This is a genomic window from Vibrio sp. D401a, assembly GCF_030248515.1.
In the GTDB taxonomy this organism is placed as follows: domain Bacteria; phylum Pseudomonadota; class Gammaproteobacteria; order Enterobacterales; family Vibrionaceae; genus Vibrio; species Vibrio rotiferianus.
In genome coordinates, this window is the sequence record NZ_JAHGAI010000001.1 from 115344 (window position 1) to 173014 (window position 57671).

General features: G+C 42.3%; 55 protein-coding genes (2 of these 55 cut by a window edge). 37 read left to right on the forward strand and 18 right to left on the reverse strand.

All coding sequences use genetic code 11. The features are described 5' to 3' along the window. A protein-coding gene (locus KIV41_RS00495) for a TonB-dependent siderophore receptor (protein WP_045386243.1) crosses the window boundary here: on the reverse strand, positions 1-551 show its 5' end (the start). The gene continues 2047 nt to the left of window position 1, outside the view; the window shows 551 of its 2598 coding nt (coding positions 1-551); the start codon lies at positions 549-551; the stop codon falls past the left edge of the window. A gap of 821 nt (positions 552-1372) precedes the next feature. Here KIV41_RS00495 and KIV41_RS00500 point away from each other — a divergent pair. From KIV41_RS00500 to KIV41_RS00535, 8 genes are all read left to right on the forward strand, one after another. Then, entirely contained in the window at positions 1373-2398 is a 1026-nt protein-coding gene (locus KIV41_RS00500; protein WP_010445060.1) for an ABC transporter permease subunit, read from the forward strand. 1 nt (position 2399) lies between these two features. Continuing rightward, entirely contained in the window at positions 2400-3443 is a 1044-nt protein-coding gene (locus KIV41_RS00505) for an ABC transporter permease (protein WP_252041456.1), read from the forward strand. A 38-nt stretch (positions 3444-3481) separates the two neighbouring features. Beyond that, positions 3482-5311 (forward strand): extracellular solute-binding protein, encoded by a 1830-nt coding sequence (locus KIV41_RS00510; protein WP_285335516.1) that lies wholly within the window; start codon positions 3482-3484, stop codon positions 5309-5311. 9 nt (positions 5312-5320) lie between these two features. Then, a complete protein-coding gene (locus KIV41_RS00515) occupies positions 5321-6178 on the forward strand; it encodes an ABC transporter ATP-binding protein (protein WP_010445063.1) in 858 nt (285 codons plus the stop codon). Between the two features lie 36 nt (positions 6179-6214). After that, positions 6215-7054, forward strand: coding sequence for an ABC transporter ATP-binding protein (locus KIV41_RS00520; RefSeq protein WP_143691704.1), 840 nt, complete (start codon positions 6215-6217; stop codon positions 7052-7054). 151 nt (positions 7055-7205) lie between these two features. Next, positions 7206-7631 carry a phosphate-starvation-inducible protein PsiE gene (locus KIV41_RS00525; RefSeq protein ID WP_010445065.1) on the forward strand — a complete coding sequence of 142 codons (426 nt, stop codon included), beginning with the start codon at positions 7206-7208 and terminating at the stop codon, positions 7629-7631. 170 nt (positions 7632-7801) lie between these two features. Next, complete coding sequence (locus KIV41_RS00530; RefSeq protein WP_282064659.1) at positions 7802-8173, forward strand: hypothetical protein; 372 nt, start codon at positions 7802-7804, stop codon at positions 8171-8173. A gap of 198 nt (positions 8174-8371) precedes the next feature. Continuing rightward, complete coding sequence (locus KIV41_RS00535) at positions 8372-9325, forward strand: DMT family transporter (protein ID WP_285335517.1); 954 nt, start codon at positions 8372-8374, stop codon at positions 9323-9325. 65 nt (positions 9326-9390) lie between these two features. Here KIV41_RS00535 and KIV41_RS00540 read toward each other — a convergent pair whose 3' ends face one another. Beyond that, positions 9391-10257 carry a YicC/YloC family endoribonuclease gene (locus KIV41_RS00540; RefSeq protein ID WP_038883423.1) on the reverse strand — a complete coding sequence of 289 codons (867 nt, stop codon included), beginning with the start codon at positions 10255-10257 and terminating at the stop codon, positions 9391-9393. Between the two features lie 174 nt (positions 10258-10431). Between KIV41_RS00540 and rph the strand changes: the two genes are divergently transcribed. Together rph and pyrE are read left to right on the forward strand one after the other, a co-directional pair. Further along, on the forward strand, positions 10432-11148 hold the full coding sequence (gene rph / locus KIV41_RS00545) for a ribonuclease PH (protein ID WP_050936160.1): 717 nt from the start codon (positions 10432-10434) through the stop codon (positions 11146-11148). 224 nt (positions 11149-11372) lie between these two features. Next, a complete protein-coding gene (gene pyrE / locus KIV41_RS00550) occupies positions 11373-12014 on the forward strand; it encodes an orotate phosphoribosyltransferase (protein ID WP_005379384.1) in 642 nt (213 codons plus the stop codon). Positions 12015-12155: 141 nt separating this feature from the next. Here pyrE and lpxL read toward each other — a convergent pair whose 3' ends face one another. The 4 genes from lpxL to coaBC form a co-directional block, all read right to left on the reverse strand. Next, positions 12156-13094 carry an LpxL/LpxP family Kdo(2)-lipid IV(A) lauroyl/palmitoleoyl acyltransferase gene (gene lpxL / locus KIV41_RS00555; RefSeq protein WP_045386253.1) on the reverse strand — a complete coding sequence of 313 codons (939 nt, stop codon included), beginning with the start codon at positions 13092-13094 and terminating at the stop codon, positions 12156-12158. A 10-nt stretch (positions 13095-13104) separates the two neighbouring features. Continuing rightward, positions 13105-13956 (reverse strand): glycosyltransferase, encoded by an 852-nt coding sequence (locus tag KIV41_RS00560; RefSeq protein ID WP_010445073.1) that lies wholly within the window; start codon positions 13954-13956, stop codon positions 13105-13107. Positions 13957-13958: 2 nt separating this feature from the next. Beyond that, positions 13959-14549 carry a nucleoid occlusion factor SlmA gene (gene slmA, locus KIV41_RS00565; protein ID WP_010445075.1) on the reverse strand — a complete coding sequence of 197 codons (591 nt, stop codon included), beginning with the start codon at positions 14547-14549 and terminating at the stop codon, positions 13959-13961. Between the two features lie 156 nt (positions 14550-14705). Then, positions 14706-15908, reverse strand: coding sequence for a bifunctional phosphopantothenoylcysteine decarboxylase/phosphopantothenate--cysteine ligase CoaBC (gene coaBC / locus KIV41_RS00570; protein WP_045386254.1), 1203 nt, complete (start codon positions 15906-15908; stop codon positions 14706-14708). Between the two features lie 207 nt (positions 15909-16115). Here coaBC and KIV41_RS00575 point away from each other — a divergent pair, with 207 nt between their 5' ends. From KIV41_RS00575 to KIV41_RS00605, 7 genes are all read left to right on the forward strand, one after another. Then, positions 16116-17789: a methyl-accepting chemotaxis protein gene (locus KIV41_RS00575; RefSeq protein ID WP_045386255.1), complete on the forward strand. Its 1674-nt coding sequence runs from the start codon at positions 16116-16118 to the stop codon at positions 17787-17789. Positions 17790-17902: 113 nt separating this feature from the next. Further along, positions 17903-18577 (forward strand): DNA repair protein RadC, encoded by a 675-nt coding sequence (gene radC, locus KIV41_RS00580; RefSeq protein ID WP_045386256.1) that lies wholly within the window; start codon positions 17903-17905, stop codon positions 18575-18577. 303 nt (positions 18578-18880) lie between these two features. After that, entirely contained in the window at positions 18881-19117 is a 237-nt protein-coding gene (gene rpmB / locus KIV41_RS00585) for a 50S ribosomal protein L28 (protein WP_005467944.1), read from the forward strand. A 13-nt stretch (positions 19118-19130) separates the two neighbouring features. Beyond that, on the forward strand, positions 19131-19301 hold the full coding sequence (gene rpmG, locus KIV41_RS00590) for a 50S ribosomal protein L33 (RefSeq protein ID WP_004410866.1): 171 nt from the start codon (positions 19131-19133) through the stop codon (positions 19299-19301). A 176-nt stretch (positions 19302-19477) separates the two neighbouring features. After that, entirely contained in the window at positions 19478-19954 is a 477-nt protein-coding gene (locus tag KIV41_RS00595; protein ID WP_010445097.1) for a hypothetical protein, read from the forward strand. 118 nt (positions 19955-20072) lie between these two features. Continuing rightward, positions 20073-20882, forward strand: a complete 810-nt coding sequence (gene mutM, locus KIV41_RS00600; RefSeq protein WP_285335518.1) for a bifunctional DNA-formamidopyrimidine glycosylase/DNA-(apurinic or apyrimidinic site) lyase — start codon at positions 20073-20075, stop codon at positions 20880-20882. Positions 20883-21032: 150 nt separating this feature from the next. Further along, positions 21033-23009, forward strand: coding sequence for an LTA synthase family protein (locus tag KIV41_RS00605; protein WP_010445101.1), 1977 nt, complete (start codon positions 21033-21035; stop codon positions 23007-23009). Between the two features lie 49 nt (positions 23010-23058). On the opposite strand, the gene coaD is transcribed toward KIV41_RS00605, so the two are convergent. Next, positions 23059-23553 (reverse strand): pantetheine-phosphate adenylyltransferase, encoded by a 495-nt coding sequence (coaD, locus tag KIV41_RS00610; protein WP_010445102.1) that lies wholly within the window; start codon positions 23551-23553, stop codon positions 23059-23061. 83 nt (positions 23554-23636) lie between these two features. Here coaD and KIV41_RS00615 point away from each other — a divergent pair, with 83 nt between their 5' ends. Further along, the gene (locus KIV41_RS00615; protein WP_029560900.1) at positions 23637-24671 is read left to right on the forward strand and encodes a glycosyltransferase family 9 protein; all 1035 of its coding nucleotides are present in this window, start codon (positions 23637-23639) and stop codon (positions 24669-24671) included. Here the strand turns inward: KIV41_RS00615 and KIV41_RS00620 are convergent. Together KIV41_RS00620 and KIV41_RS00625 are read right to left on the reverse strand one after the other, a co-directional pair. Continuing rightward, complete coding sequence (locus KIV41_RS00620; protein ID WP_010445104.1) at positions 24640-25434, reverse strand: glycosyltransferase family 2 protein; 795 nt, start codon at positions 25432-25434, stop codon at positions 24640-24642. The genes KIV41_RS00615 and KIV41_RS00620 overlap by 32 nt on opposite strands. After that, positions 25421-26479: a glycosyltransferase family 9 protein gene (locus KIV41_RS00625; RefSeq protein WP_252041469.1), complete on the reverse strand. Its 1059-nt coding sequence runs from the start codon at positions 26477-26479 to the stop codon at positions 25421-25423. Before KIV41_RS00625 ends, KIV41_RS00620 begins: the two co-directional genes overlap by 14 nt. 98 nt (positions 26480-26577) lie before the next feature. Between KIV41_RS00625 and KIV41_RS00630 the strand changes: the two genes are divergently transcribed. The 3 genes from KIV41_RS00630 to KIV41_RS00640 are packed head-to-tail and all read left to right on the forward strand — an operon-like array spanning position 26578 to position 29551. Beyond that, on the forward strand, positions 26578-26973 hold the full coding sequence (locus KIV41_RS00630) for a diacylglycerol kinase (RefSeq protein ID WP_038883449.1): 396 nt from the start codon (positions 26578-26580) through the stop codon (positions 26971-26973). After that, positions 26970-27689 carry a 3-deoxy-D-manno-octulosonic acid kinase gene (locus tag KIV41_RS00635; protein ID WP_038883451.1) on the forward strand — a complete coding sequence of 240 codons (720 nt, stop codon included), beginning with the start codon at positions 26970-26972 and terminating at the stop codon, positions 27687-27689. The genes KIV41_RS00630 and KIV41_RS00635 overlap by 4 nt, the downstream gene beginning before the upstream one ends. A 29-nt stretch (positions 27690-27718) precedes the next feature. Further along, complete coding sequence (locus KIV41_RS00640) at positions 27719-29551, forward strand: DUF3413 domain-containing protein (RefSeq protein WP_252041471.1); 1833 nt, start codon at positions 27719-27721, stop codon at positions 29549-29551. Between the two features lie 38 nt (positions 29552-29589). Here KIV41_RS00640 and KIV41_RS00645 read toward each other — a convergent pair whose 3' ends face one another. Then, positions 29590-30840: an O-antigen ligase gene (locus KIV41_RS00645; RefSeq protein WP_071234856.1), complete on the reverse strand. Its 1251-nt coding sequence runs from the start codon at positions 30838-30840 to the stop codon at positions 29590-29592. Between the two features lie 92 nt (positions 30841-30932). Next, a complete protein-coding gene (locus KIV41_RS00650) occupies positions 30933-31610 on the reverse strand; it encodes a GNAT family N-acetyltransferase (RefSeq protein WP_010445110.1) in 678 nt (225 codons plus the stop codon). Between the two features lie 229 nt (positions 31611-31839). Between KIV41_RS00650 and rffA the strand changes: the two genes are divergently transcribed. The 9 genes from rffA to pseI are packed head-to-tail and all read left to right on the forward strand — an operon-like array spanning position 31840 to position 42060. Next, positions 31840-32976, forward strand: coding sequence for a dTDP-4-amino-4,6-dideoxygalactose transaminase (rffA, locus tag KIV41_RS00655; RefSeq protein WP_010445111.1), 1137 nt, complete (start codon positions 31840-31842; stop codon positions 32974-32976). 2 nt (positions 32977-32978) lie between these two features. Continuing rightward, positions 32979-34097 (forward strand): hypothetical protein, encoded by a 1119-nt coding sequence (locus KIV41_RS00660; RefSeq protein ID WP_252041473.1) that lies wholly within the window; start codon positions 32979-32981, stop codon positions 34095-34097. Positions 34098-34114: 17 nt separating this feature from the next. Further along, positions 34115-35128, forward strand: a complete 1014-nt coding sequence (pseB, locus tag KIV41_RS00665) for a UDP-N-acetylglucosamine 4,6-dehydratase (inverting) (RefSeq protein ID WP_010445113.1) — start codon at positions 34115-34117, stop codon at positions 35126-35128. Next, on the forward strand, positions 35125-36300 hold the full coding sequence (gene pseC / locus KIV41_RS00670) for a UDP-4-amino-4,6-dideoxy-N-acetyl-beta-L-altrosamine transaminase (RefSeq protein WP_173399861.1): 1176 nt from the start codon (positions 35125-35127) through the stop codon (positions 36298-36300). Before pseB ends, pseC begins: the two co-directional genes overlap by 4 nt. Then, positions 36300-36992, forward strand: coding sequence for a pseudaminic acid cytidylyltransferase (gene pseF, locus KIV41_RS00675; protein ID WP_038883463.1), 693 nt, complete (start codon positions 36300-36302; stop codon positions 36990-36992). The genes pseC and pseF overlap by 1 nt, the downstream gene beginning before the upstream one ends. Before the next feature lie 3 nt (positions 36993-36995). Continuing rightward, positions 36996-38120 carry a UDP-2,4-diacetamido-2,4,6-trideoxy-beta-L-altropyranose hydrolase gene (pseG, locus tag KIV41_RS00680; protein ID WP_010445116.1) on the forward strand — a complete coding sequence of 375 codons (1125 nt, stop codon included), beginning with the start codon at positions 36996-36998 and terminating at the stop codon, positions 38118-38120. After that, positions 38107-40296, forward strand: a complete 2190-nt coding sequence (locus tag KIV41_RS00685; protein ID WP_252041475.1) for an HAD-IIIC family phosphatase — start codon at positions 38107-38109, stop codon at positions 40294-40296. Before pseG ends, KIV41_RS00685 begins: the two co-directional genes overlap by 14 nt. A 10-nt stretch (positions 40297-40306) precedes the next feature. After that, a complete protein-coding gene (locus KIV41_RS00690; protein ID WP_252041477.1) occupies positions 40307-41011 on the forward strand; it encodes a hypothetical protein in 705 nt (234 codons plus the stop codon). 8 nt (positions 41012-41019) lie between these two features. After that, entirely contained in the window at positions 41020-42060 is a 1041-nt protein-coding gene (pseI, locus tag KIV41_RS00695; protein WP_010445121.1) for a pseudaminic acid synthase, read from the forward strand. A 34-nt stretch (positions 42061-42094) separates the two neighbouring features. Here pseI and KIV41_RS00700 read toward each other — a convergent pair whose 3' ends face one another. From KIV41_RS00700 to wecA, 7 genes are all read right to left on the reverse strand, one after another. Further along, positions 42095-43093 carry a glycosyltransferase 52 family protein gene (locus KIV41_RS00700; RefSeq protein ID WP_071234860.1) on the reverse strand — a complete coding sequence of 333 codons (999 nt, stop codon included), beginning with the start codon at positions 43091-43093 and terminating at the stop codon, positions 42095-42097. 44 nt (positions 43094-43137) lie between these two features. Beyond that, positions 43138-43818, reverse strand: coding sequence for a transferase (locus tag KIV41_RS00705; protein WP_083388891.1), 681 nt, complete (start codon positions 43816-43818; stop codon positions 43138-43140). Positions 43819-43820: 2 nt separating this feature from the next. Then, complete coding sequence (gene waaA, locus KIV41_RS00710) at positions 43821-45098, reverse strand: lipid IV(A) 3-deoxy-D-manno-octulosonic acid transferase (protein WP_252041479.1); 1278 nt, start codon at positions 45096-45098, stop codon at positions 43821-43823. Next, entirely contained in the window at positions 45092-46150 is a 1059-nt protein-coding gene (gene waaF / locus KIV41_RS00715; protein ID WP_252041481.1) for a lipopolysaccharide heptosyltransferase II, read from the reverse strand. Before waaF ends, waaA begins: the two co-directional genes overlap by 7 nt. Next, positions 46147-47121, reverse strand: coding sequence for a lipid A biosynthesis (KDO)2-(lauroyl)-lipid IVA acyltransferase (locus KIV41_RS00720; RefSeq protein ID WP_010445160.1), 975 nt, complete (start codon positions 47119-47121; stop codon positions 46147-46149). The genes waaF and KIV41_RS00720 overlap by 4 nt, the downstream gene beginning before the upstream one ends. Before the next feature lie 113 nt (positions 47122-47234). Continuing rightward, complete coding sequence (gene rfaD, locus KIV41_RS00725) at positions 47235-48176, reverse strand: ADP-glyceromanno-heptose 6-epimerase (RefSeq protein WP_010445162.1); 942 nt, start codon at positions 48174-48176, stop codon at positions 47235-47237. 184 nt (positions 48177-48360) lie between these two features. Further along, positions 48361-49404 (reverse strand): UDP-N-acetylglucosamine--undecaprenyl-phosphate N-acetylglucosaminephosphotransferase, encoded by a 1044-nt coding sequence (wecA, locus tag KIV41_RS00730; protein WP_252041482.1) that lies wholly within the window; start codon positions 49402-49404, stop codon positions 48361-48363. A 305-nt stretch (positions 49405-49709) separates the two neighbouring features. On the opposite strand from wecA, the gene KIV41_RS00735 reads away from it, so the two are divergent. The 7 genes from KIV41_RS00735 to rfbB form a co-directional block, all read left to right on the forward strand. Continuing rightward, positions 49710-50063 carry an SMR family transporter gene (locus tag KIV41_RS00735; RefSeq protein WP_072604294.1) on the forward strand — a complete coding sequence of 118 codons (354 nt, stop codon included), beginning with the start codon at positions 49710-49712 and terminating at the stop codon, positions 50061-50063. Between the two features lie 12 nt (positions 50064-50075). Continuing rightward, positions 50076-51041, forward strand: a complete 966-nt coding sequence (locus tag KIV41_RS00740; protein ID WP_252041484.1) for a glycosyltransferase family 2 protein — start codon at positions 50076-50078, stop codon at positions 51039-51041. 9 nt (positions 51042-51050) lie between these two features. Next, complete coding sequence (locus KIV41_RS00745; protein ID WP_252041486.1) at positions 51051-53300, forward strand: hypothetical protein; 2250 nt, start codon at positions 51051-51053, stop codon at positions 53298-53300. Positions 53301-53517: 217 nt separating this feature from the next. Beyond that, complete coding sequence (locus tag KIV41_RS00750) at positions 53518-54435, forward strand: glycosyltransferase family 2 protein (RefSeq protein ID WP_252041488.1); 918 nt, start codon at positions 53518-53520, stop codon at positions 54433-54435. After that, complete coding sequence (locus tag KIV41_RS00755; RefSeq protein WP_252041490.1) at positions 54429-55394, forward strand: glycosyltransferase family 2 protein; 966 nt, start codon at positions 54429-54431, stop codon at positions 55392-55394. The genes KIV41_RS00750 and KIV41_RS00755 overlap by 7 nt, the downstream gene beginning before the upstream one ends. A gap of 78 nt (positions 55395-55472) precedes the next feature. Beyond that, positions 55473-57032, forward strand: a complete 1560-nt coding sequence (locus KIV41_RS00760) for a hypothetical protein (RefSeq protein WP_252041492.1) — start codon at positions 55473-55475, stop codon at positions 57030-57032. Positions 57033-57428: 396 nt separating this feature from the next. Continuing rightward, positions 57429-57671, forward strand: the 5' end (the start) of a protein-coding gene (rfbB, locus tag KIV41_RS00765) for a dTDP-glucose 4,6-dehydratase (RefSeq protein WP_038883485.1). The gene runs 840 nt beyond the window's last position; the window shows 243 of its 1083 coding nt (coding positions 1-243); the start codon lies at positions 57429-57431; the stop codon falls past the right edge of the window.

Consider the following 57671-nt stretch of genomic DNA (forward strand, 5'->3'; position numbering starts at 1 on the left):
ACTTTAACTGAAACACCATCAAAGTCTTTTTTCAGGATGAAGTTAACTACACCACCGATTGCGTCAGAACCGTAGATCGCAGAGCCCGAATCAGTCATTACTTCCACACGTTCAATAGCGGCTACAGGAATCTGACCGATGTCTTGGAAGTTAGACGTACCATTTTGGGCTAGTGGGTATTGCGGTAGGCGACGGCCATCAATCAAGATCAATGTACGCGAAGCGCCAAGACCACGTAGGTTTACAGATTGAGCTGCAGGAGTGAAAGAAAATGAGTCAGTTTGCGCCATTACACCGCCGGTGTTCTGGGTCAAACTATTTAAAACGTCCTGAGCGCTGTTGAAACCTTTCGATTCAATGTCTTTGCTGCTTATTACAGTTACTGGAGATGGACCTTCCATGTCCGTGGTGGAGATTCGTGAACCTGTTACCTTCATTTTCTGAAGTTGTTCAACTTGCTGCTCTTCTGCCTGCGCTGTTAGAGGTGCCACTGCTGCGGTTCCCAGTGCAAGGCTGATCGCAACAGATAAAGCGGTTGTGTTTTTATACATCCTTGTTGCTCCGATTATTATTATTTCCTATGTCTGGCCGCATAACGACCAATTGTGACGTTAATATTTCGTTAACGCTAAAGGCATGTATACCTGAGATGAAAAAAGGAAGTCAAACCAGTGGTAAAATGAGATAAGAAAATGTAAAAAAGATGTAAAAAACCAAAAGTGACATAAATCACAGAATAATTTTCTGTCAGTTATTTGCAGGGCGGGATTAAATTTTAATAAAACACCGTATTTTGTGTTTCTTGTAAACAGTAATGACTTATGTTGTGTATGGATTTTAAGTGGGCTTTGAGTACTGAATTTCAGTCAATTTGTAGAATATTCTGCTTAGAGGTGGTTTTTATGGAATGGGTGACATGTTAACTCGGTCGCAGCGATCGGTATCAAATAATGATACCCATTGTACTAAAAGGGCTCACTGTTATTTTAGCGTCAAATTAACCTTTGGTTTAAGTGTTGTAATAGTCACTGTTAGTGCATGTTTATGTAAGGTTTTAACTCTAAAGTGCCTAGATTGATATCCTGTATGAATGACTTTTGTGGTTTTTTATATTTTTTTTCAAAAACATTTTCATTTTTCGACATTGAAGGAAGTTTGTCATGTTTTGGGCTCAAACACTTGAAGCGTGCGGAGTTTCAAGATAAATATGACGCTGAAATTGTTGCAGTAGTGGAAAAAACTAGTTATTGAAACTCAGGGAGTGCGTTTTAATAACTTCAGTTGCTACGTTATCGAATTGCACCATTTTGGGCCGGAAACCTCCTCCCCGAACCCGCCTAACAATGGACAGTAGACATGGAGTAAGTTGTATATGCTGTCGTATTTTTTACGCCGATTAGCATTAGTGATTCCAACATTCTTGGGAATTACTATTCTAATTTTTGCTATCACTCGATTTGTACCCGGTGGCCCAGTTGAGCGAATGCTGTCTCAAATGCAGTCGCAGGGAGACGGTGCCGCGGCTATGACCTCTGCGGGGGGTAATACTGCACTTTCAGAGGATCAAATCGCTGAGCTGAATGCTTTTTACGGTCTAGATAAGCCTGTAACAGAGGCTTATATCGATTGGTTAAGCCGATTATTGGTTTTAGACTTCGGTGAATCAACCCGTTACTACGAGCCTGTTTCAGACATGATCGCTGAGCGCCTGCCAGTCTCACTATTTTATGGTGGAATGACGTTTTTTATTAGTTACTTCATTTCAATTCCGCTCGGTTACTACAAAGCGTTGAAGCATGGCTCTGTGTTTGATTCCGCTTCTTCTATTCTTATCTTCGTTGGCTATGCCTTACCTGGCTATGTAGTTGGTGTTTTGCTGATTACGTTGTTCAGTTATCACCTAGAGTGGTTCCCAATGGGAGGCTTTGTCGGGGACGACTTTGACGACTATGAAACCTTCTTTGAGCGTGCTAAAGACATTATGTGGCATGCGGTGCTGCCTTTGATTTGTTACTTGATTGGCGATTTTGCAACGCTAACCATGACGATGAAGAATAACCTTATGGAAAACCTGTCGTCAGATTACATTCGTACTGCGATTGCCAAGGGCTTACCGTTTAAAAAAGCGGTACGCAAACACGCGCTACGCAATAGCTTGATACCTATCGCTTCTCACTTTGGTAACTCGTTATTGTTCTTTATGACCGGGGCATTCTTGATTGAAGTTATTTTCAATATCGATGGTATCGGATTGCTTGGTTATGAATCGATTATGGAGCGTGACTACCCAGTAGTAATGGGAATTGTCGCTATCAACGCGATGCTGCTCCTTATAGGTAACATCATCTCTGATATTTGTGTTGCTTTAGTCGACCCTCGTGTGAAGTTTGGAGCGTAATATGATTAAAGTTAGCCCATTAACTCAAAAGAAAATCCGTCACTTTAAAGATATAAAACGTGGTTACTGGTCATTTCTTATTTTATCGACCATGTTGGTTCTATCGCTGTTTGCGGAGTTGTTGATCAACAGCAAAGCATTGGTAGTAAAGTACGATGGTAGTTACTACTTCCCTGTCGTGAGCGATGTACGTTTGGGGAGTGACTTTGGACAAGCGTCCTCTAGCGAAGCGGATTACCGAGAACTACAGAAAGTATTTGCCGCGGAAGGCAGTGATAACTTCGTTATTCTACCTATCGTGCCTTGGAACCCATACGAGCAAGACTTCAGTGGTGACTTTCCTCCAACGGCGCCAAGTGCAGAAGACAAACACTATTTGGGTACCGATGTTATCGGCCGTGATATTTTAGCTCGACTAGTATATGGCTTCCGTACCGCAATGGGTTTCGCGCTACTAACGATGGCTGTTTCTTATGCTATCGGTACCGCAGTTGGCTGTGCGATGGGTTTCTGGGGCGGAAAGTTTGACCTATTTGTTCAGCGTTTAATTGAAGTTTGGTCAATGGTGCCATTCCTGTATGTCATTATGATCTTAGTATCGATTGTTCAGCCTACCTTTACCTTATTCGTCGCCATTAACGTCCTATTTGGCTGGATGGGGATGACTTGGTACATGCGAACCATGACTTATAAAGAGTCTGCGCGTGAATACGTAATGGCGGCTCGTGCATTGGGGGCTTCAACTGGTCGTATCCTGTTTAACCACATTCTGCCAAACACGATGGTAATGATTGTGACGCTTGCACCCTTTACTATCGCAGCAAACATCACCGCGCTAACGGCTCTGGACTACCTCGGCCTTGGCTTGATGCCACCAACTCCAAGTTGGGGCGAGCTGTTGCAACAAGGTAAGTCGAATTTAGACTCGCCATGGATTGTTTCATCAGTTGTGGCTTCGATTGTACTGGTATTGGTCATGGTGACCTTTATTGGTGAAGCGATTCGAGCGGCATTCGACCCGAAAAAATTCACACGCTATGTTTAAGCAAGCATTGTGAGCAAAACATAAAAAAGGGAAGTTTTATGAATAAATTATTTTTAGCGTCTACGCTGAGCGCCCTGAGTTTTGGTGCGATGTCAGAGACGCTTCCGACTGACTTAAACTGGCATACAAATTGGGATGCACCATTATATGCGTCTGAACAAGCGCAATTTGGTGGCACTTATCGTACCTTCATGTCTAGTTTCCCCCAGACACTTCGTAGTGTTGGCCCCGATTCTAACTCTGGTCTACGCGGATGGTTTGCCGATGATGCACCAAACTTAGTTCGAAAGCACCCAAACACGCTAGAGTGGATTCCTGACCTAGCTAATGAGTGGGCATTCGATGACGATAACAAGACTATCTATTTCAAGCTAAATCCAAAAGCTCAATGGTCTGATGGCAAGCCGGTTACTGCTGATGATTTTGTCTTCATGCTTAAGTTCTACCGCTCTAAAGACATCGTTGCACCATGGTATAACGAGTACTACACCAATGTGATCGCTGATGTCATCAAATACGATGACCACACTTTGGCTTTCGTTTCTGGCTCAGAGAAAAACCAAGAAGATCTGCTGTATACGCTTGGCTCTTTGACCCCCAGACCTGCGCATTTTTATGCCAATCCATCGAAAGATGAAAATGGCGACGGCATCGATGATAACTTTGTTCGCAAATACAACTTTAAGAGTGAGCCAACGACGTTTGCTTACTACCTAGATAAAGTCAAAAAAGGCAAAAGTGTTACTTTTAAGCACGTTGGAGAGGATTGGTGGGGTTACTCTAATCCATACTATAAGAATCGTTACAATGTAGAAAAAGTGCGCTTTACCGTGATCCGAGATGCAGATATCGCGATGAAGCACTTTGAAAAAGGTAAGCTTGATTCTTTTGGTTTAGTTAGGCCAATCCTTTGGCATGACAAGACCAAAACTGCGCCATACGAGAAAGGTTATATCACTAAATTCTGGGGTTACAATCAATATCCAGAAGGGGCTGGTGGCTTATGGCTGAATACCGCCAACCCAATGCTAAGCGACTTAAATGTGCGAAAAGGTGTCGCATTGGCGAGCGATTTTGATGGCATGATCGAAAAACTCACTCGTGGAGATTATGTTCGTAAACCGAATGCCTTAGGCGTAGGGCGCGGTGATTATGATTTGAAAGATGCGGTGCCGCCAAAGTTTGAGCCTGAAAAAGCAGTGGAGTACTTTAAGACGGCGGGATTTGACCAAATTGCTGAGGACGGCATCCGTGTCAACGATAAAGGTCAGCGATTAAGCTTTGCCATCACGTATAGTTTTGCGGGTCATACACCACGAATGTCATTCCTTAAAGAACAAGCCAAGTTAGCTGGGCTTGAGTACACATTGAACTTGGTGGATGGTTCATCGGCGTTTAAATACATCTTAGAGAAGAAGCACGAGGTGGCATTCTTAACGATGGGAACAGCAGAAGTTCCGGCATACTGGGAGTATTTCCATTCAGTGAATGCGAACAAACCGCAAACTAACAGCCATGCTAATTACAGTTCTCCAGAATTAGATGCACTTATTATGGACTTCAAACATGAGTTTGATATCGATAAAAAGCGCGCAATTTCTCGTCAAATCCAAACCATTATTAATGACGCTGCCGTGATTGTTCCTGGATATATGGTGCCATATACCCGTGAAGGTCATTGGCGTTGGATGAAATATCCTGAGCAACCAATGACGAAACGAACAGCGATGCTTTTCCCTAATGCATTCTCTCCGGGTCTTGGTGTGTTCTGGATCGACAAAGAGATTAAGAAACAAACTGAAAAGGCGATGAAGTCGGGTAAAACTTTTGAGCCGAGTGTGGTTGTTGACGACACTTATAAGCTGTAAGGATGTGTTATGGAAAACGATGTAATCCTAAGTGTTAAAGATCTAGAAGTAGAGTTCACGACCGATGATGGCCCGGTAAAGGTACTTCATGGTGTTAACTTTGATGTTCGTGCGGGTCGTACGCTTGGTTTGGTAGGTGAGTCGGGCAGTGGTAAGAGTGTGACCTCAATGTCCATCATGGGTCTGTTACCTAAGCCTTACGGTAATATCATTAATGGTGAGATTAACTATCGTGGCACTAATCTCGTGACGCTCCCAGCAGAAGAGATGTACGCCATGCGTGGTGACCGTATTTCGATCATTTTCCAAGATCCGATGACGGCACTGAACCCGGTGCATTCTATCGGTCGCCAGCTTTGTGAAGTGCTAGAACTGCATCGCCCAGAATTAGGGAAAAAAGAGCGGGAAGCTTATGCCATTGAAATGCTGGCGAAAGTTAAAATTCCAATGCCAGAAAAGCGCTTGAACGAGTACCCACATAACTTATCAGGTGGTATGCGTCAGCGCGTGATGATTGCGATGGCGTTGGCGTGTAAGCCTGACATTTTGATTTGTGATGAACCAACTACCGCACTGGATGTAACCGTTCAAGCGTCTATCCTTGACTTAATGAATGAGCTTCAAGAAGAGACGGGCATGGCGATGATCTTCATTACCCACGATCTTGGTGTGGTTGCCGAAGTGTGTGATGACGTGGCGGTGATGTACGGTGGTCGTATTGTCGAAAAAGCGGAGATTTTTGAGCTATTTGATAATCCACAACACCCTTACACAGAGCGCTTGATGGGGTTGATGCCTAGTTTGGATAATGAACCAAAACAGATGATCGACATTAAGCCAATTGATGCCAGCATGTTTGCTAGCTAACAGGTGCAAAGTGAGCACGTCATAAAAGAGGATGTTATGGCTAAAGAAGTATTAAGAATTGAAGATCTTAAGCAGCACTTTGTATCTGGTAAAGGGCTGTTTAAGAAAGGCTACACCATTAAAGCGGTTGATGGTGTGTCATTATCAGTAGGCGAGGGGGAAACTCTTGGCCTAGTGGGCGAGTCTGGTTGTGGTAAAAGTACCTTGGGCCGCACGATTCTCAAGTTGTATGAGCCAACTGAGGGCAAGATTTTCTTTGAAGGCAAAGACATCACCAAGTTATCCGTAAAGCAGATGCGTTCATTGCGTAAAGACATGCAGATTGTTTTCCAAGACCCAATGGAATCGCTAAACCAACGCCATACTATCGGCATGATTCTCGAAGAGCCGTACGTGATTCACAACATCGGTACGTCTGCAGAGCGCAAACAGTGGGTGAAAGAGCTGCTTGTTAAAGTTGGCTTGCCAGAAACCGCGATAAACCGCTATCCGCATGAGTTCTCCGGTGGTCAGCGCCAACGTATTGGTATTGCTCGTGCGATTGCCCTTAAGCCTAAATTGCTGATTTGTGATGAGTCGGTATCAGCGTTGGACGTATCGGTTCAAGCGCAAATCCTAAACCTGCTATTGCAACTGCAACAAGAGATGAACCTTGCGATTATCTTTATCTCGCATGACTTGTCTGTAGTGAAGCATGTGTCTGATAAGGTTGCGGTGATGTACTTTGGTAAAGTCGTGGAAGCGGGTAACGCGAAAGAAATTTACGCGAATCCTCAGAACGATTATACCAAGAAGCTCTTGTCGGCGATTCCAATCACGCATCCTAAGTATCGTAAGAAAAAGCGCTTGGCAGAAAAAAAGCAGCAAGTGGCGTAACGCCACCATCCAAATAAAACCAACTTATTAAGAGAAAAGCGCTCCACTTGGTTGGAGCGTTTTTATTTCCGATGATTCTCTGTCTTCAGCTTCTTTAAAATAGCGTGCTACACTGCAAACTTATTCCTTTGATTTGTTTGGATAGTTGGCCATGCCGTCGCATTTACCTAAATCATTCAGTCGTCCCTTTCTGAAACTTTTTCATCTGCTTGAAGCCGTTCTATTGGTTGCCATTACTTTGGCGACCGTGTGGGCGATGGTGGAAGAGTTTATCCATATTTATGTACAAAAGCGTGTTTCACTTGATGACATCTTATTGATGTTTATCTACCTCGAAGTGCTCGCCATGGTCGGGCAGTTTGTGATGAACGGTAAGATACCGGTTCGTTATCCAATTTACATTGCTATGATGGCCATTGCTCGTTACATCACGCTTGGCATGAAAGAACTCGACTCCGTGATGATCGTATGGCTTTCTTTAGCCGCGTTTATTCTGGCTGCGGCAACCTTGGTTATTCGAGTCGGTCATCATTATTGGCCGTATATCGATAATCAAACCGCCGAAAAAGACGAATAATGTTATTAAGCCTCGCTCAGTGCGAGGCTTAATTTTTTGTGTGAAGGGAAATCACCTCCAAATGGCATTGGGGTAAAAAAGTGTAAAGTCATCTCAAGCCATCTTGTTTCTTGTCTAATTGATGAGTATCTTCACACTAACCTTTTTACCTGTTCTGATGAGATATTGTGATGCTAGCGAAAAGCACATCGACAATTTATTTTCTGCTGAGTGTCTTGATTGCATTTGCGCTTTCAAGCGGTATCGCTCGTGCAGAAATACCATCAACAGTGAGCCACATCACGACGGCTGAGTCTCTGCATATTAGCTACTGTGACTTAACCTTTGGTTCAGCAGAAAAGGACGAACCGAGTTGTTGTGAACCTGGCGGAACATGCTTTGAAAAGCAGTGTTGTTCCCATGGTCACGCATCGGGTTCGGCTGTTGTTGAAACTCAGCTAAGAACTTATGAAGCTCTATTCCGAGATGAAATGGCGGTAAGCAAAGCCGCACTCTACACCAGTGCAGACATGCACTCTCACTATCGCCCTCCGATAGCTTAATTCCTATCTAGCAGCGTATCGCTGCCAACAATGTTACTGCACGAATTGCCGTGTGAATTTGTTATGCGTGTGAATAGCTCTCTATTTGCACCATCCTGTGATGGGAATGAAAAATGAAAACTAATCTAATTGCTCGTAACGAGCGCCTTGCTGCCCACCTGCCAAACCTTGTTATCAACCGAAAAGCGGGAGGTCTCCATGACGCATAAGCATTTACCGATCATCTTGTTTGTGTCTGTGTGTTTAATTTGGGGCACCACGTGGTTTGCGATGGAAGTGGCGGTGCAAACTATTCCGCCCATTTTTGCTACCGGACTGCGCTTTTTGATCGCAGCGCCGCTATTAATCTTGTTGGCGAAACACCTCAATCAGCCCCTGTTCTTCCCTAAGGGAAAAGTATTTTGGATGTTCGTGGTCGCGATTTTCTATTTCGCGATTCCATTTACCTTGATGATTTTTGGCGAACAGTACATTTCATCAGGTCTTGCTTCGATCATCTTCGCCAATATGCCAATTGCAGTCATGGTGACATCGAGCCTGTTCCTTGGGCTTAGGTTACGTAAATCGCAGATTGCTGGTCTTTTGGTGGCGGTTCTGAGCTTAATTCTGATTCTGGCTAAAGAGATGAGTTTAGGTGGCGAGGATTATCTACTGGGCTTTCTCGCTTTAGGTGGGGCGGTCGCAATTCATTCGGTGATGTATGTGTTTGTCGAAAAGTTCTGCAAGGGCATTCCAGTACTGACTTACAACGCCTTTCCGAGCTTTGTCGCTTCCGTATTGTTGTTTATCACCTCATTGCTTGTTGAGCAGCCAGATATTTCTCAGTTCTCAATAGATTCAGTTACGGCAGTTATTTACCTTGGTATGTTTGCCAGCGTAGGGGGCATTGTGGCGTACTTTAAACTTGGACAGGTGTCGACGCCGTTTACTGCCTCGATTTGTTTTCTGTTTTTCCCGTTGATTGCGCTTAGCCTTTCAACATGGATTGCGGGTAACAGTTTGTCGTTGGTTTCTGTTGCCCTGCTGCTGCCATTACTTGGCGGTATTTTTGTAACGAAAGCCGAGCCTGCTTTCTGGCAGCGCTTTCGCCTAAAACCTGCTGAGAAAAAGCCTGTGCTATGTGAGCATTGTATGAAGAATCTCAATGCTTAACTTCTAGAAATGCAATAGAAAAAGCCCTGCAATGCAGGGCTTTAGAAGATAAATCGAAAGGTTTATTATTCGATGTTCTGGATCTGTTCACGCATTTGCTCAATCAGAACTTTCAGTTCAACACCTGATGCGGTGATGTCTGTGCTGATTGATTTTGACGCGAGCGTGTTCGATTCACGGTTGAACTCTTGCATCATGAAATCTAGACGACGACCGACTGCGCCACCTTTCTTCAGGATGTTTGTGGTCTCTTTCACGTGAGAATCAAGACGATCTAGCTCTTCTGCTACGTCTGATTTCTGTGCCAGAAGGATAAGCTCTTGCTCTACGCGAGATGGGTCTAGCTCAACTTTCGCATCTTCAAATTTCGAGAACAGGCGCTCACGTTGCCACTCTAGGATTTCTGGCATGCGTGCGCGCACTTTCACAACTTCTGATGTGATCGCTTCTAGGCGTTGCTCGATAAGCGCTTTCATGTTGTCGCCTTCACGGCCACGCGCTTCAATGAACTCACTAATTGCTTCATCAAAGGCTGCAAGCAGTTCTTTGTTTACCTCATCCATGTTCTGCTCTGGCGTCTCCATCACGCCTGGCCATTGCATTACTTGGAATGGGTTGATGCGGCTTAGTTCGCCCGTCATGTGCATGACTTGTTCTGCCGCTTTGATCACTTGGTTTGCCAGTGCTTCGTTGATGCTAAGTTCAGCTTTTGCTGCTGGGTTTGCTTCAAAGCGTAGGCTACATTCTACTTTACCGCGTGCTAGGCGCTTACGAAAACGCTCACGTAGTACAGGCTCAAGAGCGCGGAATTGTTCTGGCATGCGGAAGTAAGTTTCTAGGTAGCGTTGGTTCACACTGCGGATTTCCCACACTGCGCTGCCCCAATCGCCTTTTACTTCTTTGCGCGCATACGCTGTCATACTGTAAATCATCGAATTTTCCTGTCTTCTAATTTGCTGAAAATTACCCCGCAATAGTAGCACAGCCTGAGAGTTGTGGCTGTGCTATTCTGTGTAGAGATTGTCCAGATAGCTTTATTTAATCGATTCCGCTATAATCTGCGCCCAACCAAATCGTCTTCTCCTCATTACTTAAGGTAGATGCCCATGCGTCCAAACGATCGCAAGGCGGAACAAGTTCGCCCAATCAAAATTACTCGTAACTACACAGCTTACGCTGAAGGCTCTGTGTTAGTTGAATTTGGTAACACCAAAGTGTTGTGTAATGCGACCGTTGAAGAATCTGTGCCTCGTTGGCTAAAAGGTCAAGGTAAAGGCTGGGTAACTGCTGAATATGGCATGCTACCTCGTGCGACTCACTCGCGTACTCGTCGTGAAGCTGCGAACGGTAAGCAAGGTGGCCGTACAATGGAAATTCAACGCCTGATCGCACGCAGCCTACGCGCAGTGGTTGATCTACAAGCGATGGGTGAGTTCATGATCACGGTTGATTGTGATGTTATCCAAGCCGACGGTGGTACTCGTACAGCATCTATCAGCGGCGCAAGCGTTGCAATGGCAGACGCGTTCCAACACCTAGTGGATAGCGGCAAGCTGAAAGCAAACCCAATGAAAGGCCACGTAGCGGCAGTTTCCGTTGGTTTACTTGGTGATGATGTTCTGTGTGACCTTGAGTACGTCGAAGATTCAGCGGCAGACACAGACATGAACGTCGTAATGACGGAAGAAGGCAAGATGATTGAAATTCAGGGCACCGCAGAAGGTGAACCGTTCAGTCATGAGCAGCTGATGGCTCTATTAGAGTCGGCGAAAGTCGGCATTACGGAAATTGTCGCAGCGCAGAAGGCGGCGTTAGCCAATTGATTTTAATGGCTCCCATTATGGGGGCTATTTTTTTATCTCCGTCGTATATGAATCTACAGCGTTGTTCGCTGCGCTTTTCTACCCTAATTACATAGAAGACTATGCTCATAGGGATAGAAAAACTTGCTGCCTAGCTGTAAATCCATCTACTTAGGAGATAACGCATTAGTGTTTATTAACTGCTTGGGAATATGGATACCAAGCCTGTATTTAGAGAGAAAATAATGAAAGCATACCAGCGTGAATTTATTGAGTTTGCACTTGAGAAAGAAGTTCTTAAGTTTGGTGAGTTTACTTTGAAATCTGGCCGTAAAAGCCCGTACTTCTTTAACGCTGGTCTTTTCAATACTGGTCGTGATCTAGCGCGTCTTGGTCGTTTTTACGCAGCAGCGTTGGCGGATTCAGGCATTGAGTTTGATGTACTGTTTGGCCCTGCGTACAAAGGTATCCCAATCGCGACGACAACAGCAGTCGCGCTTGCAGATCACCACGACATCGACACGCCATACTGCTTCAACCGTAAAGAAGCGAAAGACCACGGCGAAGGCGGCAACCTTGTAGGTTCAGCACTTGAAGGTCGTATCATGTTAGTAGACGACGTAATCACAGCAGGTACCGCGATTCGCGAATCAATGGAAATCATCCAAGCAAACGGTGCAGACCTAGCAGGTGTGTTAGTTGCGATTGACCGTCAAGAAAAAGGTAAAGGTGAGTTGTCTGCGATTCAAGAAGTAGAGCGTGACTTTGGTTGTGCAATAATCTCAATCGTTAGCCTGACAGACCTTGTGACTTTCCTTGAAGAGAAAGGTACAGACAAAGAGCACCTAGAAGCAGTAAAAGCGTACCGCGCGGAATACGGCATTTAGACCACAGTATTAAAAGTAGAGCCTTCTATCCCAGCTCTAAATCACCGACTTCAGTAGTTGGTCGCTTACTTTGAACACTCTTTAGAATAGAAAACGAATAAGGCTGAAGCGTATACTTCAGCCTTCTATCTTGTTTGAGAGTTAATCGTAGCGTGTCCCTTGCCTCACTCTTGGATCTGGCATAGTTTTATAACGCTTGTGTAGCCACATCCATTGTTCAGGTGCTCGCAGAATCACTTCTTCTACAAAGGTGTTCATGTAGGCAGCTGCCGCTACCTCATCCTTTTTCGGGTAATCGGCTTCAATGCACTTATCAGCAATGATTTCATATTTGCCATCTTCATTACGGAAACCAGAACCCGGAATAATTGAACATTTAGACGTGTAAGCCAGAATGCTGGTACCAGTTGTAGTACATGCATCTTCGACTGCGAAGAAAGGCACAAACACGGACTTGTTACGACCGTAATCATGGTCTGGTAAATAAAACAAACGTTCACCGCTACGCAGTACACGAATCATCTGCTTGACGTCTTTGCGATCAATCAACTTATTGCCGTTGTGTGTACGTCCCCAATACTGAATAAAGTTGTATGCAGGGTTGTTGTGCGGGCGAAATGCACCGTAACCTGCCACGCCAAGAACAGCAAAAGCACGAGCAGTGATCTCAAGGTTAAGGGCATGAACACAGCACAGTAAGACGCCTTTACCTTCTGTAGCTTTTGTGCGTAAAGCACAGATATCTTTTTCTACAATTAGATTTTTGAAACGCCAAGTTGGCCAGAACCAAGTGATGCCAGTTTCAATCAAAGCTAAGCCAGTATTTTTAAGGTTTTCATCAACGATTTTAGTGATTTCAGCTTCGGATTTGTCTGGGAATGCAAGCTCTAAGTTTCGTTTTGCAATCGCAGCTCGCTTTGGCGACAGTTTTGGTGTCAAAGCACCGAGAGAGTGTCCCAGTGATTTTAATAGACGATAGGGTAGGATGTTGACTATTACTGCCAGAAATCCAAAACCGATCCATACGCCCCAATGTTTGGGGTGGAGTAAAGACAAAGAGAAGCTGCCTTCATTATTCATTATTGTCTCCCTATATAAGTGTCGAGATCCCCAATTCAGCCCAAGCTGCTTTGTTTTTTACTGTCTCTTGAAACAGCTCTTTGTTCACAGATGGGCGATCTAACCAAGGGTGGTACATGTGAATTTGACATCCTAAATTGCACAAAGGTTTGTTGGTAATACCAACTAAATTTAGGCGATAATCAATATCACTATCTTCACCTATTGCAGGGGCTTCATAGCGCATATCAAAAGCATTGACTTTCAGGATGTCGTCTTTGTGGATAGAGAAATTACACCCTAAGATTCCTTTTACTTTTGAGCGTTGTAGGTAGTGTTGTATGAATGGGTTTGCTATACGCAACCCTTTTTCTACATGTCGACCTTTTTCTTTATGTTTGCCGTTAGTGGTAAAGTAGTGAAATAGCAAACGGTATTTGTTGTCTTCAAAGAATGTTCCTGGATAGGCCGAATTCAATACATCTTCAGTAAACTTTTCAGGAAGCTCTGCGCGTCGACCACACAGACTACGCCCTTTTTCAGCGTTGCAGACATGATCTTCTATGAAGTGTTTCTGAGGTATACAGTCGCCGTCTATGAAAATTAAATAGTTGCTATTAGAGGCCAGTATTGAGTGATTTAAAACTCTATTCTTTCTAAAGCCTTTATCTTCATGCCATACATGTTTGACTTTATAAGGTAATTCTTCAGCACGTTTAGCGATAAAATCAACGGCGTCTTGTTTAGAGCCATCATCAGCAATGATAACTTCAAAGTTTGGTTCAGTTTGATCTGATAATGCATTAAAAATCAGGTCTAACGCTTGTGTGTTATTGTAAAAAGCAATGATCAAGCTTGCTTTTGGTTGGTTAGTCGTATTCATGTTTATTTTATTTGTGCACTAAGGAGCGCCCAATATTCGTCAAAGTTCGCTGTTGGCAGGTATTTGAAGTCTGAACGAACAAAACGGTTTAGGCTACCTTCTACTTGTCCTAGAATTTGAGCGGCTAAAATACGTTCCTCAACAGGGAAAGATTTTCCTTCTCGAATCTTACGTTCACGCAGGATTTGACGAAGTTGTGTTTCAATACGTTCAAACAGTTGGTTGATACGTTCACGAAGGCGCTCATTTTCAAACATTAAAGCATGACCAGAAAGAATGCGTGTCAGGCCAGGGTTACGTTCGGAGAATGCCAAAATAAGGTGCATCACCATGCGAATGCGTTCTAATGTGTCTTTCTCATCATCCAAAATGCGGTTGATTCGCGTCATCAAAGCTTCTTCAATGAACTCAATCAAACCCTCAAACATTCTAGCTTTACTAGGGAAGTGGCGGTAAAGCGCGGCTTCTGATACCCCGACTTGTTTCGCCAATTTTGCCGTAGTAATGCGTGAAGCGCCTTCTGTAGATTCAAGCATCTGTGCGAGAGCTTGCAAGATTTCTTCACGACGGTTGGATTTTTTACTGCCGGCCATTAGTTACTTCCTTTCAAAATACAAAATTGAGCGGAGGGGATTATAAGACGCTATTTGGCATCAAACTAGACTAGTGAGGGTGTAATGGGAGCTTTAACACCCTCAGTTGTCATGTTTATACCAAATCTGTGCCAGTTTTCGATGAAAACGAATGGGTTATTGCATTAAGTCATGCATCTTTTCTAAGATTTTGAAGCTTAGGGCTTCTTTGGATTCCAATGCTAATGCCTGTTCACCTTGTGGCCAGAATAAAGTAATGGCGTTGTCGTTGCTGTTAAACCCTTGACCTTCAACTGAAACATCGTTGGCGCAAATCATATCAAGGTTCTTTTTCACCAGTTTGCCACGCGCGTACGTCTCAACGTCATTCGTTTCGGCAGCGAAACCCACCGTAAATGGGCGTTGTTCGGTCATCGCTGCAACGGCCGCAACAATATCAGGGTTTTTGACCATTTTGATGGTCATCTGATCATTGTTTTCGGTCTTTTTCAACTTTTGAGACGCGACATCTTCAGGGCGATAATCGGCTACGGCTGCACAACTAATAAAGGCATCATGCTTTGCTGCGTGAGCCATTACTGTATCGTGCATCTCTTGTGCGCTAGCCACATTAATTCGCTCTACTCCGACTGGCGTGCTCAAGCTTACTGGACCGCTGACAAGTGTCACGTTAGCGCCCAATTGTGCAGCAGCATTCGCCAACGCAAACCCCATTTTGCCTGAGCTATGGTTAGAGATATAACGCACTGGGTCAATGGCTTCTCGGGTTGGACCCGCAGTGATCAGAATCGACTTATCAGCTAACAGTTTTGGTTGGAAAAACTGTTCACACAGATGGACAAGTTGCATTGGTTCTAGCATTCGACCTGGGCCTACATCGCCACATGCTTGTTCGCCTGCCGCCGGACCCCAGATGTGCATACCGCGACGTGCTAGGGTCGCGATGTTTTCTTGGGTGGCGATGTTGCGGTACATCTGCTGATTCATTGCTGGAGATACCGCGATTGGTGAATCTGTCGCAAGTACGAGCGTAGTCAGTAAATCGTTACCCATGCCAGCCGACATACGTGCAATCAAGTCGGCAGTCGCAGGAGCAAGAAGAACCAAATCTGCCCATTTTGCCAGTTCAATGTGACCCATCGATGCTTCTGCTGCTGGGTCTAACAAGCTATCCGATACTGGACGCCCAGAGACTGCCTGCATGGTCAAGGGAGTAATGAACTCCTTCGCCGCTTTGGTCATCACTACTTGAACTTGCGCGCCTCTTTCTATTAGGCGACGGGTTAGCTCCGCACATTTATACGCGGCAATACCGCCACTGATGCCGAGTAGAATTTTCTTTCCTGCTAGTGTTTGCATGTGAGATCTCCAATTTTTCTGGCGACGAGTTTAGCACAAGTGAATCTTTCATCGCCCAGGCAAATCTGTCCAGAAGCTAATCCACATCAAACAACAGAATAATAGTGACCGAACGTTATATAAAAGTTTTGTTTACTTCACAGACAATTCTCGTGTGCTCGGCAAGATAGAGAGAAAAGAACGATAACAAGGTAGTGGAAAATAAAAATGGTATTGAAAAGTCGAAGTAAATTGCTGCTGGTCACTCTGATCCCTTTGCTATTGATCACCACATTGATCTCTGTGGTGTACTACATCAACAGCAGTAATAGCTTAGAGGCGGAGTTAGCTCGGGATAGACAGGAGTTAATAGAGAGCCGTAAGAAAGAGCTACAAGCCTATATGATGATGGGGGTGACGGCGATAAAACCGCTTTACGATGCGGATGTGAATGGCAGCAACAAAGAAGCGGCAAAAGAAATTCTCAAAGCAATGCGCTTTGAGAGTGATGGCTATTTCTTTGCTTACGATTCTAAAGGAGTGAACACGCTGCATGCGATTAAACCATCTTTGGAAGGTAAGAACCTCATTGGCTTGAAAGATGAAAATGGTGTCGCGGTCATTGGCGGATTGATTGACGCCTCTAAAAATGGCGATGGTTTCCTTTACTTCTCTTGGCATAAACCGTCAATTGATGCACAGGCTCCAAAGCTTGGCTATGCAGAGTATTTATCAAAATGGGATTGGGTACTGGGAACAGGGATTTATATTGATGATATCGATCAGCAAGTGGCCATACAGCGTGAATTGCGGACACAAGAGCTGAATGAGCATACGTTGTCGGCAGTTACCATCTCGGTTATTGGTCTGATCATCACAAGTATTCTAACCAGTATTGCGGTGTCCAAAGGTATCCAACCTTTGCAACATATCGCTACATCACTAAAAGATGTTGCTGCTGGTGGAGGGGATTTAACGGCGCGCCTGAAAATCGAAAGCAAAGATGAAGTAGGTGAAGTCGCGACGGCGTTTAATGACTTTATGGATAAGCTTCACCCGCTAATGCAGGATATTCATCGTTCTGCCACCACGGTGCAAACCGTATCGGGTGAACTTGATCAGCAAACATCTCAAGCGAGTGGGCAGATGCAAAATCACTGCTTAGAAACGGAAAAGGTAGTGACGGCTGTGACGCAGATGAGCATGACAGCGAAAGAGGTCGCGACCAATACGAATGCGACAGCGCAGGCGATCGATGATGCCAATGATCAGGTGACGGAAGCGCAGCGTGAAGTTGATCAAGCCATTGATGGTATCAGCAAGTTGGTCGAAGAAGTAAATAGTACGTCTGAAGCGATTTCTGAATTAAGCCAACAAACTGAGCAAATCACCAAGGTGCTGGATGTGATTGGTGAGATTGCAGAGCAAACCAACTTATTGGCTTTGAATGCCGCTATTGAAGCTGCACGAGCGGGTGAACAAGGCCGTGGTTTTGCTGTGGTTGCAGATGAAGTACGCTCACTGGCGAGTCGAACACAAAACAGCACTCATGAAATTGGCGATATGCTTAAGCAGTTGCAAAGTGGTGTCTCTAGAGCGGTAACGACGATGGCGGCTAGCCAAGAGCGAGGAGTGAAGACGGTAGAGGAGTCATCGCTGATCCAGCAGTCGTTATCTGGTGTGCATCATTCCATCGGTACTATTCGTGATATGGGGATTCAAACGGCTTCAGCTGCAGAAGAGCAAAGTGCTGTGGCTGAAGACATTAATCAGAATTTGGTGGCGATACAGCAAATTGTGAATCGCATCAATGATACATTGCAGAACTCAGAGCATATTAGTACCAAGTTATCTCGATCAGGATCTGAAATGCACGATCTTGTAGGGCATTTCAAACTCTGATTGATCTCTTTATTACATAGAAAAGTAGTGGCTAACGAAAAAAGCGAAAGTCGGCTTCGGCTTTCGCTTTTTATTTAGTGCAATAGGGGCAGTTTAACGAACAGGTCCCATTGATGATACTTAAAACCTTGTCCAGTGAATCGATGCCAAGAGAGAAACTGCTTCATAGAGGGCCACAAGCATTGAGCGATGCAGAGCTACTGGCTATCTTCCTTCGTACTGGCACGCAAGGAATGAATGTCATTGAGCTGGCAGATTTTCTCATTCAAGATTTTGGCTCACTTCGCCAGTTGTTTTCTGCCTCAGAGAAAGAGTTCTGCCAACATAAAGGGTTAGGGCAAGCGAAATATGTGCAGTTACAAGCCGTTTTGGAAATGACGCAACGCTATTTAGCAGAAACACTAAAGCGTGGTGACGCATTAACCAGCCCAGAGCAAACTAAACTTTATCTTTCTTCTATATTAAGAGATCGCCAAAGAGAGGCTTTTTACATTCTTTTCCTAGATAACCAACATCGGGTAATAAAAGATGAGATTTTATTCGAAGGAACACTCGATGCTGCATCGGTTTATCCAAGAGAAGTAGTCAAACGCGCCTTGCACCACAACGCCGCTGCATTGATTTTGGCTCACAACCACCCGTCAGGTGTGGCGGAACCTAGCCAAGCAGATAGAAGGATTACCCGGCGTTTAATCGACGCTTTAGCGCTGGTGGATATTCGAATTTTGGACCATTTCGTTATCGGTGATGGCGAAAGCGTTTCTTTTGCAGAAAGAGGGTGGATATAACTGTGCATTTTTTAGGTTGTTAGTTGCTAAAAATCTGCTATCATCCTCGCCACTAAATTTTTAACTGAATTCAGCTTGGACTGCTAGAAAAAACCTGCTGTCTAAAAAAAGATCACGAAAACCTGTAAAAAGGATCTGTTCGGGTCTTGAGCAATGCATATCAAGTTAGTATAATGCGCGACCTTTGATAGCCTTGTATGGATTTTCCATAGCGGTTCTTAACCTCTAACTTCTTTCCAAGAAATAGAGAGGTTCGGCCACCAAGGTTGATATCGAGCTGAAACGATTTTGGAGAAGACATTCATGTCACGAGTATGCCAAGTAACTGGTAAGCGTCCAGTAACGGGTAACAACCGTTCACACGCACGAAATGCTACTAAGCGTCGTTTTCTGCCGAACCTACAAACTCATCGTTTCTGGGTAGAGAGCGAAAAACGTTTTGTTAAACTACGCCTTACTGCAAAAGGTATGCGCATCATCGACAAGAAAGGTATCGATACTGTTCTTGCTGATATTCGTGCACGTGGCGAAAACGTTTAAGAGGAAATAGGCAATGGCAAAGAAAGGCGTTCGTGAGAAAATCCGTCTAGTATCTTCAGCAGGTACTGGTCACTTCTACACAACTGATAAGAACAAGCGTAACATGCCAGGCAAATTTGAGATCAAGAAATTTGATCCAGTTGTACGCCAGCACGTTATGTACAAAGAAGCGAAAATCAAGTAATTGATTGAGTCTCTTTGACGATTAAAAAAACCCAGCTCTCGAGCTGGGTTTTTTATTACTATAAATTTCTCTTCTTACTTCATACTTACCTTCGCCGTGTTTGAGTGCGGATGCTCTAGTCAAGATTGATGAGCTTTGATAGTTTGTTCTCTAATCATATGAGATTAGGAACTACTATGCGCGTTAGCCCGGCTCGTCGTCGTCGTTGGAACAACATTCTTATATTGGGCATCATTGCTTTTATGCTGATCCTAAATGCCCCAACTTGGATCAAAACTTACCTTATTGACGAACAAGTGGATCCTTACCCAAATTTGTTGCGCTCAGATCATGAAGTTAGCGCGATTTATTTTTCAGGTTGGGAACTTGAGAAACAAAATGGTCAGTGGAGCTCAAACATTAAAGCCAATATTCCCGTACAAGATATTGTGACTCGCTGGCAATCATTGGAAGGTACGGAGCTGACACCAGAGCAATATGAACAGTTGAAACCACACTTATCATCACCTGAAAGCATCGAAATTTGGTATCGAGGGCTCGAAGAGCCGCAGCGAGTGACTTTTTATCGTCTTGACGATTTTTGGCTGTTTAAAAACTGGCAGGAAAAATGGATTGCGATTTCTGTCGATGGTAATTACATCATGCCCAAATAGCTTAATAACCAAGTGATTTCTAACCAATAACCCTTTGTAAAGGCTGTATTTGTCTTAACTCTTTTCGATTATGCTAGCCATCCAGTATCAAAGTTCTTAGTGTTGTGAGGAGAATCAAATGCCTGAATTACCAGAAGTTGAAGTTAGCCGAATGGGCATCAGTCCACATTTGATTGGTCAAATGATCAAGGTCTTTGTGTTCCGAACACCGAAATTACGTTGGGACATCCCTCAGGAACTTAAAAAGTTAGAAGGGCATGTGATTCGTAATATCACTCGTCGTGCTAAGTATTTGCTGATTGAAACGGATGAGGGGACAGCGATCGTTCACTTGGGCATGTCGGGTTCACTGCGTGTGCTTGATGCTGACTTTCCTGCCGCAAAGCACGATCATGTGGATCTCAAGTTGAGTAATGGAAAAGTGCTGCGCTATAACGATCCGCGCCGTTTTGGCGCATGGCTTTGGAGTGCGCCAAATGAATCTCACGCAGTTTTGAGTCATATGGGACCAGAGCCTCTAAATGAAGAGTTCAATGCTGATTACGTAGCAGGCAAAGCCAAAAGTAAGCGCATTGCGGTTAAGCAGTTTATTATGGATAACAAAGTTGTTGTCGGAGTAGGAAATATTTATGCCAATGAGTCTTTGTTTAAGTCACGTATTAACCCAACTCGCCCTGCAGGAAAACTAACTAAGAAAGAATGGCGATTACTGGTGCAGAACATCAAAGCCACGCTTGAGATCGCCATTCAGCAAGGCGGAACGACACTGAAAGACTTCTCCCAAGCAGATGGTAAACCAGGTTACTTCGCACAAGAGTTATTAGTTTACGGAAAAGCCGGAGAGCCATGCCCAGAATGCGGTGAAGCTATCCAAGAACAGAAAATAGGGCAACGTAATACCTTCTTCTGTGGTGGATGCCAGCAATAGATAATGTGAGTCAATGTCTAGGAAGTTGCTGAACTTCACGCTTTTACTGAAAAGGGATGTCTTTTCTTTGAACTTGCTGTGACGGTCCTGTTGCATACTTATGATAGAATTATCACTATTATCATAATTATTTTGTATTAAGCAGTACCTATGAGTTTTCAGCATAACTATCGAACGTTAGTTAAGCTTATTTTTGCTTCTATCTTTTCAGCAGTTGTTTTTTTATCACTATGCCGAATGGTCTTTTTCCTAGCGGTTGAAGGATACTCCTTAATTAGTATTGCTAGCGATGATATCTGGAGAATGTTTTGGGTTGGGGGAAGGTTCGATCTTAAAGTCGTTGCAATTGCTTTTGCGCCATTATTTCTTTCTGGCTTAATATGTGGATCTTCTTCTAGAAAGTTTAGAATTGTAAAAGCAGCAATTCCCTCCTACACCGCCAGTGTTTTCTTCTTGTTGTGTATATTTTCTATTGGTAACTACTATTACTACGTGACCTATGGGAATCATTTTGACCTCTTCGCGTTTGGATTATTTGATGACGATACTGCGGCAGTATTGTCGAGTGTTTGGGCTGACTACCCAATTCTAATATCTCTGCTCTTTTCCCTAGGTATTGCTTATCTGAGCTACAAATATGCCTCCTATGGTGTCAAGTGTTCTGAGAAATGGAAATGGCCTAGGCATCATGCGGGTTTAATTACGGTGAGTGTTGTTGTCGTTATTTTTTGCTACGTTGCTGGTGCTCGAGGATCGCTTGGATCGCTTCCATTAAAGCGCTACCACGCGAGCGTATCGCAACACAAAATTCTCAATGTACTTAGTCCTAACGCATTCATGGCGTTAGACTGGGCAAGAAGCGATTATACTGAACAGTTTAATTTTAAACCCGTACCTGAAGCAGTAGTTAAGCAGCAGATGATAAAGGTACTGGGGAAAGATAACCCTCAATATCAGACTCCTCAAAACGATTATTTAGCAGAGAACCCTCCTCATGTTGTAATGGCTTTAATGGAAGGAATGGGAAATAACGTGCTTATTGAGGATGATCCACATAAGAATGATCTACTGGGTGCTTTGCGGCCGCATTTTGAGCAAGATTATGTATACAAGCGTTTTTTAGCGGGGACCTCAGCCACAATAGATAGCATCGTCATGATGTTGTTTCACAGCAATGTTGCAACACTGAGCCACTCTATGGCACAAAAGACGTCATTGCCAAGTTCTGCCGTAATGCCATATAAGGCGGCAGGGTATGACGTTGTTTTTATTTACGGTGGAAACAGCATGTGGCGAAACTTAGCTAATTACCTTCCTAAGCAAGGCTTTGATCGAGTCTTTGATGAGAACTCTATCATAAAAGCATTCCCGGAAGCTGAAAGTTATCAGAGTACTTGGGGGATTCCAGATGAGTACACATTTAAGTTTGCAAGAAAAATCCTTGATGAAGCGAGTAAGCCAACTTTTGTTTACATAATGACGGTTACCAACCATTCTCCTTTTATGGTTCCTGACAATTATGCAGCTAAGCCAATTACTGTGAGTGCCAGAATCAGTAATCTGTTAGGCCCGCTTTCTGATGAAGCTGAAGCTATGTTGCATACGTACCAATACAGCAACAACGCCCTAGGGGAGTTTATACAAGGAGTGAAAACCTCACCTTTGGCAGTAAAAACTTTAATTGGAGCATCCGGCGATCACAGAATGCGTTATTTGGCGACTGATAAATCTGAGGAATATGGCTTAACCTATGGCGTCCCTTTTTACTTGTATGTGCCTGATGTAATTAAACAGCAGTCTGACATTGTCTATGACGAGCAGCGAATTGGTTCTCATAGAGACATTTTGCCAACTCTGTATCACCATAGCTTGTCAGATAGCTCATACGTTAGCCTTGGTGGGGAGAATATGTTGTCATCTAAGCCAACGGCTAATATCGGCTACAATAAGTTACGCACAATTACTTCTATAGGTGCTTTTAATAACAAAGAAGGAGCATTAGTTTACCCATGGTCTACTGCGCTTTATTCTTCAGCACAAGGACTTGAAGGCTTAGATACCGTTTGGGGGGTAGAGTACAATAAACTCCAGGACTACTATTTACGCTCTCAACTTCAGGCATATTAAAAAGGCCCTATATAGGGCCTTTCTCATCATTTTTACGTTAGACAGCCTCTTAAATCTGTCGCTTGTTGTGTAATGCCTGTGCGACAACATCAGGGACAAAGGCATTGACGTCGCCGCCATGTATGGCGACCTCCCGAACAATGGTCGATGAAATAAAGGCGTATTCTTCCGATGGTGTTAGGAACACACTTTCTAGATCTGGCAGTAAACGGCGGTACATATTGGTTAAGCCAAACTCGTATTCAAAGTCGACGGTTGTACGCAAGCCTCGGATTAAAACGTTAGCATTGACTTGTTTTACAAAATCGACCATTAGGCCACTAAAGCCTTGAGCCGTGACATTATCAAGGTGTTTTGTCACTTCTGTGGCAAAAGCAACGCGCTCTTCAAGAGCAAACATGGTATTTTTACTTGGGCTAGCGGCTACAGCAATAATGACTTCGTCAAACATATGGGATGCGCGTTCAATTAAGTCTAGGTGACCATTTGTGATTGGATCAAAAGTACCAGGGTAAACAACTCTAGAAATGTTTTTTTTAGACATGGGCCATACTCGTAAGCTTTGAACTTTCTACATGCTATCAATATGCCGATTTGATGACGACAAAAATTAAGTGTGAAAATGCAATGAAAAAAATACTAGTGATCCGAAATGACAAAATAGGTGATTTTATGTTGGCATGGCCTAGTTTTGCGATGCTTAAGCAATCAATGCCGGATTGTCACGTCACTGCTTTGGTTCCGAAATATACCATTGAACTTGCTAAGTTATGCCCTTGGATTGATGATGTTTTATTAGATCCGACAAAAAATGGTGATCCGTCAGAACGAAGGGCTGTTCTGGAAAGCATAAAGAAAGGCAAATTTGATGCGTCGATTAATCTGTTTTCCACAACATATAATGCGCTTCTTGTTTGGCGAGCAGGTATAAAGTACCGACTTGCTCCAGCAACCAAATTTGCTCAGTTGTTTTACAACCATCGTATTAAGCAGAGGCGTTCACAGTCTGCCAAGCCTGAGTTTCAATATAATTTAGATCTAATCCGAGCATTTTTAAATGAGCAAAACATTACGATTGTAGAACCTCAGGCTCCATACTTAACTTTTGAAGCTGAGATTCTGAAAGAGCAAAAACGTAAACTTTCTCAGCAGCTAGATATCGATACTTCTCTGCCATGGATAATGGTCCATGCAGGGACTGGGGGCTCGGCAAATAATCTGTCTCTAGAGCAGTATTCAGATTTAATCATTGGTATTGAGAGCGACTTTCAACTGATCGTGACAGCAGGGCCAGGAGAAGAAGAGAAAGCCTTCCAGCTACTTGAGCTAATAAAGAGCAAAGGTAAGAAAGGCGTTGTTTATAGCAAAAATGATGGTTTGACTGACTTCACGCGATCCATTGCATGTGCTCGGCTCTTCATTGCAGGTTCGACAGGGCCGCTTCATATTGCGGCAACTATTGATATACCAACGGTAGGCTTCTTTCCAAGCAAGCGCTCCTCTACGCCATTAAGGTGGCTGCCAATCAATTCTGAGGGGCGCCATCTCGCTTTTTGTCCGCCAAAAGGAGGGGGAGAAGAGTTAGAAGCGGATATGAGCCGCATCAATGTTGATACGGCACTTGAGACGCTTAACCCTTGGGTTGCTCGGTATCTGTCCTAATCCAAAGATCGGCATATTTCACGAATGTTGAATGTGCCGATAAGATGGAAAGCAACAGGCCTTGCTTTCCATCTAAAAAGCCCGCTTTAACAATATACATCTTAACGAAGCAGGCTAGAGCATGAAGTATTCCACTTCCGATGCTGCTTTTTTTACCACGCTTTTCTCTCTGTTCAGCCCACGCTTTTGCATAGCCTGCAGATTTCACTAAATAGTGGTGTAAGTCGTTGTAGGTATAGTGCAGTGCATCTCCTTGAAGTTGTTTAATGTCCATAGAGTTATCGACTTTCACTTTTTCATGAACGAGAGAATCATCATATTCAGTGAGTTGAGTCGGGTAAAGGCGAACCACTCTGTCTGGGTACCAGCCGCAATGACGGATGTATCTACCGAAAACCCAACTTAAACGGCAAATTGAAAAAAGGGTATTGGGTTGGTTTTCGCTTACAGCTTGCTGAATACTAGATTGTAGTTCAGGTGTTATACGTTCATCTGCATCGAGCCAAAGTACAAAGTCTGAGGTAACATACTTCTGAGCCAATTGTCGTTGAGGACCAAATCCTGGCCAGTTGGTATTTTCGTAAAATTTATCTGTGTATTGGCTTGCAACTTCTTTTGTATTATCCGTACTACCCGAGTCTAAGATGACGATCTCATCAACCCATCCATGTACAGTTTTTAGGCATGCGTCCAAGTTTTCGGCTTCATTCTTAACAATTAACGCTACCGCTAAAGTTGGTTTGCTGGTGCTAGTTTCTGACATCGATGTCACCTTTAATTAGTTTATTAAATGCCTCAACTACGTCATTGAGCGAGATGGCTTGCATAACGTTAGCCCCCTTAACGCGAGTACTCCAAGGCAGGGATTCTACAGGCTGTTTATTCTGTTCTTCTGCGAACTTCTCGTAAACGCTAACGACATTGTCAATATTATTATAAGGTCCCGTTCTCTTGGGATTACTGTGACCATACAGGCCCAGTACTTTTGTTCCTTGTGTCGTTGCTATATGTGCTGGCCCTGAATCCGGAGCTAAGACTAGCTCACAAGCGCTCAAAACCGCAGTCAATTGTTTTAGGCTCGTTTTTCCGACCAAGCTTATGATTGGCGATTTGGTTTGCTGAATAATGCTATTCGCCAAGTCTACTTCACGCTGCGCTGGTGAGCCACAAAGTACGACTTGGTATCCTTGAGAGTACACGAAATCAGCGAACTGAGCATAGCGTTCTGGCAGCCAATTTCGTTCATCTTTACTTGCTGCTGGGCAAATCGCGACGGTTGCTTTGTGAGTCAACTGTTCAGTAGCAAATGCATGATCCTCTCTGCTTAACGGGAGTTGCCACGTCGGTTTTTGAGAGGGAACGCCTAAATATTCAGTAAAGGCATAAAAACTGTCGAGAACATGTTGCGACTGTGTGTCAGGTATCTTTTTATTCGTAAATAACCACTGCCCTTCTTTCGCTCTCTTGAAATTAAAACCGACTTTGTAGCGTGCTCTGATACCCGTTGTGAGTATGCTGGCACGTAAGGCGAGCTGCATATGTATCAAAGCATCAAACTTTCGATCTTTTAGTGTTTGCCAGACACTTTGCATGCCTTTAATACCTTGCTTTTTATCAAAAACAACCAATTCAACACCGTTTAAACCCTCCAAAAGCTGAGCTTCAATTTTTCCGATAACCCAAGTGATTTTTGTGTTAGGCCAGTGCTTTTGTACGTTTTGAATTGCGGCAACGGCATGACACACATCGCCAATAGCAGAAAGACGTAAAAAACATAATGATTTTGGTTCGTGTGCAAAGAGAGGCATAGGGAGAGCTCTAAAAAAAAACTGACTAAATTATGCAGATACCTAAGTTAAATGTAAAATGACTGACTTTCGTTCAACGACATTGTGTAAATTTGGCTATGACAGAATCTAACCAAGGTAAACCAGGAAATACTGGTTTAAAACGCATCTTTAAAGCTGGCATCTATTCTGTTCAAGGATTGAAAGCAGCATTTAAGCACGAGGCCGCGATTAGGCAAGAGATTGCCCTTATGGCTCTTGCATTTGGCTTGTTATGTTGGTTAGACGTGGGTGTGACAGAAAAAGTGATCATGATGGCGTTGGTTGTGCTTGTTTTCGTGGTGGAACTTCTAAACTCGGCAATTGAAGCGGTTGTGGATAGAGTTGGAGTTGAGCATCACGAGTTGAGTGGTCGTGCCAAAGACATTGGTTCAGCAGCAGTTTTAGTGATGTTGATGCTTGCCGGAGGCTCTTGGCTCTACATTATCGGTAGTCACTATTGGTGGGGACAATGATCAAACGATATCAAGATAACAATTGTGTAGTGCTGTATGACTCTCGATATATAACAGACCCTACACTGCCTATCTTTGATTCCGAATATTGGCAGGCCGAAGGGAAAATTACCGGGAAGGCAAAAGGGCGTGGAACAACTTGGTTTTTACAACTAGTTGAAATACAGGGTGCTTTACGTCACTACAACAGAGGCGGCTTGTGGGGTAAAGTCATACGAGATTCTTATTGGTTCTCTGGATGGGAGAGTGCTCGAAGCATTGCGGAGTTCCAATTGCTTAATCAACTTATTGATGCTGGGGTTAGTGTTCCTAAACCAGTGGCTGCAAGAGTGATAAAAATAGGATGCTTCTATACTGCCGATTTGCTAAGTGAGCGTATTGAGAATGCACAAGATCTTGTCTCTATTCTCATTGAACGCAAATTACCTACGAGAGTCTATCGTCTTGTTGGTCAAGAAATTGCCCGGATGCATAAAGCAGAGGTAAACCACACAGACCTAAATATTCATAACTTGCTGATTGATAACAATGAAAAGGTTTGGATTATCGATTTTGACAAATGTAAAAAGCAAGTTGGAAATGGCTGGCAGTCTGCGAACTTAGAGCGACTATTACGCTCTTTTAGAAAAGAGCAGAACAAACGTCAAATACAATGGTCAGAACAAGACTTCACCGAGCTTAAGGCTGGGTATCAAGAATTTATGGCTCAGCCATAATCACAAAACCAAATCAGGATATTCATCTCATGACTTTTAAGCAAAAGTTGCATATTCACGGCTGGTATATCTTAATCAATGCTTTAGTGTTGATGCTGATCTCTACCCGCTACTTTGCTTTTCTGCCCGAGTTCCCAAGTGAACCTTTAGGGGCTATCTTTATCGTCGTTGGCACATTTGGGCAAATGACATTATTAGCGCTTGTGGTTGGTATTTTGGCCTTACCTGCCCTATTGCTACCTCAAAAAGTTCGAACATCAGTACAAGCATTGATTGCGACTATCGGAGTCGTGACACTATTTATCGATACCATTGTTTTTGCTCAATATCGATTCCACATTAATGCAATGGTTTTGGATTTGTTGCTATCTGGACAGATTGTCAGCTTTCCACTTGTTACATGGGTCATGGTGTTAGTAGGGGTTTCAATTGCGTTTGCAATCGAGTTTGTTGTACTGCGTTGGCTTGAAAATGGCCCTGAAATTCGCACCAGAAAGTTAGGCCGCAAGTTTGCATTCCTTACCTTCCTATCCTTGCTTGCGACTAATGGAATTCACATTTGGGCTGCTGCCCATGCTTATCAACCAGTTACGACAGTTAAAAGATATTTGCCGTTATTCTACCCTGCGACTTCAAACAGTATGATGCGTAAGTATGGTTGGATTGATGAGCAAGCAATTGAGCGTCAAAAAGCCCTAACTTTGAATCGAAAGAGTGATCTGAATTACCCGTTATCTCCACTCAAAACTAAAACTATAGAGAAACCAGTCAACATTATGTTTTTGGTTGTCGACTCTTGGCGCGCGGATACATTCAACACAGAAAATACACCAAATATGTGGAAATATGCGGAACAAGGTGTGACTTTCCATAATCATATCGCCACTGGCAATGCAACTAGAACAGGTATTTTTGGTTTGTTCTATGGTATCCCAGGTACGTATTGGCATGGCTTCCTTGCTAACCAGCAAAGTCCAGTTTTTATGGACCGTTTGCAAGCAATGGGTTACGACATTGGGATATTCACTGCAGCTCAGCTTAGAAAGCCAGAATTTAACCAAACAGTGTTTACCAATATAGATAATCTTCGCATGAGCTCCGTTGGGGATACCCCATCAGAGTTAGACGCAGACTTAACAAAAGATTGGCTTAACTGGTATGACGCTCGAGATAAGTCTAAGCCAGCATTCTCTTTTTTGTTTTACGATGCCCCACATGGTTATGACTTTCCAAAAGATTATGCCCATAAGTATGAGCCGATGCTCAAGGAAGTTAACTATCTGAAGCTCAACAACGACAGTGATCCTGAGCCTTTCTTTAATCGTTACAAAACAAGTGTTCACTATGTAGATAGCATGGCGAAGAAAGTGTTGGATAAACTGCAGTCGAGCGGTGATTTGGAGAACACAGTAGTCATCATTACGGGTGACCATGGGCAGGAAATGAACGATAACAAGCTTAATTTCTGGGGACACAACGGTAACTTTACTAACGCACAAGTGAATGTACCGTTTGCTATGTTCGGTCCAGGTATCAGCAAGGACAACTTGAAATGGCAGAGCAGTGATTTGACGAGTCACCAAGATGTTGTGCCAACACTTATGAAACACTACTTGGGAGTGACTAACGATAGTAAAGATTACTCTGTAGGTGAGGACTTACTAGGTGAGCGGATTAAGCGTGACTGGGTGCTATCATCCAACTATAGCGGCTATGCAATCATCACTGACAGCAGCATTGTTGAAGTTGGTGGTGGAGGGCAGTATCAGTATCTTGATAAGTCAAATCGACCAAAAGAAGGTGAAATGGATTTTGATAATGTTCAGGCGGCATTAGAGCAAATAAGTCGCTATCGAAAATAGTAAAAAACGGCAGTTAAATACTGCCGTTTTTTTATGTTCTATTGTATTCCATTATCTTCCGATGCTCTTTGCTCGACTTGGATGCCAAGCCCTATTGCGAGCATAAAAAAGACTCCTATTGTTTGGAAATCCATAAAGTTCGTATAGAAAATGCTGACGAGTAAAAAAGTCATCATCAAATATCTACAGAAAACTAGCCAACAATCGTCACCAGGAAGGCTTTTGAAAATAACAACTAGCAAATAAACAAATATTGCCGAGTATACTATTCCACTGGTACTAATGATGTTAAGTAGTCCGTTGTGATGATCGTTGTAGGAAAACTGATTGTCTGTCGATTCCATCAGGTGTTGGAAAATACCTTTATCGATTAAAAACTGTTTGAGTTGTTGATCAAAACCATTTACACCATAACCGGTCATGTAAGTTATAGGTTCTTCCTCAATAGTTTTTAGTTGAAAGAGAATACCTTCCTTCCAGGATGTAAGACGGGCGGTATTGGACATGTTTTTCTCAGTATCAGTAATACTAACAATTCGAGTCTCTGCTTGCTTTACAACACTTGGAGCAACGAAGTAAACGGCTACGGTTGCGATGAAGCCAAATAGAATGGCGGGTAAAATGACCTTCTTTTTATTGAATAGAAAATAAACTGGCAGAATAAGGCCAAGAGCAAGAAACGCAGCTCTAGAGCCATTAATAGCGATACAGAATACCGCGACAATTAGCGTAGCCAGCAGAGCGAGATACTCCCAAGTGTTGTTCTTACGCTTAGTCAGCCAAACCACACAAAGTAAGGACATATAGATCAGTAGCTCAGCCCATCGCCCTACGGTCCAAAAACTTGCAACTCTTTGTCCTCTCCAGTGATCAAATGACAAAAATAAAGAAAGGCTATAAAGCAGTGCGATAGCAAACCCCGCTAGCATTGCAATAATTGCGTAGCGTCTGTTTTTGGCATTTGAAAAGTGGAATATGAAGAGAGGGAATATGAGCAAAAATCCCGCTTTATTGAAGAAATTTCCCATGCCTTTTAAGTGGGAGGGAGACAGTAAACCCGCGATAAGACCAACCACAAAGCAAATTAAAGATAGTCTTGCTACCTTATTCGTCGTGAGGAAGGCTTTAAATTCTGGCTGAGTTAAAGTTTTCACTATCATTAGTATCAGAGCGAGCACAAGCGCTATATTCAAGCCTGCCTTAGATATAAAAATACTTAAACTGAATAGAAAAAACGTTAGATGCTCAAATTTTTGTATAACGGAAGAAAAATTGTGTTTAGTTTGCATATGTTTGTACGTTCATATCATTAGGTAAAGTTATTGTTTTAGACATATCTCATGTGATCTTTGACTGAGCTGCTATAAGTTGAAATTAGAGGTTAGCTTTTATACAACCATACATGAGAGCTGCTTATAGAATAACCGCTTTTTAGATATAGGTTCATTGCAGGGATATTGCTAGATTGCGTAGCAACATTGATATTTGCTGCTCCGCGTGAATGTGCATACCATTCAGCACTATCTAAGAGCATGCGAGCGACCCCTTTTCGAGAGAATAGAGGGTTTACTCCAAGAAGCCCAATAACCGCTTCTTGTTGGCGCACTTTTAAAGTGATAAAGCCTTTAATTAAGTTATCTTGATTAATGATTAAGCAGACATCATCAAATGCACCAATAATGGCTTTTTGCAGCCACTCTTGATAAAAATAATCCCTTTCTTGTGGTGAAAACCACGGGGCCTTGAAGCGACTGTGTTGATAGAGGTTAGGAATCAATGCCAGTAGTCCCTCCATATGTGCTGTTGTTGCCACTTCTGTGTATTCTTTTGTTGATTTGGATACTTTTTTAGTAAAAACCAGTTCACCTTCACAATATGAAAAGCCGTGCTTGTTTAATGACGATAACTTCTCTGCATCAGTACAAGGTACTTTAGTTGTAATGAGCTCAAAATGGGTATTGGATGGTAACGGTGCCTGTGACCAGTTTACGTCACAGATATTACGTTTAAAGAAAAAAGAGTCCCACTCTCTGGCACTTACAGAGAAGTAACTTGTCATAATGATTACCTATAACGCTAGCATGGTGTTGATGTTATCATAAGTGGGACAAACTCTTTTTGAAATAGTCTTGTATTTGGAGAAAGGGTATGAGTAAGTTTTATCCGGTTCTCGATATGAAGGCAAAGGTTAGACAATTAAGTGCTTATTTTAAATCATGAGTTTAACGTTATTGGTCCGGTATGTGATTAGCGCTTTCTAGTATGAAATGTTTTATGAGTAAATTAGCATGATTCCGTTTAATAAACCGGCAGTGTCTGGAAAAGAAATTCATTACATTCAAGAAGCGATTCTTGGTCAAAAGCTGTCAGGAGACGGGTATTTTGCGAAAAAATGTGAGCAGTGGTTTGCCGAAAAAAGTTCGAGCCTGAAGACGCTCCTAACCCCTTCTTGCACTCATGCATTAGAAATGGCTGCATTGCTTTTAGATTTGAGTGAAGGGGATGAGGTAATCATGCCTAGCTATACCTTTGTCAGTACTGCAAATGCTTTTGTATTGCGTGGGGCAAAGGTCGTCTTTGTTGATATTCGACCTGACACAATGAACATTGACGAAAAGCTAATTGAGTCGGCTATAACAGAAAAGACTAAGGCGATCGTTCCTGTCCATTATGCTGGTGTTGCTTGCGAAATGGATGCAATCATGTCTATTGCAGAAAAGTATGGCTTGTTTGTAATCGAAGATGCCGCTCAAGGAATGATGTCAACCTACAAAGGCCGCCCTTTGGGTTCTATTGGTCATTTAGCAGCTTTTAGTTTTCATGAAACTAAAAATTACACCAGCGGTGGGGAAGGTGGATTACTTTTGATAAATGATGATCGATTTATCAAAAGAGCTGAAATACTAAGAGAAAAAGGCACAAACCGTAGTCAGTTTTTTAGAGGTGCTGTGGATAAGTACACTTGGGTCGATTTAGGAAGCAGCATGCTTCCAAGTGAGATCCAAGCTGCTTATTTGTGGGCTCAACTAGAAAGTGCAGAGGATATTAATCACAAGCGCCTTGAGATTTGGAGGGGATATTACAATTCTTTCAATGCATTACGTAGTCAAGGCAACGTATCTCTTCCATTAGTTCCTGAACAATGTGCGCACAATGCCCATATGTTTTATCTAAAGTTAAGCTCTTTAGAAGAGAGAGAACGTTTCATTGAGTATCTCAAAGCGAATGATGTGATGGCTGTTTTTCACTACGTCCCTCTCCACTCTTCTCCTGCAGGGGAAAAATTTGGCCATTTTCACGGGAGTGACAACTACACGACATCTGAAAGTGAAAGACTGGTAAGATTGCCGCTTTATTATTCAATGACTGAGCAAGAACAACGACAAGTCATTGAGACCGTGTTTTCTTATTTTATAAAGAGTTAGCAATGTTCGAAAACAAACACCTATTCATCATTTCTGGTGCTGACTTCTTTTTTTACCTTTATGCAGAAGCTTTAATCAAAAAAGCAGGGGTTTTACCTGAAAACATTGTAGCACTTGTTTTTGAAGTCGATGGTAAAGGGAAAGAGTCACAAATACCCGTATCAAAAGTTACGTATTTAGATGCTTCTGAAGAGTTGTTAAGCCAGGCAATAACTGCTCAAACAGTAACGTTTATGTCTCTGAACCGATTTAACTCACCCTATATGAAAAAGGTTCTTCAGTTAGATGCTGGCATGAAAGATAAAATGTGTGTCTTTTTAACTGATGACGAGGTCGATCGCTGGGAAATTTGTTATAAGAATAAGGGAGACATTCAACCTGACCTCAAGCTTCATATAGCAGAAGATGACTTGTTTTGCTTGACTCAAATAGATCGTTTTATTGGCCATGAAAAAACGTTTAAGCCTAAGCTTGATCGCCTGCTAAATCGAGATGTTGGCTTCATAGATGCAAGTGTGATTTTTGAAACGTTGCCATGTGATTCAGCTCATTATTTGGCTCAGGCAGAGATGAGTTGCCAAGGGTGGGCGCGTAATGAAAAGCGTATCTTAGTCGGAACGAAGCAAAAGGCATTTTCTTGTTCTGAAATTAGAAAGTTCTTGCAAGCTCTTGGAAAAAACAAAAAAGCAAAAGACTTCAAATTACTAATCATGTGGCACAAAAAGTCTCGTTGGCAGAGAGCTCTCACGGACTTATATTTGATCTGGCTAAGAAACGTTAAACGCCAAGCTTTTGATGTTAGTTATGTCACGGCTATTAACCCCATAGCTTATACTTCTCTAGTAATGTCATGCTCTCACATATTGCTCCAACGCAGAGGGGGCGCGAGTACAGTAAGGCCCTATATCAAGAACGGTTATGGGGCTGTTTGTATCGAAAAAGGTACGCCCAATCATTACGGTTTCAAATCAGCATTGGATCTAGATATTTTGGAATACAGCTCCTTTGATGAGTTAGTTGAAAAACTTGTAGGGCAACAAGTTGATATTACGTCTAATGCTGAAGCAACAAAAATTGAAGAATTGCGATCAATAAAAGTTCTATCGCAAACATATTCATAAAAAAGTAGGTCTCAATTATGTTAAACGGTAAATCGGTACTTATCACAGGTGGTACTGGCTCATTTGGTAAACAATTTATCAAGACTATTCTAGAGCGCTTCCCTGAAGTGAAAAAAATCATAATATTTTCTAGAGATGAGCTAAAGCAGTTCGAGCTCAAACAAAAGTATCCGAGACATGACTTCCCACAATTACGTTTTTTCATCGGTGACGTCCGAGATCAACAGCGAATGATTCAAGCTTGTGAAGGTGTTGACGTGATCATTCATGCAGCAGCGATCAAGCAGGTAGATACGGCTGAATACAACCCAACAGAATGTATCCGAACTAACGTGGATGGCGCAGAGAATGTTATTCATGCAGCACTGCAATGCGGCGTTAAAGATGTTGTAGCTCTATCAACAGATAAGGCGTGTGCGCCAATTAACCTTTATGGAGCGACCAAACTTGCTTCAGATAAGCTGTTTGCCGCGGCAAATAACATCAAAGGTTCGAAAGATATCCGTTTCAGTGTAGTGCGTTATGGCAACGTAATGGGTTCTCGTGGTTCAGTGATTCCATTCTTTTTGAACAAACGTGCAGAAGGTGTTTTACCGATCACTCATGAAGAGATGACTCGCTTTAATATCTCATTGCAAGATGGCGTGAACATGGTGATGTATGCTTTAGAAAACCACCTCGGTGGAGAAATCTTTGTACCAAAGATTCCATCATACAAAATTTTGGATGTAGCCAAAGCGGTTGCACCTAAATGCGAAACTAAGGTTGTTGGTATTCGCCCAGGTGAAAAGCTCCATGAAGAAATGATTACGGATACAGACTCTCTAAATACGATCGATCTTGGCAAATACTACGCAATTCTGCCTTCTGTATCGTTCACTTATACAGAGCAAGAATATATCGAACACCACAAAGCTGAAAAAGTACCATTTGGTTTTAAATACAACTCAGGTACGAACACAGAGTGGGAAAGTATTGAAAGCCTACGCGAGCTAATTAAAGAGCACGTTGATCCGAACTTTACAGTGTGAGAACAGTTGTGATTCCTTACGGTAAGCAAGATATTAATCAACAAGACATTGATAGTGTAGTTGATGTTTTGAAGTCGGACTTTCTGACTCAGGGGCCTCAAGTGCCAGCGTTTGAGCAAGCGCTCATTGATCATACTGGTGCGAGTTATGCACTGGCGGTGAATAGTGCGACGTCAGCATTACACATCGCTTGTCTTGCTTTAGGTTTAGGGGAAGGAGATTGGCTTTGGACTTCTCCTATCACCTTTGTAGCGTCAGCAAACTGTGGTTTATATTGTGGTGCAAAGATCGATTTCGTTGATATTGATCCGAGCACTTACAATATGTGTCCAAAGCGCCTTGAGGAAAAGCTAATCAAAGCGAAAGCTGAAGGTAAGCTTCCAAAAGTCGTTGTGCCTGTTCATTTATGTGGTCAACCATGCGATATGGTGGCGATCGCTAGACTGGCAAAAGAGTATAACTTCAAAATTATTGAAGATGCTTCCCATGCAATCGGCGGCAAATATCAAGGCTTACCGATAGGGAATTGCGAATATTCGGATATCACGGTCTTTAGTTTTCATCCTGTTAAAATTGTAACGACAGCTGAAGGTGGCGCAGCAATGACCAACCAGAAAGCTTTATCTGACAAGATGACTTTGCTTCGCAGCCATGGCATTACTCGTGACCTTGAGAAAATGGAGGGTGAAAGCCATGGTGGTTGGTACTACCAACAGGTCGATTTAGGCTTTAACTACCGCATGACAGAGCTTCAAGCGGCACTGGGTGTGTCTCAGATGCAACGCTTAGACGATTTTATTGCCGCTCGCCATCACCTTGCAGATCGTTACAATAGACTATTGAAGTCTTTACCTGTGGTATTGCCATATCAATTGGAAAACACCTACTCGGGCCTTCACCTTTATGTAATTCGTTTGCAGTTGGATAAGATCTCTTTAACACACAAAGAGGTGTTTGACGCACTGAGAGACAAAGGTATTGGAGTGAACTTGCACTATATTCCAGTCCACACTCAACCTTACTATGAAAAAATGGGTTTCAGTGAAGGTGATTTTCCGGAATCTGAGCGTTATTATCGTGAGGCTATTTCTCTTCCTATGTTCCATGCGATGAGTGAAGAGCAGCAAGATACAGTTGTTCAAGTGCTAACAGAAATATTGCAGGGGCACTAATGAAAGTTGCGATTATTCCAGCGCGTGGTGGTAGTAAACGTATCCCACGTAAGAATATTAAGGAATTTAATGGCAAGCCGATTATTGCCTACTCAATTGAAGCAGCCCTTGAGTCAGGCTGTTTCGATAAAGTCGTGGTTTCTACTGACGATCAAGAAATAGCTGATGTTGCTTTGCAGTACGGGGCAGAAGTCCCATTTATTCGCCCTGAAGCGGTCTCAAATGACTATGCGACTACGGCGGATGTCATTTTACATGCACTTGATTGGTTTGAAGAGCAAGCCATTTCTATAGAGTATATTTGCTGCATCTATGCTACAGCGCCATTTATTGCTATTGAAGACATTCAGTTAGCCTATCAAATGCTCCTGAAAGATCCTGCAGCAAACTACTGTTTTCCTGTGTGTGAATTTCCTTTCCCAATTCAGAGAGGCGTTAAGTTAACTGCTGGCAATCGAGTTGAAATGTTTCAACCAGAACATTTTAATACTCGCTCTCAAGATTTAGAGACTGGCTACCACGATATAGGGCAGTTTTATTGGGGTAAACCAAAGGCATATCGAGATAATATTCCAATGTTTTCAAATACGGCGATTGCCTTGCCTGTATCAAGAAATCGGGTGGTAGACTTGGATACCCAAGAAGATTGGGAATTTGCTTTGCTTCTATCTAAAGCGTTACAAGGAAGTTGAGCATTGTTAGTCGGTATTCGGGTTGACGCTTCTCTGAAAATGGGAACGGGCCATACATTCAGAATGTTAACGCTGGCTAGTAGATTAAAGCAAAAAGGGCATGAAATAGTCTTCATTAGTCGTCGACTCAAAGGAAACCTGATTGCTTTAGTCAAAGAAAAGCACTCCGTAATAGAGTTGCCGGAACCTGATGTTGATTTTGTTCCTAGCACACACTGCGGACACGCAGCTTGGTTAGAAGTCTCGTACGATCAAGAAATCACTCAAACGCGAGACGCTCTAACTTCATACCTAAAAAGTAAAGGGCGAAGCCAACTGGATTGGCTTGTCATCGATCACTATGCAATTGAGAAGGATTTTCAATTAGCGCTTAAGCCGCATAGCAAGGACATTCTACAAATTGATGACTTAGCTGATCGGCAACATATATGCGATGTATTGCTAGACCAAAATTTCTATCGTTCAGGCGAGGCTCGCTATGACGGTCTTCTCCCAACAGAAAGTTTACGTCTATGTGGTCCTAGGTATGCGTTGCTTCGGGAAGAGTTTGCTGTGTCGCGACGTAACCTTCCAGCTTATCAATCAAGATTAATGCAGAAAAAAGTCGTTTTGTTTTTTGGTGGTGTAGACATTGCCAACGAAACAGAGAAAGCTTTAAAAGGCCTTTTAAGTGTAGATAGTGACGACTCTTTTGACGTTATTATTGGGATGAACAATCCTCATAGAGAAGCGCTTACGGCACTGTGTAAAAAACATCTGGATAGAGTGACTCTCCACATCCAAGTAGAGAACATGATGGACTTCTTTTCATCAGCGTATCTCTACATCGGCGCAGTTGGCGCTACTACATGGGAGCGATGTGTATTGGCACTTCCTGGGATAGTATGTTCAGTTGCGGATAACCAAAAAGATCTAGCAATAAATTTACATCAAATAGGGGGGCATCATTATTTAGGTTTAAATACAGACCTAACTTCTAGTGATTATGCCAATGCCTATAAGCTTTTTAGCTCGGAGCCTGCATTACTTCATACTCAATCTAAATTATGCGCTGAGCTTATTGATGGTAAAGGCTGCGAAAGAGTTGTTAAACAGTTAGAAGAGATCTCAAGAAATGACTACATTTAGTATTCGCCTAGCTACCAATGAAGATAAATGGATGGTATTAGATTGGCGCAACCACCCAGACGTTAGGGCGGTGATGCTGACCAATCATGTCATTCAGCCTGAGGAGCACTCAACATGGTGGGATACTACGTTAGCTTCCGAAGATCGATGTTTGCTCATACTAGAACGATTGGGTCAGCCTGTTGGTGTAATTATATTTAATCGAATAGATCAAATAAAGAAAACAGCATGGTGGGCTTTTTATTTAGATAACGCCAGCTTGGAAAAAGATAATAAGATAGAGATATGGTTTGAAGCTGAAAAGTTAGCGCTGGACTACGCTGGCAACACTCTAAATCTGCACGAGATGTATGGAGATGTGGTAGATGAAAACGAAGCTGTTTTTGAGTTGCATAAAAAGTTTGGATTTGAGGAGTGTGAACCACCTGCTGGTCTCGTCGAGACAAACCGTCCAATACGCTACCTAAAATACACGTGGACAAAGAATAAACCAGATTTAAGATCAAGGCTTTATCTCTGTGCTTCGCATAATACGGACTTCTTGACTGATGCATTGTGTCGAAAAAGTGGTCATTATCCTCAGTTTCCTTATCAAATAAAGAAGCTTGAGTTTGGACGTTATCAACTAGACTTATTGGACGAGTCCAATGTGGAGTTGAATCATCAAGACTCTTGTTATGTTTTTTTAGAGCGTATAGAAGATCTTTTTCCTGATATTTATACATTGCCAACGGAGTCCTCTCTTCTAGAGACAGAGAAGCGTATTGCAGAGTATCTCTCTTTTATTCGACAAATTGCAACTCGTGGTAATAACAAAGTATATGTCGCTGATTTCTGCCTTCAAAAGGGTTTTCCTTATTCCTTAGAAGAGCAGTTTACAGGTTCAAAACTCCAGCGTTTAGTTGGGGAATGGAATGATTCTCTTCAAGCACTTAAAGCTGAAAACCTTATTGAAATCGTTCCATATTCTCAGGTCATCCAACGAGTCGGACACTCCTTTTCAAATAAATATTGGTATATGGCACGAGCGCCTTTCTCTATTCAGTGTTTGGAAGCTTACAGTCAGGCTATTTTAGGTAGTGTATTCGCATCACAAGCACTATCAGCTAGAGCTTTGATTCTAGATTTAGATAATACACTTTGGCAGGGAGTTATCGGTGATGATGGGTTGGAAGGTATTGCATTAGGTGGGGATTACCCAGGTAATATCTATAAGGAGCTCCAATCACTTTTCCTCGCCTTGAAAGAGCGTGGTATCTTACTTACCATTTGTAGTAAGAACACAGAGCAAGTAGCGTTAGATGCCATTGAGTCTCACCCCGAGATGCGCTTAAGGAAAGGTGATTTTGTTGCTCATCGTATTAACTGGGTACCAAAATCTCAGAACATAAAAGAGTTGGCTCAAGAATTAAATCTTGGCGTTCAATCTCTCTGCTTTATTGACGATAATCCAGTTGAACGTGCGGAAGTTCGCCGTAACGTCCCAGGTATTTTTGTTCCTGAATTACCTGAAGACCCAGCAGATTGGTATGACTATATCTGTTACTTACCTGAGCTCTACGTTGCTCAAATCAATGAATCGGATAAGCGTCGGGCAGAGCTTTATAAAAAGCGAGTTGATATTCAGAAAGCTCAGGCTAACTTTGCTGATAGAACTGAGTTTTTAGCAAGCTTGGAAATGGATGTCCGCATTGAGCCATTAAGTGAGTCAAACTTTGATAGAACTTACCAGCTCTTTAGCAAAACGAATCAGTTCAACACGACGACTATACGTTACAGCAAAGAGGAGCTGCAGAGGTGGCTCGGATCGAGTCAGCACCAAGTTTTGCATGTTCAAGTAAAAGATAAGTACTCAAGTGAGTATGAAGGTGTTGCTGCGCTAGTCATCATTTGTGATAACAAAAAATGGGTTATCGATAACTTTGTAATGTCGTGTCGAGTGATGGGTAGAGATATTGAAAATGTGATTCTTGAACAGCTTATCCATCAAGCGAAAGCTATCAACATAAGCTCAGTTATTGGGCGTTACGTTAAGAGTCAAAAAAACATACCAGTGGAACATTTATACTCAAAGAACGACTTTGAAAAGCAGAATGATGATTGCTGGCTATTTGATTTGGATAATAAGTCATTACCTGAAAGAACAGAAGTTATGAAGTTACATTGGAATATGTAAGAGTATGAGTATGAATTCAAATACAATGTTTTCCGCTTTAGGTGTCTTGTATATTGACCATTATACAGTCACAACTAGAGACTTAATGGATACACTTAAAGATCTCTTATCGATCCCTAATACAAAGTTACTCCGTGGGCCAGGCGAAGATCTTAATCGCAATGCGCTTTATGCATTCGTTGAGCTCAATGGGATGGGAGTTGTAGAAATCCTATCGCCAACTAATGATAACTCTCCAATTACTGAGCACGCGAGTTCTGGAGGTGGGGCATATAACCTTTGCTATACAGTGCAAGATTTAGATAGCGCAATTAAAATTGCGGAAGAGAGATTTGACGCCGTACTTGTTGAATCACCAAAAGTCGAGGTTGCCTTTGATGGTCGGAGATCAGCATTCTTAAAGCACCCATCACATGGACTTTTCAAGTTGCTGGAAAGTCTCCCTAGTTCAATTGCTTTTGATATTCCTCACCTTCAAAGTGATGAGCAATGCGTGCAAAAAGATAAATTACTGGCAATTTATAATAATGTAGTTGGCGATAGAGAAACAGAGTTCAACAAAGTAAATATGAAAAGCTGCGCTGAGTGGGATTCATTTAAGCATTTACTTCTCATGATGGAAGTTGAAAAACAGTTCGAATTGAAAATACCAGCAGCAGACATGTCCTCTTTAAATTCATTAGAAAAGATAGACGCTTACCTGTCGAAAAAGTAAAGGCAATTATGAAGATAGCAAACCGACAAATTGGTCAAGGACACAAGCCATACATTATCGCAGAAATGTCTGGTAATCATAATGGTGACATCAATCGAGCAATTGCACTGATCAAGGCTGCGAAAGAAGCGGGTGCAGATGCCGTCAAGTTACAAACATACACAGCCGATACGATTACAATTAACCACGATAGTGAAGAGTTTATGATTCGTGGGGGGCTTTGGGATGGCGCTAAGCTTTATGATTTGTATGAGCAAGCACATACACCTTGGGAGTGGCACAAGACATTATTTGATGCAGCTGAAGAAGTTGGTATAACAATTTTCAGCTCTCCTTTCGATCATACAGCAGTCGATTTTTTGGAAAGTTTGAATGCACCAGCGTACAAAATTGCCTCATTTGAGTTGATTGATCTTCCTTTAATTAGAAAAGTTGCTTCCACAGGGAAGCCTATGATCATGTCAACTGGAAATGCGAACTTAGGCGAGATAGAAGAAGCTGTAGCAGCGGCGAAAGCGGCAGGGGCACAGGATATCGTCTTGCTACACTGTACCAGTGGTTACCCAACGCCAGCTTCTCAGGCGAACATCTCGACAATGGCAGTAATGCGTGATGGCTTTGGGGTAGAGGTTGGATTGTCAGATCATACGATGGATATCGGCGTGTCTGTAGCAGCGGTAGCATTGGGCGCATGTGTTATTGAAAAGCACTTTACTTTATCGCGCGCAGATGGTGGTGTAGATTCGGCATTTTCTCTTGAAAAAGAGGAGCTTAAATCTTTAGTGGTAAATTGCACCATGGCTTATGAAGCTATTGGTAAGCCAAATTTTGTTAGCACGGAGGCAGAGCTTCAGACTAAATGTCATCGCCGTTCTTTGTATGTAGTAAAAGATATTAAACAAGGTGAGATCTTCACGGAAGAACATGTTCGGTCCATACGTCCTGGTAATGGAATATTACCTAAGTTCTTAGATGAAGTTCTTGGGAGTACAGCAACGGTAGACTTGAAGTTTGGAACACCTTTAAGCTTCTCCCACTACCAAAAGTAACAGAAAGAAAAATCGCCGGTCTGACCGGCGATTTTTATAGTTTTGTCTCAATAACACCTATCTTTTCAAATGCTTTCTTTATTCTCTGTTCTCGATCTTTGATCAAAGTATTTTCTGAAATATGTGGAGAGCTTAAGTTGTAGACAGGCATACCAGTATAGAGGAGTGATGCTGTGTATTGAACTGTTGATAAAACCCCAACCAAACCAGAAAGCATTATCTTCTTATCGATTAGCTCAATCTCAAGTGGAAATTCGCTGTAATGGTAAGTAACGTTTGGAATTTCTAAAATTCTATTTTTAATCTCTTCAGTTTCGGTTCTATGAGGGAAGTAAATGATAGGCTTACTATACGTTTCCACAAAGTGCTTTATTTCATTTACATACTCATCAATGGTTTTTCGTCTTTTGTGGCCAATCGCACCCTGACCAATAAAACCAATTGGGGCATTAGGATTGAATAAGTTTGTAATTTTGAATCTATCTTTTAATACAGAAAGTGAATTTTTTATAATGACATGTTCTGGGTTTGGAATGTCAAAGATAGTGAATATTTCCAAGTTACTACTTTGTTCAAGTTTACCTATAGGCTTCAGACCATTTAGACGTATCATGATGTCCTGAATAAACCTAGGTCTAAAATAAGTACTTTTATGGCGAATTTCTTCTTCATACTCGTTAATGGTTAATGTGCCATCATCAAAGTAAACTTCAGTATTTATAATAAGATTTTTTAGGATTAATTTTGTTCTCCATGCATTATATTCAGCATGAAAGAAATAGCTTATGAACTTATCGTTACAGATTTTTTTTATTTTTTTTATTGCAATCGGTACTTGTTTGCTTCTATTGGTTCTTGGGATTTGGATGATATAATCCCATTCATTTTGGTCTAATAGTTTGCCTTGCTGCGATATCCCAGGTTCAGAGTCCTGGTCGACAAGCAGTAATATATTATTCTGGCAAGCGTATTCTCTCTTGGCCTCTAAGGCACAAATATATTGAAATGGTGAAGTTACTAAAAACAAGTTCACTTTAGACTCCTCTGCAACAATCTTTTATTGCGAGTGTATTAATACTAGTCGACAAAATGTTTACCATTCATATCACCAATAACTTTTGCTGGGTTTCCCCCTAGATATGAGGAACCTTGGTACTCTTTTCCTGTCAACACAGCACCCGCAGCCACTATCGTATTAGTGTTTACCCTTGTTCCTTTCAATACTGTGGTTCGCGTTCCAAACCAGGCCTGCTTTGCGATATATATTGGCTTGTCTTTATTCACCTGCAATGAAGTAGAGTTATCAATAATGGGATGAAAGTCGGTATCCATAAACAAGCTCTGCCATGATATCAAGTTGTGCCCTTCAAAATGAATTCTGTCCTTACATATAATCGTGACATCGCCTGTAAAGTTACAATAGCTTCCAAAAAAAAGGTGTCCATCAACATGTAATTTACTGCCAACACCGATTTTGACATTCTTAGAGAAAGAGACTTGACCGCTTTTACTGAGATTCCATATAAATCTAGCTCTGGTACTATCGATGGTTTGAATTTTCCCGAAACCTAGTCGAACTCTTGCAAAAGAAGGTTCATTTATAAGTGCCACTTTCCCACTTAATGACTCAAACTTTGTTTTATGACATACGATAATGGGCAGTTTAATAGCCTGGCTGAACGGTAAGTAATAGAAATTAAACAATAAGGTTTTTGGAATAGCTCTAATGTAATAGTACAGTTTGCTAACTAATTTCATTTTTATATATTCTTATAAACAAAGTTGAGGGTCCTTGAAATAGAGCCTTGAAAATCGCTTACAAATTCTTTTAGCTCCTGCTGGTGATTTATAGACATCTCTTTGTCGGTGAGTAGTTCACCAATTGTGTCGGCAATTTCGACATCATTAGATGATATCTTGATTAGCTTTCTTTTAATCAATTCAGGGACAACCTCATTGAAGTTATAGTAACTCGGCCCGTTAACAATAGGAATGCCTAGCGCTGCTGGCTCTAAAACGTTATGACCACCGACTTTCTCTCCAATTAAACTGCCGCCCATAAAGCATGCATCGGAAGCTTGTAGCAAAGTCAGCATTTCACCCATTGTATCAGCTAGGTAGACTTGAGTTTGTGGCGTGATTTGTGTGCATTGAGATCGCCTCTCACTAGTAAATCCAGACTTAGTAATCAAATCACTCACATGCTCAAATCGTTCGGGGTGGCGAGGGACAATGATAAGAAGCGCACTTGGTATATGTTTTAGCAACTTAGAGTGTGCTGAAAGTACGATTTCATCCTCTTTGGGGTGAGTGCTCGCAGCAATCCAAACCGGTCTGTTTTCACCAATTCCAGCTCTCAGATGGTTCCCTTCGGTGATTGCATTTTCAGGAATTTTTAAATCGAATTTAATGGACCCAGTCACGGCTAGTTTATCTTGAGGCACTCCTAGCTCTGCGAAATGAGCTTCATCAGATGCTGATTGGCAAAGAAGTTTATCTAAGCAAGGAATCATAAGATTGAAGAGTGGTTGAACCCTCTTATAGTGACTGCAAGATTTCTTTGATAGACGTGCATTGACAACCGTAATTGGGATTCCTGCCTTATGAACAGTATTAAGCGTATTTGGCCAAAGTTCAGTTTCAATGATTAACATTTGCTTCGGCTGAATCGCTCTTAAAAAACCTTTTATTGCGAAGCTGAAGTCAATTGGCATGTATCTGTGCTCAACCAAGCTGCCCAGCTTAGAAATCTGTGCCGCACCTGTACTCGTTGTGGTAGTTACAACAACGACCTGTTCTGGATCTTTCTCTTTGATTGCTTTAATCAAAGGCGTTGCTGCTATGCTCTCACCCACTGACACCGCATGAATCCAGATAGGTTTTCCCTCTCGTTTTTGGGTTATTCGAGGAGTGAAACCAAAATGTTCTTTCCAACGAGAACCAAATGGGGGTTTATTGTTTTTTTTCTTGTAAAGCCCCATTAGTAAAAAAGGGGATACGATGAAAAGTAGTGCAGTATAGAAGGCTCGTATTAGCATGGTTCTACCGTTATCGCTTCTAACTTTTTGATACTGTTTAGGACCTGTTCAGGGCTTAGGTCGCTTAAGCACTTGAGGTGTTTAAACTGACATTCACGTTTAAAACAAGGTCGGCACTCAATGTCGGTGTGCACAATTTCGACTTTTTCCGCGAGGGGAGGCGTGTATTTAGGTGAGGTTGAACCATACACTGCTACCACATTACAGCCGACAGACGCTGCTACGTGCATTAAGCCAGAATCATTGCTTACAACTGTTTGGCAGGCTGATAGTAAATCAACAGCTTCAATTAAACTGGTGGCTCCAGCAAGAATATGAATGTTGTCCTTATACTTATCACTTACGTTAGATTTTATGTTCTCACAAGTTAACAAATCTTTTTTAGAACCAAACAGCCAGACATGTTGGCCTTCGCTTGCTTTTGCCTCAGCGACTTTAGCGTAGTGTGTTTCTGGCCACTTTTTGGCTGGCCCAAACTCAGCCCCAGGGCACAGACCTAGAACCGGAGTGTTTTGAGATAGTCCAAACTTTGCGATGGTATCTTGTAGTTGCGTTTCATCAACAGACAATTTAGGTCGAGGAAGGTTTTCAATCCCAGGAAGAGACGATGAGTCTTTCATTTCCGCCAGAGGGTAGGCTAGTGCAACATAACGTTCCACCATGAACTGGAATGACTTTTTATTCGGTCGAAGGTCATTGAGTAGGCCATAACGCATCTCTCCTCGCCACCCAGTTCTTGTTGGGATATTCGCGAACCAAGGTATCAGCGCAGACTTAGCTGAATTTGGTAGGACAAAAGCGTGGTCGTAACTGTTGGAACGTAGAGTTTTACCTAGCTCTCGACGCCCCCAGAAATTGAATTCACCATGACCAAGAGGCATTTCGATAGCTTGGTTAACTTCAGGCATCCTTTCTAGAATGGGTTTACACCAGCCAGGGGCCATCACATCGATAAGTACATCTGGGTGCGCTTGTTTGAGAGTGATATATAACGCCTGAGACATTACCATATCGCCAACCCATGACGGACCGATAACTAAAACCTTTTTCATTTTACGATCTTCTTCTTGAACTTTTCATGTTGGTAAGGGTTGCTTTCGGTTGGGTCTGGCCTATTTCTGAGTAATTGGAATATCCACATGTACTGAGTTGGGTCTTGAACCACTTCGTCTTCGATAAATGCGTTCATACGCCTAGCATCAACCAGTTCATCCCCTGATGGGAAGTCATACCAAGGTTCTTTTATCGATATTTCATATTGACCAGTGTTGATGTTAAATCGAGAAAATGTCGGAATAACAACTGCTTTGCTGAGTTTAGCTAATTTTCCCATGCCTGGTAAGGTCGCTTTTGGCACCCCAAAAAAGTCCACGAATACACTTAGCTCTCTACCGTGATCTTGGTCGGGTAGGTAATAGCCGAGAAAGCCTTCGCGAATAGACTTAAGGAATGGTTTTACGCCTAAGTCACGCTCATGAATGCGCCCACCAAACTGGACTCGTTGGCGGTACATCAACCAATCGCCGATAGGGTTTTTCTGTTTCTTTGCCATCGCCGCGACAGGCATACCTTTAGATGCAAGAAACACTGGCAAGATATCAATAGGCCATGAGTGAGGAGCAAGAAGTAAAATGTTGTACCCTTTCGCTTGTGCTTCTTCTAGATGCTCTAACCCATGAACCACCGTATTTTTTTCTAGGTATCTCTTTCCGAGTAAAGTGACTAGTGGAAAGTTAAGTAAGAAGGTGCCGGCGACGGTAAGTGTTTTTCGCAGTAGCTCTTCTTTTTCTTCATCACTTTTATCTGGAAAACATAAAGATAAGTTAACCCACACATTTAAAATCGTACTCTTACGTTTGTTTGCCAGTTTGTTGGCAATGAATCGAGCAATAGCGCGGTGAACTTTTAAAGGAAGCAAGCTAATTGGCAAAATAAAAAGTATGGCTAGCCAAAGCCCCCAATGTTTAGGGTGCAAAAAGGCCCATTGGAATTTGGGCTCATACTCATTAGAAGTAGTATTCATTTTAGTATTCATAACAAACGTTATTTATAAGGACAGAAGCTATTTGAATGACAACTGAGAGACATTATGAATTAAGCCTCAACTTTGGAAAATTGAGGCTTACTAAGTATCTATTACTTATTAATGATCGCCATATATTCAGCGACACCTTCGGCAACTGATTTGAACTCAACATCACAGCCAGCCGCACGAAGCTTAGTTAAATCAGCTTGAGTGAATTCTTGGTATGCGCCCTTTAGGTGCTCTGGGAATGGGATGGCTTGAATTTCCCCTTGCTTATGATGAGTAATTACTGCTTTCGCAACCTCTTCAAATGACTCTGCACGTCCTGTACCGCAGTTGTAAATACCAGATACACCATTTTCAAGGAACCATAAATTTACTTTACAAACGTCACCGACGTAGATGAAATCACGTTTAAAGTGCTCACTACCTTCGAATAGCTTAGGGTTTTCACCTGCGTTAATCTGGTTGTTTAGGTGGAAAGCAACCGAGGCCATGCTACCTTTATGATCTTCACGAGGGCCGTAAACGTTGAAATAACGAAAACCGGTAATCTGAGAAAGCTTTTCACCGTGTTCTTCAGCATCGAGCCATAAACGACGTACGTAGTTATCAAATTGCTGCTTAGAGTAACCGTACACATTTAGCGCACCTTCATACTCAGCTTCTTCGATGAAAGTGTCTGTTTCGCCATAAGTGGCAGCAGAGGAAGCGTATAAGAATGGGATTTCTCTATCCAAACAGTAATGAAGTAGCTCTTTAGAGTACTCATAATTGTTTAGCATCATGTACTTACCATCCCATTCGGTAGTAGCAGAACATGCGCCTTCGTGGAATACAGCCTCAATAGGGCCAAAATCATCGCCAGCCATAACTTGAGTCAAGAAGTCATCACGATCCATGTAATCAGTGATATCTAAGTCAACTAAGTTTTTGAACTTTTTGCCGTTTTTTAAGTTGTCAACAACCAAGATATCATTGATGCCAGCTTCATTTAGTGCTTTAACAATGTTGCTGCCAATCATGCCAGCACCACCAGTTACGATGATCATAAAACATCCACCATAAATAACGAATAATACTTGATGATAACAGAGAATATCTGGAGTAGCGAGAATACGAAATTCAACAAAAGAGCAGTATTTACCTCAGTGCTTCTGTCTAGCTATTAACCGATAGGCTTACCTATCAAGCGGCATGAATGCATAGATTAGTCATTGAGCTTAATGCAGACGACTAGTTTTTCTGACTGGCAAGAGTGAATGTCTTTCGTGAGTAAGAAAGGATTTTTGCGTAAGCTAAAAATGCAAAAACAAAGAGGTAGAACATCACGTAATCCTCTATGTTATAAATTTCACCTAAAATTCCAATTCCTGCCAAGCCAGTTGCGAGCGTACATATGATTGCTAATGTTTGACGAGAGCTGAAACCAATTCGCTGCAAAATGTGGTGAATATGTTCACGGTCTGGTCGGAATGGTGAATCACCACGTTTGGCTCTGCGCACAACCACGGTAACCATATCCATCAATGGCACTGCAATTAACCACAAGGCCGTAACAGGGCGGATAGATGTTGTACTTGGTGTTTGGCTTGCACTTAGAAGCAGCCATATGACTGTAAAGCCGATCAGCATACTACCCGCGTCGCCCATGAAAATTTTCCAGCGTTTCCCTAATAGGCCAAGGTTCATAATGGTATAAGGCAGCATTGCGGTGACAATTAACAAGCAAAGGAAGCTCAGCCCTTTATGTGCATCTGAGCCCAAGAGGTAAGCAAGAGATAGGAAAGTTACGATAGATAATCCACCGAGTAGTCCATCAATACCATCGATCATGTTGAATGCATTGATGGCTGCAATTACGGCCAGTACGGTCAGTATTGGACTGATAAAACCGAGTTCTATGGAGCCTAAACCGAGAATATTGCCGAGTGAATGTAACTCAATACCAGCGATGTTTATCATTGCGATAGAGACAAGAGCTTGAATCACAAGGCGCAGCTTAAAGCTAACATCAAACTTATCGTCAAATGCGCCAATAACAGCCAGAATGCTGATACAAATAACGAACATATTGCTTTGCGGAACATCATGAGTTCTGAAGACAAGGTATTGTGCAAGCACAATACAAATAGACAAGCCACCTACTAATGGGAATGTCCCCTCATGAAGCTTTCGTTCATTAGGGCGATCTGCTAAGCCAATTGTTTTGGCAATTTTTCTCATAATCAGCTGAACAGCAAAAGAAAAGAGAAAAAGATAAAAGAGTTCTTCAAGCATAAAAATCGATAACCTAGCAGTCTTGGCGTCACGCGTCGCGAGACAATTTTAACGCAAAACTGTCCTCAGGTAAAAGTTACCCATGCATTAGATTTGTATCAATTATGTACTTATTATTCGTTATCATCTAGGTCGATATAAAATCTTCTGAAGATAAGTATTATTAATAAACTTATTGTTTAGGTCATAGTGCTCAGAAATCGGTAATCGTACTTTCTCAAATACGAAGTTTTACTTGTTGATGATGAAACTGTTCTGCGTGTTGTGTTAAATTAGCGCATAAATTGACTACTAACCGACACAAAATGACACTCTTTAACATCGCGATCATCTTGGTGTGCGTCCTAGGCATTTCGATAGGACAGATCTTATTCAAACTTGCCTCACCATATTTTCCTACAGCAATATCAATGGCCTCATTAACAGGTTTTGTTTTTAACAAGTACCTATTTTCTGCCTTGATCATATATGGATTGGCAACTGTTTTATGGGTTTATGCACTACGCTTAGTTCCTCTTTCTGTTGCTTATCCATTTATGGCATTAGCCTTTGTCATTGTTCCGTTATTAGGGATGCTGTTTTTAAATGAGCCTTTTCAATGGCGTACATTGTTTGGTACAGGCTTAATCATCTCTGGCCTACTGGTCATTGTTCGTTAAGGGGTTATATAAATGAAAGTCGCTGTTGCCATCCCGTGCTACAAAGTTAAATCTCACATTCTTTCAGTGATCGAAGGTATTGGAACTGAGGTTGATACAATTTACGTAGTAGATGATTGTTGCCCTGAGCAGTCAGGAAACTTTGTGATTGAAAACAACCAAGATGAGCGAGTTAAAGTACTTTGGCATTCTGAGAACCAAGGTGTCGGCGGTGCTATTGTCACGGCTTACCAACAGGCATTAGAAGATGACATGGATATTGTCGTGAAGGTAGATGGTGATGGACAGATGGACCCATCTTTGTTGCCTCACTTCATTGAACCTATCATTCAAGGCCGTGCTGATTACACGAAAGGCTCTCGATTCTTTACTCTTGAATCTCTTACGTCTATGCCATTTGTTCGTAAATTTGGTAACGCTGCACTCTCCTTTATCAATAAAGTCTCTAGTGGCTACTGGAACGTCATGGACCCAACAAATGGATATACCGCTATCCATGCCCAAGCATTGCGCTTAATGCCTTTAGAGAAGCTAAGTCGTCGCTACTTCTTCGAGAGTGATATGTTATTCCGTTTAGGAACGTTACGTGCAGTTGTACAAGATATTCCGATGGACGCGATTTATGGCGATGAGGTGAGTAACCTGTCAGTCAAAAAAGTACTTGTAGATTTCCCGCCACTTTATTTAAAAGCATTCTTCAAACGCGTGTTTTACAATTACTTCTTGCGTGACTTTAATGGTGCAAGCATGGAGTTAGTACTTGCTTTAGTGCTAATGATATTTGGAACGTTCTGGGGTGGAAGCCACTGGATTGGTTCAATTGTTAGTGGAGAAGAAGCAAGCACAGGTACTGTAATGCTAGCAGTATTGCCTATTATCATGGGTTTCCAGCTCCTTCTGAGCGCAATTGATCATGACATGACACATGTCCCAAGTAAGCCATTGCAACGCTGGTTTTCTGGTGCAAAGAAAAAGTAAGGGCATAATTTGAAATCTCTCAGACGGCTAGCGCTTGATAAGTTCGATTGGTTTTGCGTTGCATTATTAATCCCAATAACAGTGTTTGCTATTACACCATCTTCGTACGGTATTGTATTGGAATTGTTTGGTTATAAAGGCGAAGGCTTGCTTTGGGCGTCGCCACGAATGATTCGTTCTGATGAATGGGTGGTGTGGACACCTTACATGCAAATGGCAGTGCTTAACGGCTTTGAGCGGTTTAATGAGTTGTCAGTGTACCACCAAGACTTGCGAGGTTTTAATGCGCTGCCTTTATGGGACTGGGCGCTGGTATTTAAGCCGCTCATGTGGCCATTTTGGATATTTGAACCAGCACGTGCGTTTGCTTTACATCACGGGCTGATCATTGTTGCCTTTCTACTCGGTTGGAAGCGACTCGCGAGTAAGTGTCTTGAAGATTTTGTGGATGATACCAAAGCGCGAGGTATTTACTCAGCACTGTTTGCTCTTACCTTGTTTTTTACAGGCTTTGTTCAGTTTTGGTGGACGACCTTGGGGCCAGTACTTGCTCTGAGCTCTTGGCTTTTGCTGGTCGTTCTAGAATGGAAACATTCCGTCTATCACTACTTTAAGCTGACTTTTGTTGCTGTTGTATGGTTGTTATCGCATACATACCCACCTGTAATCATATCTGTTGCTTACTTTGGTGTTCTCCTTTTGTTTATTCATCAAAGTGATTGGTGGAAGCGATCACTTCCTCAACTATGCTTTACCGCGATCGCGTGCCTATTTGCTGTAGCTATAACGCTGTTTTATTACAAAGATATCATTCCTGCGATGATGGGTACGGTTTACCCGGGGCAAAGAGTCTCAGTCGGAGGGCAAAGTGAATGGTTATTGTGGTTATCTACGATTGTCCCATTCTTAACACATTCGAATTTTGATAATTTGATCGGGTTGAACATTTGCGAAGTAGGTGCAATAGCCAGTTTACTACCTGTTGCAACGGCCTTCTTTGTCACGCCTGATACAACCAAGCCTCTCGTTAAGCGCGCATTAACATGTTCTCTTATACTCTTTGGAGTCGCTACTGCGTGGATGCTACTCCCTGTACCGTCGTTCCTAGCAAAAATAATGCTACTAGACCAAATTCCATCGAATCGGATGGTATTTTTAAGTGGCTTAGTTATTAACTACCTATCTCTGGTTGTTTTGGTTACAGGGACCATTCGCCTAACGCCGCTGAGAGTGTTGTTATTCTTGAGTTTCTTTGTATTCTCAGTTTCATTGCCATCAATATTGTCTTTGATACCTTGGGGTAAGAAGTCCTTATTTGAGTTATCAGCGCTATTAGTGCTAGGTATTTGGTGTTTCTTTGCATTTAAAAAGGGTGCGCTAAGCCATCAAAAAGGCGCGTTAGCTATTCTACTTATTGCCCTCTTACCTAATGCCCTCTCGTATTCTTGGTTTAATCCTGCTCAAACAGCGTTTCCAATTTTCGAGTTACATAACAAACCTGAAGTGAAGTCTCTAGCTTCAACTGCATATCCTATTGAGCGAATTACTGGTGCTGTTGAACATGATGATGGTGCTCATTCATCAAATAAACGTGATAAATGGGTTGTATCTAGAGATTATCCTGGGGCGATTTTATCCGGTTTAGGGATGAACTCGTTTACAACAGTGTTGATTCAACCGAAGATCCCTTTCTTTGCGAAAATGTATCCAGAGCTTTCAGATGAAGCTTTGAATGTGACATTCAATCGTTATGCTCATATCATGCTTTCTAACTCAGTTGATGTCCCAGAAGCAACTTCACCTGACGTAGTTACAGTGCCTATTGTTGATGTCTTACCAAGTAAGTCTTACTTAAATGCACATGAAGAGTTGAAGTTCGTTGACCTAACTTATGAAACAGGTCAGAGCGCTCAGTTTTCAAGTACGTCTTCGCGTTCTGGTAGTATTGATGTCGTCTCTCTAAAAGAAAACGAAATGCTAATTCAGGGGTGGGCACCATCCGAAAGAATAGATCTCATTGGGCAGTTTGATAAGGACGATATTTTGTTTGCCAGGAGTGTATTCAGGCCAGATGTTGCTCGAGCGTTAAATGATAAGAGGCTGGCATATTCTGGCTTTGAAATATATGTCCAAAATATAGATAAGTACCTTTCAAAACTGGATAACTCGGGGCTCTGTATTGTAAGTAAAAGTTCTTTGTTTGGTGATGTTGTATTAAATATTGGACAAGGTTTAGGCCGATATCAATGTAAGTTTTAAGTCTACTTGATTGGTTAAAGGTTAACTGAATGCTGACTTTGTAAGGTTGAAGTCTGCGTAAGGTCGCTTTATCATCGTGATGTCACATTTGCCATAAGTGAAATCTTGACCCATCCTGTAGTACTGAAATTGGTAATTTCGCCTGTTGGTGGCTTGTTATTGAGAGTTGCTCTCAATAACAAATTAAATTCAGAAGCTAGGTATATAAGAGCAAATAATGCGCATAATCATCTCAACAATTTCACACAATCATTATGAAATGATCGCGAAATTAAATTCACTTGCACAACTGGCAGAAAATGAAGATGTAACCGTTATTTGTCGAGATAATACTGGTGATGCAAGACTTCGAGAGTATTGCTCAGCACATGAAATTATCTATATTGAGAATCGTTATTCGTGTGGTTATGCAGTAAATAATAATTTGAACTTTGTTTACTATCGAGAGCACTTAGAACCACAAGATGATGATTACTTTGTGCTATTCAATCCAGACGTTGAGCTAACACCAACAACGATTCAAGAGCTTCGTAAGTCACTGACTGATAAGCCTCAAGGTATCTTGGCTGGTAATCTATTCCTCGATGAAGATTTTACTACAACCGATGACAACATCAGGCGTTATCCGCGTTTGTATCAGTTTGCAAAAACCTACCTCTTAGGCAACCGCTCAACGATGATCGACCGAAAACAAGGCTTACCTGAAGATGGGCGTTACTGGGCAAGTGGTGCTTTCATTGCTATAAACGCACCTCTATATAAGAAGCTTGGTGGTTTGGATGAGCGTTATTACATGTACTGCGAGGATATCGACTTTTGCTACCGTGCATCAAAGGCTGGTATTCCAGTAGAGTTAGTGGAAGACGTAAAGGCGATTCACTGGCGTCAACGTGACAGCAAAAAAATGTTCAGTAAGTTCTTTGTATGGCATGTTAGCAGTGTGTTTCGTTACTGTTTTAGTCGAAAGAAAGTCGCAGCAAAGCGCTCTCACCTTTACCTTCCGGCCTCAACCAGTTCAGCTCAGCCAGTTGTCGCAAACACACGTGTTGTTGTAAAGCCAATTAATGCGGTGGAGTCGATTGAAATAAGTCGCTCTCGCGCTGTAGATGAACTGTTGGAACGTGAGGCGTGTTAAACGTATTTCAAGTTCAGCCTTGTATTGATATTGTTTTAGCGACATACAACGGTGCTGTTTACCTAAAAGAGCAAATTGAATCTATCCAAAATAACCAAGCTTATTCAAGCTTGGTTAAGTCTTTCATTATCATTGATGACGGCTCTTCAGATGCGACTGAAGCGATTGTTGCCGATTACGCTAGTTCTGACTCTTTAATCAAGTGGGTGCCATCCAGCGGCAAAAGCTTGGGACCTAGCGGCAATTTTTGTCGCGGAATCGAGTTAACGTCTGCCCCTTTAGTCATGTTGTGCGATCAAGATGATGTTTGGTTTGAAGATAAAATTGTTACCAGCTATGAAAGCATAAAGCCTTACATTGGTTCAGCTATTCCTGCGCTAGCGTACAGTGAAATGCACATTGTCGATAACCGTTGCCAGTTAATTGCCGACTCTTACTTTAAGTTCAAGAACATCCCATATTCATGGCCATCAGATTGGGGCAACTTACTACAGCAAAATACGGTATCTGGTTGCACCAGTATTTTTAATCGAGCTTTGATAGATAAATCATTGCCTATCCCATCAGATGCCTACATGCATGATTGGTGGTTGGCTCTTGTGGCAAAGCAATTTGGAGTGTTGATTTTTATCGAAAAGCCCCTTATTGCCTACCGTCAGCATCAATTCAACACGATTGGAGCTAAAAAGCGCTCGCTACGCGGGATAGGGAAGCAGTTCCAACGCTTTGAGCAAAGTGTGCATGATGTGGTCAAGCAGGCGGCAGCCTTTCTCCGCATATATGGCAAAGAGATGGATGAGCTAGAGGCAAAGAAAGAACTTGAACAATTGAGGGGGATTTCCGAGCTCCCTCGATCCAGCCTAATGAAAAAAATATCGCTATATCAACATGGTATGTTAGGTCGTAGCCATGCTTTAGGCACGGTACTTCTCATGATAGTGGTTCTTTTGAAACTATAATTGGATATTTTGGCATCGATATTGCTTATTGGTTGTAGCAAAGGAAATTACGACAACTTTTTGGCGAGGCTTAATTCGATGAACAAACTGACTCCCTTAGCAATACTGACTCCATTAATTCTTGCCGGTTGTGGTGGTAGTAGCGGTGGCTCTGCACCAGCACCAAAATATAATATTGAGTTTGCTTCTTTTTATGTTGAGAAAGCGGCAAGCAGTAACTCGACATGTTCTGTTTATGCGGAAGAGGTATTCTACGAAGACCCTGATCCAGCTAAGCCTGATGAAGAGCCAGAAGTTGACTACAAAAATGTTGTCCTAGCGACAAAAGTTAGCTCGCCATCAGTTCGTGTGGCAATTCACGATGCCAACGGCCGAATGATCAAAGACTTTGTTCCTGGTGCCGCAGAATGGAAAAACGGCAAGTTGTCGTTTAACCAATCGCTTATTCCATCAAATGGTTACCTTACAACTTACCAATTGCTTCAGCGCAATAACATTGTATTCTTAGATGCAGTGTCATACCAAAAGAACGTACTAAATGGTTCAATGACATTTACAACACCGCCAGCAACACTGACGCAAGAGAAAAAATGTATTACGTCAGGAGCTAAGCCACCAACATTTACTTCTAAGAAACAAACTTTCGATGATCGTGGCGAACCAACAGGCGTATTTGGTTTTAACACGCCGGACGGCAACTACTGGTCAGTATCACCACTTAACGCTGAGTTAGAGTTGGGTAACAAACCAATGCTAGCCGTGCGTTACGACCGTCATGTTGACGATACTCAAGACAACATCAACGAATCAGAAGCAGAGTCTCGCTATCGTCCACTTCAAGAGTACCGTTTCATCACAGGTACTAACCTTGGTACTAAGCCACTAGAGTTAAAAGAAATCGGTGACTCAAATTCTGATAGCAAGCCGCAATGGTATCCACCACAAGACGCAACAATCGACAGTGCGAAGTTGTTTGTTAAGTACAGCGGCTACTCATATTTGTGGCAAGCACTGCCGAACGCTCCGGAGCAGTTTAGTTTTGCTAGCAGCATCGGTAGCAGCAACTACTACCTACAAACAGAAGGTACGTTCAATAACTGGAACTTCAGTCAAGTAGATCGCGTGTCTAATCCTGCATCGGGTATTGATGCAACCAATTCAATGAGCGCGTTAGATGTTCCTATGCACGCACCACTAGAGCTAATGGCTTGTAGTTCAAGTGCGTCTGAAGTAGGCACCTGTTTACGTGCATACCAGACTCCAGACACAGGCAATGCGCGTATTCAACGTAGTTTTGTAAACGTAGATGACAATGCTGGTGGCCAAATTCGTCACACTATTTACAGCAAGCCGAATGATATGCCAGGTATGTTCTCGTTTGGTAATAGTGTCGTCGACGCAATTTGGAGTTCTAACCTAGTTTCAGCAAGTGCGTCATTGCTTTACACATCAGATACAAGTGTTGAAGATACGTTCCTGAAAGTACATCGCGATCCAATGGCTATCGCACAGGATGATTACAACTCAGATACTAACGTAGATAGCTTCGGTTTCTTGGTGACAGACTATGATGTTAAATACCATGCTTCTACTCTAGATACCAAAGATTACCTACTGTTGGATAACACCAAAAAGTAGCAGTACTCTGACTACGAAAGCGCTCCTGTTGGAGCGCTTTTTTGTTGTGTGTAAATAATTGATAGTAATCACAAGTAAAATTAGCACTCACTTGACACATTTTCTCAAGGCTGCCTGACGGCGTTGACGCATTTCCAATTGAGTCTTTCCTCCGCAGTGGTCATGCTTTATTTTCATGGGTAGAGCCGTTATGATTACAGGTTGAGCGAAGAGACTCCGATTTTGGACGGCTTTTCGTGAAAGAGTTCATCAAGAATGCCCCTATCGATCGATTTGGGTCTTTCATATTTATCGAGGTCTCAGATACGTAGCCTAATACACGCTGCATGTTTGAAACGATCTCGCGATTGCTATTCAGTTGGCATCTAGTAATTATCAATCAAAGGAAAATCAGCTGTGCAGATAATGGTTACCGGTGGGGCAGGCTTTATTGGTTCTGCGGTTATTCGTCACCTAATTCAGAATACAGAACATAGCGTAGTAAACGTAGATAAACTGACTTACGCAGGCAACCTACAGTCTCTTGCTAGCGTTGCAGACTCAGAGCGTTACACCTTTGAGCAGGTCGACATTTGCGATGCGGACAACGTAAAACGTTTGTTTGAACAGTACCAGCCGGACGCCGTAATGCACCTTGCT

Bases quoted from the DNA above. Each gene is read 5' to 3' on its own strand.
- KIV41_RS00500 (WP_010445060.1), top strand. From the start codon at position 1,373: ATGCTGTCGTATTTTTTACGCCGATTAGCATTAGTGATTCCAACATTC.
- KIV41_RS00505 (WP_252041456.1), top strand. From the start codon at position 2,400: ATGATTAAAGTTAGCCCATTAACTCAAAAGAAAATCCGTCACTTTAAA.
- KIV41_RS00510 (WP_285335516.1), top strand. From the start codon at position 3,482: ATGAATAAATTATTTTTAGCGTCTACGCTGAGCGCCCTGAGTTTTGGT.
- KIV41_RS00515 (WP_010445063.1), top strand. From the start codon at position 5,321: ATGGAAAACGATGTAATCCTAAGTGTTAAAGATCTAGAAGTAGAGTTC.
- KIV41_RS00520 (WP_143691704.1), top strand. From the start codon at position 6,215: ATGGCTAAAGAAGTATTAAGAATTGAAGATCTTAAGCAGCACTTTGTA.
- KIV41_RS00525 (WP_010445065.1), top strand. From the start codon at position 7,206: ATGCCGTCGCATTTACCTAAATCATTCAGTCGTCCCTTTCTGAAACTT.
- KIV41_RS00530 (WP_282064659.1), top strand. From the start codon at position 7,802: ATGCTAGCGAAAAGCACATCGACAATTTATTTTCTGCTGAGTGTCTTG.
- KIV41_RS00535 (WP_285335517.1), top strand. From the start codon at position 8,372: ATGACGCATAAGCATTTACCGATCATCTTGTTTGTGTCTGTGTGTTTA.
- KIV41_RS00540 (WP_038883423.1), bottom strand. From the start codon at position 10,257: ATGATTTACAGTATGACAGCGTATGCGCGCAAAGAAGTAAAAGGCGAT.
- rph (WP_050936160.1), top strand. From the start codon at position 10,432: ATGCGTCCAAACGATCGCAAGGCGGAACAAGTTCGCCCAATCAAAATT.
- pyrE (WP_005379384.1), top strand. From the start codon at position 11,373: ATGAAAGCATACCAGCGTGAATTTATTGAGTTTGCACTTGAGAAAGAA.
- lpxL (WP_045386253.1), bottom strand. From the start codon at position 13,094: ATGAATAATGAAGGCAGCTTCTCTTTGTCTTTACTCCACCCCAAACAT.
- KIV41_RS00560 (WP_010445073.1), bottom strand. From the start codon at position 13,956: ATGAATACGACTAACCAACCAAAAGCAAGCTTGATCATTGCTTTTTAC.
- slmA (WP_010445075.1), bottom strand. From the start codon at position 14,549: ATGGCCGGCAGTAAAAAATCCAACCGTCGTGAAGAAATCTTGCAAGCT.
- coaBC (WP_045386254.1), bottom strand. From the start codon at position 15,908: ATGCAAACACTAGCAGGAAAGAAAATTCTACTCGGCATCAGTGGCGGT.
- KIV41_RS00575 (WP_045386255.1), top strand. From the start codon at position 16,116: ATGGTATTGAAAAGTCGAAGTAAATTGCTGCTGGTCACTCTGATCCCT.
- radC (WP_045386256.1), top strand. From the start codon at position 17,903: ATGATACTTAAAACCTTGTCCAGTGAATCGATGCCAAGAGAGAAACTG.
- rpmB (WP_005467944.1), top strand. From the start codon at position 18,881: ATGTCACGAGTATGCCAAGTAACTGGTAAGCGTCCAGTAACGGGTAAC.
- rpmG (WP_004410866.1), top strand. From the start codon at position 19,131: ATGGCAAAGAAAGGCGTTCGTGAGAAAATCCGTCTAGTATCTTCAGCA.
- KIV41_RS00595 (WP_010445097.1), top strand. From the start codon at position 19,478: ATGCGCGTTAGCCCGGCTCGTCGTCGTCGTTGGAACAACATTCTTATA.
- mutM (WP_285335518.1), top strand. From the start codon at position 20,073: ATGCCTGAATTACCAGAAGTTGAAGTTAGCCGAATGGGCATCAGTCCA.
- KIV41_RS00605 (WP_010445101.1), top strand. From the start codon at position 21,033: ATGAGTTTTCAGCATAACTATCGAACGTTAGTTAAGCTTATTTTTGCT.
- coaD (WP_010445102.1), bottom strand. From the start codon at position 23,553: ATGTCTAAAAAAAACATTTCTAGAGTTGTTTACCCTGGTACTTTTGAT.
- KIV41_RS00615 (WP_029560900.1), top strand. From the start codon at position 23,637: ATGAAAAAAATACTAGTGATCCGAAATGACAAAATAGGTGATTTTATG.
- KIV41_RS00620 (WP_010445104.1), bottom strand. From the start codon at position 25,434: ATGTCAGAAACTAGCACCAGCAAACCAACTTTAGCGGTAGCGTTAATT.
- KIV41_RS00625 (WP_252041469.1), bottom strand. From the start codon at position 26,479: ATGCCTCTCTTTGCACACGAACCAAAATCATTATGTTTTTTACGTCTT.
- KIV41_RS00630 (WP_038883449.1), top strand. From the start codon at position 26,578: ATGACAGAATCTAACCAAGGTAAACCAGGAAATACTGGTTTAAAACGC.
- KIV41_RS00635 (WP_038883451.1), top strand. From the start codon at position 26,970: ATGATCAAACGATATCAAGATAACAATTGTGTAGTGCTGTATGACTCT.
- KIV41_RS00640 (WP_252041471.1), top strand. From the start codon at position 27,719: ATGACTTTTAAGCAAAAGTTGCATATTCACGGCTGGTATATCTTAATC.
- KIV41_RS00645 (WP_071234856.1), bottom strand. From the start codon at position 30,840: ATGCAAACTAAACACAATTTTTCTTCCGTTATACAAAAATTTGAGCAT.
- KIV41_RS00650 (WP_010445110.1), bottom strand. From the start codon at position 31,610: ATGACAAGTTACTTCTCTGTAAGTGCCAGAGAGTGGGACTCTTTTTTC.
- rffA (WP_010445111.1), top strand. From the start codon at position 31,840: ATGATTCCGTTTAATAAACCGGCAGTGTCTGGAAAAGAAATTCATTAC.
- KIV41_RS00660 (WP_252041473.1), top strand. From the start codon at position 32,979: ATGTTCGAAAACAAACACCTATTCATCATTTCTGGTGCTGACTTCTTT.
- pseB (WP_010445113.1), top strand. From the start codon at position 34,115: ATGTTAAACGGTAAATCGGTACTTATCACAGGTGGTACTGGCTCATTT.
- pseF (WP_038883463.1), top strand. From the start codon at position 36,300: ATGAAAGTTGCGATTATTCCAGCGCGTGGTGGTAGTAAACGTATCCCA.
- KIV41_RS00685 (WP_252041475.1), top strand. From the start codon at position 38,107: ATGACTACATTTAGTATTCGCCTAGCTACCAATGAAGATAAATGGATG.
- KIV41_RS00690 (WP_252041477.1), top strand. From the start codon at position 40,307: ATGAATTCAAATACAATGTTTTCCGCTTTAGGTGTCTTGTATATTGAC.
- pseI (WP_010445121.1), top strand. From the start codon at position 41,020: ATGAAGATAGCAAACCGACAAATTGGTCAAGGACACAAGCCATACATT.
- KIV41_RS00705 (WP_083388891.1), bottom strand. From the start codon at position 43,818: ATGAAATTAGTTAGCAAACTGTACTATTACATTAGAGCTATTCCAAAA.
- waaA (WP_252041479.1), bottom strand. From the start codon at position 45,098: ATGCTAATACGAGCCTTCTATACTGCACTACTTTTCATCGTATCCCCT.
- waaF (WP_252041481.1), bottom strand. From the start codon at position 46,150: ATGAAAAAGGTTTTAGTTATCGGTCCGTCATGGGTTGGCGATATGGTA.
- KIV41_RS00720 (WP_010445160.1), bottom strand. From the start codon at position 47,121: ATGAATACTACTTCTAATGAGTATGAGCCCAAATTCCAATGGGCCTTT.
- rfaD (WP_010445162.1), bottom strand. From the start codon at position 48,176: ATGATCATCGTAACTGGTGGTGCTGGCATGATTGGCAGCAACATTGTT.
- wecA (WP_252041482.1), bottom strand. From the start codon at position 49,404: ATGCTTGAAGAACTCTTTTATCTTTTTCTCTTTTCTTTTGCTGTTCAG.
- KIV41_RS00735 (WP_072604294.1), top strand. From the start codon at position 49,710: ATGACACTCTTTAACATCGCGATCATCTTGGTGTGCGTCCTAGGCATT.
- KIV41_RS00740 (WP_252041484.1), top strand. From the start codon at position 50,076: ATGAAAGTCGCTGTTGCCATCCCGTGCTACAAAGTTAAATCTCACATT.
- KIV41_RS00750 (WP_252041488.1), top strand. From the start codon at position 53,518: ATGCGCATAATCATCTCAACAATTTCACACAATCATTATGAAATGATC.
- KIV41_RS00760 (WP_252041492.1), top strand. From the start codon at position 55,473: ATGAACAAACTGACTCCCTTAGCAATACTGACTCCATTAATTCTTGCC.